Annotated in this window: 68 protein-coding genes, 1 tRNA gene and 2 riboswitches (2 of these 71 only partly in view); of the genes, 9 read left to right on the top strand and 60 right to left on the bottom strand. The window is 39.3% G+C overall.

Translation table 11 applies throughout. The annotated features are described in order from the left end of the window. The 24 genes from ABVF21_RS12460 to ABVF21_RS12345 all read right to left on the bottom strand — a co-directional run. Positions 1-533, bottom strand: partial view of a hypothetical protein gene (locus tag ABVF21_RS12460; protein ID WP_303530705.1) — the 5' portion only. The gene continues 76 nt to the left of window position 1, outside the view; only the first 533 of its 609 coding nucleotides appear in the window; it begins with the start codon at positions 531-533; its stop codon lies off the left edge, out of view. Positions 534-1,301: 768 nt separating this feature from the next. Beyond that, positions 1,302-2,159: a polyprenyl synthetase family protein gene (locus ABVF21_RS12455; RefSeq protein WP_303531127.1), complete on the bottom strand. Its 858-nt coding sequence runs from the start codon at positions 2,157-2,159 to the stop codon at positions 1,302-1,304. Between the two features lie 20 nt (positions 2,160-2,179). Continuing rightward, positions 2,180-2,416, bottom strand: coding sequence for an exodeoxyribonuclease VII small subunit (locus tag ABVF21_RS12450; RefSeq protein WP_194222105.1), 237 nt, complete (start codon positions 2,414-2,416; stop codon positions 2,180-2,182). Further along, the gene (gene xseA / locus ABVF21_RS12445; protein WP_303530704.1) at positions 2,403-3,761 is read right to left on the bottom strand and encodes an exodeoxyribonuclease VII large subunit; all 1,359 of its coding nucleotides are present in this window, start codon (positions 3,759-3,761) and stop codon (positions 2,403-2,405) included. Before xseA ends, ABVF21_RS12450 begins: the two co-directional genes overlap by 14 nt. Before the next feature lie 21 nt (positions 3,762-3,782). Continuing rightward, positions 3,783-4,169, bottom strand: a complete 387-nt coding sequence (nusB, locus tag ABVF21_RS12440; RefSeq protein WP_371018272.1) for a transcription antitermination factor NusB — start codon at positions 4,167-4,169, stop codon at positions 3,783-3,785. Positions 4,170-4,296: 127 nt separating this feature from the next. After that, positions 4,297-4,692: an Asp23/Gls24 family envelope stress response protein gene (locus ABVF21_RS12435; RefSeq protein WP_194222108.1), complete on the bottom strand. Its 396-nt coding sequence runs from the start codon at positions 4,690-4,692 to the stop codon at positions 4,297-4,299. A 10-nt stretch (positions 4,693-4,702) separates the two neighbouring features. Beyond that, positions 4,703-6,070, bottom strand: coding sequence for an acetyl-CoA carboxylase biotin carboxylase subunit (accC, locus tag ABVF21_RS12430; RefSeq protein WP_226614152.1), 1,368 nt, complete (start codon positions 6,068-6,070; stop codon positions 4,703-4,705). Between the two features lie 11 nt (positions 6,071-6,081). Then, complete coding sequence (gene accB / locus ABVF21_RS12425) at positions 6,082-6,570, bottom strand: acetyl-CoA carboxylase biotin carboxyl carrier protein (RefSeq protein ID WP_303530702.1); 489 nt, start codon at positions 6,568-6,570, stop codon at positions 6,082-6,084. A 441-nt stretch (positions 6,571-7,011) separates the two neighbouring features. Continuing rightward, positions 7,012-7,569: a SpoIIIAH-like family protein gene (locus ABVF21_RS12420; protein WP_303530701.1), complete on the bottom strand. Its 558-nt coding sequence runs from the start codon at positions 7,567-7,569 to the stop codon at positions 7,012-7,014. After that, the gene (gene spoIIIAG / locus ABVF21_RS12415; protein ID WP_194222112.1) at positions 7,570-8,208 is read right to left on the bottom strand and encodes a stage III sporulation protein AG; all 639 of its coding nucleotides are present in this window, start codon (positions 8,206-8,208) and stop codon (positions 7,570-7,572) included. Positions 8,209-8,213: 5 nt separating this feature from the next. Continuing rightward, positions 8,214-8,819, bottom strand: coding sequence for a stage III sporulation protein AF (spoIIIAF, locus tag ABVF21_RS12410; protein WP_303530700.1), 606 nt, complete (start codon positions 8,817-8,819; stop codon positions 8,214-8,216). 10 nt (positions 8,820-8,829) lie between these two features. Further along, the gene (gene spoIIIAE, locus ABVF21_RS12405; RefSeq protein WP_371018282.1) at positions 8,830-10,011 is read right to left on the bottom strand and encodes a stage III sporulation protein AE; all 1,182 of its coding nucleotides are present in this window, start codon (positions 10,009-10,011) and stop codon (positions 8,830-8,832) included. A gap of 24 nt (positions 10,012-10,035) precedes the next feature. Next, positions 10,036-10,425 (bottom strand): stage III sporulation protein AD, encoded by a 390-nt coding sequence (gene spoIIIAD / locus ABVF21_RS12400; protein WP_194222342.1) that lies wholly within the window; start codon positions 10,423-10,425, stop codon positions 10,036-10,038. 12 nt (positions 10,426-10,437) lie between these two features. Beyond that, positions 10,438-10,644, bottom strand: coding sequence for a stage III sporulation protein AC (gene spoIIIAC, locus ABVF21_RS12395; RefSeq protein WP_048308951.1), 207 nt, complete (start codon positions 10,642-10,644; stop codon positions 10,438-10,440). Between the two features lie 19 nt (positions 10,645-10,663). Next, positions 10,664-11,176 (bottom strand): stage III sporulation protein SpoIIIAB, encoded by a 513-nt coding sequence (gene spoIIIAB / locus ABVF21_RS12390; RefSeq protein ID WP_194222114.1) that lies wholly within the window; start codon positions 11,174-11,176, stop codon positions 10,664-10,666. Between the two features lies 1 nt (position 11,177). Continuing rightward, positions 11,178-12,113 carry a stage III sporulation protein AA gene (spoIIIAA, locus tag ABVF21_RS12385; protein ID WP_303530697.1) on the bottom strand — a complete coding sequence of 312 codons (936 nt, stop codon included), beginning with the start codon at positions 12,111-12,113 and terminating at the stop codon, positions 11,178-11,180. 76 nt (positions 12,114-12,189) lie between these two features. Further along, positions 12,190-12,450, bottom strand: coding sequence for a DUF2619 domain-containing protein (locus tag ABVF21_RS12380; protein WP_371018271.1), 261 nt, complete (start codon positions 12,448-12,450; stop codon positions 12,190-12,192). 206 nt (positions 12,451-12,656) lie between these two features. Next, the gene (locus tag ABVF21_RS12375) at positions 12,657-13,316 is read right to left on the bottom strand and encodes a TetR/AcrR family transcriptional regulator (protein ID WP_303530693.1); all 660 of its coding nucleotides are present in this window, start codon (positions 13,314-13,316) and stop codon (positions 12,657-12,659) included. A gap of 15 nt (positions 13,317-13,331) precedes the next feature. Further along, a complete protein-coding gene (locus ABVF21_RS12370) occupies positions 13,332-14,345 on the bottom strand; it encodes an ABC transporter permease (protein ID WP_371018270.1) in 1,014 nt (337 codons plus the stop codon). Next, a complete protein-coding gene (locus ABVF21_RS12365) occupies positions 14,342-15,064 on the bottom strand; it encodes an ABC transporter ATP-binding protein (protein WP_371018269.1) in 723 nt (240 codons plus the stop codon). Before ABVF21_RS12365 ends, ABVF21_RS12370 begins: the two co-directional genes overlap by 4 nt. A 128-nt stretch (positions 15,065-15,192) precedes the next feature. After that, positions 15,193-15,750 (bottom strand): elongation factor P, encoded by a 558-nt coding sequence (efp, locus tag ABVF21_RS12360; RefSeq protein WP_303530687.1) that lies wholly within the window; start codon positions 15,748-15,750, stop codon positions 15,193-15,195. 19 nt (positions 15,751-15,769) lie between these two features. Further along, positions 15,770-16,837, bottom strand: coding sequence for a M24 family metallopeptidase (locus tag ABVF21_RS12355; RefSeq protein WP_303530685.1), 1,068 nt, complete (start codon positions 16,835-16,837; stop codon positions 15,770-15,772). A 226-nt stretch (positions 16,838-17,063) separates the two neighbouring features. Then, entirely contained in the window at positions 17,064-17,483 is a 420-nt protein-coding gene (gene aroQ / locus ABVF21_RS12350; RefSeq protein ID WP_303530683.1) for a type II 3-dehydroquinate dehydratase, read from the bottom strand. 80 nt (positions 17,484-17,563) lie between these two features. Continuing rightward, entirely contained in the window at positions 17,564-18,094 is a 531-nt protein-coding gene (locus tag ABVF21_RS12345; RefSeq protein WP_194222123.1) for a YqhR family membrane protein, read from the bottom strand. Positions 18,095-18,317: 223 nt separating this feature from the next. On the opposite strand from ABVF21_RS12345, the gene ABVF21_RS12340 reads away from it, so the two are divergent. After that, the gene (locus tag ABVF21_RS12340) at positions 18,318-19,265 is read left to right on the top strand and encodes a DUF1385 domain-containing protein (RefSeq protein ID WP_303530681.1); all 948 of its coding nucleotides are present in this window, start codon (positions 18,318-18,320) and stop codon (positions 19,263-19,265) included. 22 nt (positions 19,266-19,287) lie between these two features. Then, a complete protein-coding gene (locus tag ABVF21_RS12335) occupies positions 19,288-19,677 on the top strand; it encodes an SA1362 family protein (RefSeq protein WP_371018268.1) in 390 nt (129 codons plus the stop codon). 137 nt (positions 19,678-19,814) lie between these two features. Here ABVF21_RS12335 and ABVF21_RS12330 read toward each other — a convergent pair whose 3' ends face one another. The 4 genes from ABVF21_RS12330 to ABVF21_RS12315 form a co-directional block, all read right to left on the bottom strand. Beyond that, positions 19,815-20,720 carry a patatin-like phospholipase family protein gene (locus ABVF21_RS12330; RefSeq protein WP_303530678.1) on the bottom strand — a complete coding sequence of 302 codons (906 nt, stop codon included), beginning with the start codon at positions 20,718-20,720 and terminating at the stop codon, positions 19,815-19,817. A gap of 78 nt (positions 20,721-20,798) precedes the next feature. Continuing rightward, a complete protein-coding gene (gene mntR / locus ABVF21_RS12325; protein ID WP_194222127.1) occupies positions 20,799-21,245 on the bottom strand; it encodes a transcriptional regulator MntR in 447 nt (148 codons plus the stop codon). 298 nt (positions 21,246-21,543) lie between these two features. Next, positions 21,544-24,108, bottom strand: a complete 2,565-nt coding sequence (locus tag ABVF21_RS12320) for a vitamin B12-dependent ribonucleotide reductase (RefSeq protein ID WP_303530675.1) — start codon at positions 24,106-24,108, stop codon at positions 21,544-21,546. A gap of 404 nt (positions 24,109-24,512) precedes the next feature. Further along, a complete protein-coding gene (locus ABVF21_RS12315) occupies positions 24,513-25,343 on the bottom strand; it encodes a lipoate--protein ligase family protein (RefSeq protein WP_303530673.1) in 831 nt (276 codons plus the stop codon). Between the two features lie 299 nt (positions 25,344-25,642). On the opposite strand from ABVF21_RS12315, the gene ABVF21_RS12310 reads away from it, so the two are divergent. After that, positions 25,643-26,014: a rhodanese-like domain-containing protein gene (locus ABVF21_RS12310; RefSeq protein ID WP_194222130.1), complete on the top strand. Its 372-nt coding sequence runs from the start codon at positions 25,643-25,645 to the stop codon at positions 26,012-26,014. A 165-nt stretch (positions 26,015-26,179) separates the two neighbouring features. On the opposite strand, the gene gcvPB is transcribed toward ABVF21_RS12310, so the two are convergent. The 3 genes from gcvPB to gcvT are packed head-to-tail and all read right to left on the bottom strand — an operon-like array spanning position 26,180 to position 30,104. Continuing rightward, positions 26,180-27,637 carry an aminomethyl-transferring glycine dehydrogenase subunit GcvPB gene (gene gcvPB / locus ABVF21_RS12305; protein WP_371018267.1) on the bottom strand — a complete coding sequence of 486 codons (1,458 nt, stop codon included), beginning with the start codon at positions 27,635-27,637 and terminating at the stop codon, positions 26,180-26,182. Continuing rightward, a complete protein-coding gene (gene gcvPA, locus ABVF21_RS12300) occupies positions 27,634-28,977 on the bottom strand; it encodes an aminomethyl-transferring glycine dehydrogenase subunit GcvPA (RefSeq protein ID WP_303530671.1) in 1,344 nt (447 codons plus the stop codon). The genes gcvPB and gcvPA overlap by 4 nt, the downstream gene beginning before the upstream one ends. Before the next feature lie 26 nt (positions 28,978-29,003). Next, positions 29,004-30,104 (bottom strand): glycine cleavage system aminomethyltransferase GcvT, encoded by a 1,101-nt coding sequence (gene gcvT, locus ABVF21_RS12295; protein WP_303530670.1) that lies wholly within the window; start codon positions 30,102-30,104, stop codon positions 29,004-29,006. A 173-nt stretch (positions 30,105-30,277) separates the two neighbouring features. Beyond that, positions 30,278-30,366, bottom strand: a riboswitch (glycine riboswitch). Between the two features lie 209 nt (positions 30,367-30,575). Between gcvT and ABVF21_RS12290 the strand changes: the two genes are divergently transcribed. Together ABVF21_RS12290 and ABVF21_RS12285 are read left to right on the top strand one after the other, a co-directional pair. After that, positions 30,576-32,246, top strand: coding sequence for a DEAD/DEAH box helicase (locus tag ABVF21_RS12290; protein WP_371018266.1), 1,671 nt, complete (start codon positions 30,576-30,578; stop codon positions 32,244-32,246). Continuing rightward, entirely contained in the window at positions 32,224-33,018 is a 795-nt protein-coding gene (locus ABVF21_RS12285; protein ID WP_303530667.1) for a YqhG family protein, read from the top strand. Before ABVF21_RS12290 ends, ABVF21_RS12285 begins: the two co-directional genes overlap by 23 nt. A gap of 48 nt (positions 33,019-33,066) precedes the next feature. Here the strand turns inward: ABVF21_RS12285 and ABVF21_RS12280 are convergent, their stop codons facing one another. From ABVF21_RS12280 to ABVF21_RS12230, 11 genes are all read right to left on the bottom strand, one after another. Next, positions 33,067-33,261, bottom strand: coding sequence for a YqzE family protein (locus ABVF21_RS12280; RefSeq protein WP_194222136.1), 195 nt, complete (start codon positions 33,259-33,261; stop codon positions 33,067-33,069). 56 nt (positions 33,262-33,317) lie between these two features. Beyond that, positions 33,318-33,815 carry a shikimate kinase gene (locus ABVF21_RS12275; RefSeq protein WP_371018265.1) on the bottom strand — a complete coding sequence of 166 codons (498 nt, stop codon included), beginning with the start codon at positions 33,813-33,815 and terminating at the stop codon, positions 33,318-33,320. Further along, on the bottom strand, positions 33,812-34,234 hold the full coding sequence (gene comGG, locus ABVF21_RS12270; protein ID WP_283153997.1) for a competence type IV pilus minor pilin ComGG: 423 nt from the start codon (positions 34,232-34,234) through the stop codon (positions 33,812-33,814). The genes ABVF21_RS12275 and comGG overlap by 4 nt, the downstream gene beginning before the upstream one ends. Beyond that, on the bottom strand, positions 34,185-34,604 hold the full coding sequence (locus ABVF21_RS12265; protein ID WP_303530663.1) for a ComGF family competence protein: 420 nt from the start codon (positions 34,602-34,604) through the stop codon (positions 34,185-34,187). The genes comGG and ABVF21_RS12265 overlap by 50 nt, the downstream gene beginning before the upstream one ends. Before the next feature lie 302 nt (positions 34,605-34,906). After that, entirely contained in the window at positions 34,907-35,347 is a 441-nt protein-coding gene (comGD, locus tag ABVF21_RS12260; protein ID WP_371018264.1) for a competence type IV pilus minor pilin ComGD, read from the bottom strand. Between the two features lie 11 nt (positions 35,348-35,358). Continuing rightward, the gene (comGC, locus tag ABVF21_RS12255; RefSeq protein WP_371018263.1) at positions 35,359-35,688 is read right to left on the bottom strand and encodes a competence type IV pilus major pilin ComGC; all 330 of its coding nucleotides are present in this window, start codon (positions 35,686-35,688) and stop codon (positions 35,359-35,361) included. 14 nt (positions 35,689-35,702) lie between these two features. Next, positions 35,703-36,731 carry a competence type IV pilus assembly protein ComGB gene (gene comGB, locus ABVF21_RS12250; RefSeq protein ID WP_303530658.1) on the bottom strand — a complete coding sequence of 343 codons (1,029 nt, stop codon included), beginning with the start codon at positions 36,729-36,731 and terminating at the stop codon, positions 35,703-35,705. Next, positions 36,706-37,788, bottom strand: coding sequence for a competence type IV pilus ATPase ComGA (comGA, locus tag ABVF21_RS12245; protein ID WP_303530656.1), 1,083 nt, complete (start codon positions 37,786-37,788; stop codon positions 36,706-36,708). The genes comGB and comGA overlap by 26 nt, the downstream gene beginning before the upstream one ends. Positions 37,789-37,948: 160 nt before the next feature. Continuing rightward, positions 37,949-38,797 (bottom strand): alpha/beta fold hydrolase, encoded by an 849-nt coding sequence (locus tag ABVF21_RS12240; RefSeq protein ID WP_303530654.1) that lies wholly within the window; start codon positions 38,795-38,797, stop codon positions 37,949-37,951. A 37-nt stretch (positions 38,798-38,834) separates the two neighbouring features. Further along, entirely contained in the window at positions 38,835-39,149 is a 315-nt protein-coding gene (locus ABVF21_RS12235) for a YbjQ family protein (RefSeq protein WP_194222145.1), read from the bottom strand. Next, positions 39,130-39,324, bottom strand: coding sequence for a hypothetical protein (locus ABVF21_RS12230; protein WP_371018262.1), 195 nt, complete (start codon positions 39,322-39,324; stop codon positions 39,130-39,132). The genes ABVF21_RS12235 and ABVF21_RS12230 overlap by 20 nt, the downstream gene beginning before the upstream one ends. Before the next feature lie 349 nt (positions 39,325-39,673). Between ABVF21_RS12230 and ABVF21_RS12225 the strand changes: the two genes are divergently transcribed. Next, positions 39,674-39,748 (top strand) — tRNA-Gln (locus ABVF21_RS12225). 5 nt (positions 39,749-39,753) lie between these two features. Here the strand turns inward: ABVF21_RS12225 and ABVF21_RS12220 are convergent. Continuing rightward, positions 39,754-40,137: a Spx/MgsR family RNA polymerase-binding regulatory protein gene (locus ABVF21_RS12220; protein ID WP_194222147.1), complete on the bottom strand. Its 384-nt coding sequence runs from the start codon at positions 40,135-40,137 to the stop codon at positions 39,754-39,756. 248 nt (positions 40,138-40,385) lie between these two features. Here ABVF21_RS12220 and ABVF21_RS12215 point away from each other — a divergent pair, with 248 nt between their 5' ends. Then, entirely contained in the window at positions 40,386-40,631 is a 246-nt protein-coding gene (locus ABVF21_RS12215) for a DUF2626 domain-containing protein (RefSeq protein WP_098444207.1), read from the top strand. A 22-nt stretch (positions 40,632-40,653) separates the two neighbouring features. Here ABVF21_RS12215 and ABVF21_RS12210 read toward each other — a convergent pair whose 3' ends face one another. Both ABVF21_RS12210 and ABVF21_RS12205 read right to left on the bottom strand, forming a co-directional pair. Next, positions 40,654-41,727 carry an SAM-dependent methyltransferase gene (locus ABVF21_RS12210; RefSeq protein WP_371018261.1) on the bottom strand — a complete coding sequence of 358 codons (1,074 nt, stop codon included), beginning with the start codon at positions 41,725-41,727 and terminating at the stop codon, positions 40,654-40,656. A gap of 24 nt (positions 41,728-41,751) precedes the next feature. Next, on the bottom strand, positions 41,752-42,393 hold the full coding sequence (locus tag ABVF21_RS12205) for an MBL fold metallo-hydrolase (protein ID WP_371018260.1): 642 nt from the start codon (positions 42,391-42,393) through the stop codon (positions 41,752-41,754). A 73-nt stretch (positions 42,394-42,466) separates the two neighbouring features. On the opposite strand from ABVF21_RS12205, the gene ABVF21_RS12200 reads away from it, so the two are divergent. After that, positions 42,467-42,946: a hypothetical protein gene (locus ABVF21_RS12200; RefSeq protein WP_303530644.1), complete on the top strand. Its 480-nt coding sequence runs from the start codon at positions 42,467-42,469 to the stop codon at positions 42,944-42,946. Between the two features lie 147 nt (positions 42,947-43,093). Further along, positions 43,094-43,279 carry a DUF2759 domain-containing protein gene (locus ABVF21_RS12195; protein ID WP_098444211.1) on the top strand — a complete coding sequence of 62 codons (186 nt, stop codon included), beginning with the start codon at positions 43,094-43,096 and terminating at the stop codon, positions 43,277-43,279. A gap of 114 nt (positions 43,280-43,393) precedes the next feature. On the opposite strand, the gene ABVF21_RS12190 is transcribed toward ABVF21_RS12195, so the two are convergent. The 15 genes from ABVF21_RS12190 to ABVF21_RS12120 all read right to left on the bottom strand — a co-directional run. Further along, complete coding sequence (locus tag ABVF21_RS12190; RefSeq protein ID WP_194222151.1) at positions 43,394-43,699, bottom strand: MTH1187 family thiamine-binding protein; 306 nt, start codon at positions 43,697-43,699, stop codon at positions 43,394-43,396. Next, the gene (locus tag ABVF21_RS12185) at positions 43,699-44,472 is read right to left on the bottom strand and encodes an ABC transporter permease (RefSeq protein ID WP_283153991.1); all 774 of its coding nucleotides are present in this window, start codon (positions 44,470-44,472) and stop codon (positions 43,699-43,701) included. Before ABVF21_RS12185 ends, ABVF21_RS12190 begins: the two co-directional genes overlap by 1 nt. A 3-nt stretch (positions 44,473-44,475) precedes the next feature. Continuing rightward, entirely contained in the window at positions 44,476-45,171 is a 696-nt protein-coding gene (locus ABVF21_RS12180; protein ID WP_194222153.1) for an ABC transporter ATP-binding protein, read from the bottom strand. 153 nt (positions 45,172-45,324) lie between these two features. Continuing rightward, positions 45,325-46,137, bottom strand: a complete 813-nt coding sequence (gene thiD, locus ABVF21_RS12175; RefSeq protein ID WP_303530639.1) for a bifunctional hydroxymethylpyrimidine kinase/phosphomethylpyrimidine kinase — start codon at positions 46,135-46,137, stop codon at positions 45,325-45,327. A gap of 16 nt (positions 46,138-46,153) precedes the next feature. Beyond that, positions 46,154-47,245, bottom strand: coding sequence for a glycine oxidase ThiO (gene thiO / locus ABVF21_RS12170; protein ID WP_371018259.1), 1,092 nt, complete (start codon positions 47,243-47,245; stop codon positions 46,154-46,156). Between the two features lie 16 nt (positions 47,246-47,261). Further along, on the bottom strand, positions 47,262-48,026 hold the full coding sequence (locus tag ABVF21_RS12165) for a thiazole synthase (RefSeq protein ID WP_194222155.1): 765 nt from the start codon (positions 48,024-48,026) through the stop codon (positions 47,262-47,264). A gap of 4 nt (positions 48,027-48,030) precedes the next feature. Then, on the bottom strand, positions 48,031-48,228 hold the full coding sequence (gene thiS / locus ABVF21_RS12160; protein ID WP_194222156.1) for a sulfur carrier protein ThiS: 198 nt from the start codon (positions 48,226-48,228) through the stop codon (positions 48,031-48,033). Then, positions 48,225-48,860: a thiamine phosphate synthase gene (gene thiE, locus ABVF21_RS12155; RefSeq protein WP_283153989.1), complete on the bottom strand. Its 636-nt coding sequence runs from the start codon at positions 48,858-48,860 to the stop codon at positions 48,225-48,227. The genes thiS and thiE overlap by 4 nt, the downstream gene beginning before the upstream one ends. 212 nt (positions 48,861-49,072) lie before the next feature. After that, a riboswitch (TPP riboswitch) is annotated at positions 49,073-49,189 on the bottom strand. A 55-nt stretch (positions 49,190-49,244) separates the two neighbouring features. Further along, positions 49,245-50,432, bottom strand: a complete 1,188-nt coding sequence (locus tag ABVF21_RS12150; protein ID WP_371018258.1) for a M14 family metallopeptidase — start codon at positions 50,430-50,432, stop codon at positions 49,245-49,247. A gap of 166 nt (positions 50,433-50,598) precedes the next feature. Beyond that, on the bottom strand, positions 50,599-52,473 hold the full coding sequence (locus ABVF21_RS12145; RefSeq protein ID WP_371018257.1) for an LTA synthase family protein: 1,875 nt from the start codon (positions 52,471-52,473) through the stop codon (positions 50,599-50,601). A 293-nt stretch (positions 52,474-52,766) separates the two neighbouring features. Further along, complete coding sequence (locus ABVF21_RS12140; protein ID WP_371018256.1) at positions 52,767-53,738, bottom strand: ROK family glucokinase; 972 nt, start codon at positions 53,736-53,738, stop codon at positions 52,767-52,769. A 27-nt stretch (positions 53,739-53,765) separates the two neighbouring features. After that, entirely contained in the window at positions 53,766-54,515 is a 750-nt protein-coding gene (gene nfsA / locus ABVF21_RS12135) for an oxygen-insensitive NADPH nitroreductase (protein ID WP_303530632.1), read from the bottom strand. Next, positions 54,512-54,712 carry a YqgQ family protein gene (locus ABVF21_RS12130; RefSeq protein ID WP_303530630.1) on the bottom strand — a complete coding sequence of 67 codons (201 nt, stop codon included), beginning with the start codon at positions 54,710-54,712 and terminating at the stop codon, positions 54,512-54,514. Before ABVF21_RS12130 ends, nfsA begins: the two co-directional genes overlap by 4 nt. A gap of 133 nt (positions 54,713-54,845) precedes the next feature. Further along, the gene (locus tag ABVF21_RS12125; protein ID WP_303530628.1) at positions 54,846-56,309 is read right to left on the bottom strand and encodes a spore germination protein; all 1,464 of its coding nucleotides are present in this window, start codon (positions 56,307-56,309) and stop codon (positions 54,846-54,848) included. A gap of 107 nt (positions 56,310-56,416) precedes the next feature. Continuing rightward, on the bottom strand, positions 56,417-56,658 hold the 3' end of the coding sequence (locus ABVF21_RS12120) for a M42 family metallopeptidase (RefSeq protein WP_303530627.1). Its footprint extends 811 nt past the window's final position; the window shows 242 of its 1,053 coding nt (coding positions 812-1,053); the start codon falls outside the window, past its right edge; its stop codon occupies positions 56,417-56,419.

Here is a 56,658-nt window from a genome sequence, read left to right as displayed (position 1 = left end):
TAATATAAGAACCGACCTACTTGGAAAATGATTCCAGTAGAAAAATGGATCGCAAACGTTTTTCCGAGCGCTTTTCCTCCGACCGTCAACGCAGCTATGACGCTGGTAAATACTACTGATACTATATATTGAAACAAAGATCCATCGCTATGTCCAAGTTGAAGTGTTAATTGTACGACAACGGTTGCGGAGGCTGTACCACTTATAATACCCGAAATATCACCAATTACATCATTACAGAAGCTTGCTACGCGATCTGCGTTACGTGTAACAAAAATTGCATGCTTCGCCCCGGTTAGGCGTTCAGCAGCCATAGCGTGGAAGGGTACCTCATTTGCTGCTGTTGAAGCAACACCAATTGTATCAAAGAAAATACCAATTAGAACGATTAATAATACTACTATCATACCAATCGCCCAAGATACACCACTTAATACAGCCGTCGATATAATTGAAAAAATAGCCGCTAACACAAGTGTGATAACGGCAATAGCTAAACTCCAGTTTATGGATTTTGATACGGAAGCTTTCATATCTACTCCTTGTCCATTATATAATCACATAAAAATAGGTATCCAGCTGGCAGGAATTCATGGGGTCAGTTCGTTTCCCCCTGTTCCCTGTCAGTTGAACACCCCATTACTCATATGTATCGAAGAGTGGTCACTTAAAGAGTAAAGACTGCGGCTTAGGTCCAGTAGGTTTTCCCAGATAGATACCTGAACGTCGCCATTCAGGCGGTTTCCCTTTACATCTATCTTAGCGTAGTCACCATGCGCTAGACTGGATTACCACTTAGTCCGCACTATAATCCCCTTTAAGTGTCACTCGGAACAGTCTAGGAGTTTTCCTCAACAGTTCCACACATTTCCTAGCCTCTTTTGCAGAGCAGATTTCATATGGGTGGTAGGAAAAAAGCGGCCGGCCGAGCTGCAAATTTCCAATAATCCATAATCCCCTCTAGCTCCACTCAAGGCAGGCTACGCTGTTCAACTGCGTTCCCATGCAGCTGCAACAGGTTCATACCCCAATTCATAGCAGGCAGCGTTAACCGCTCTACTACAAGAATGGGCCTCCGCGGAAGCAGGGTCAACGCCCACATGCCTTTGTGGATCGCCCTGCGACCTTAACTCCCAGCATCGACCCAAGTCTGGGCGACTCAAGCCAACACCAGGAACTTCATCGATGTGCCCTATGGCGGATTTTTAGGCCCGCCTTCAGAAATGGCGAACTGACTAGAATACTGCACCACTCAATCTTAACTTATTATACCACAGGTTATGATTATGCTCAATTATATGTTAATGATCACGCTCTACAATAAACTTTGCAATCGACCTTAATCTATTTTCCTTTATGTTAGCGGCAGAAAGGTGAGATAATCCCTCATCAAAATGATGCTTTAATTTTTCTTTAGCGCCCTTTAAGGACAAAAGCTTAGGATATGTGCTTTTCTCGTTATTCTCATCACTTCCTGGCTGTTTACCAATCTTGCCTTCATCTCCTTCAACATCGAGGATATCATCACTTATTTGGAAAGATAACCCGATGTGCTCACCGAATGCTTGGAGATGTTCTCGTTGAAGTGGCGAAGCATTTCCAATAATCGCCCCTGCCATAATGGAAAACATAAGAAGCTTCCCAGTCTTATGATGATGAATATACTCAAGTTGTTCTAACGTTAATGCTTGTTTTTCACCATCCAAATCTGCCATTTGCCCCCCAACCATACCCGAAGGTCCAGCAGCATGAGACAATAACTTAATAAGCTCTACTTTTTGCTCGCTCGTTAAATTGGAGTCTGCAATAAGTTCAAAACTTTGGGTTAAAAGGGCATCACCGGCAAGAATAGCCACCGCTTCGCCGTAAACGATGTGGTTTGTAGGTTTTCCTCGACGTAAATCATCATTGTCCATAGCCGGCAAATCATCATGAATTAGCGAATACGTATGAATCATTTCTACAGCACAGGCAACGGGAATTGCTTGATCAATTGATTCGCCAAATGCTTCTACAGTAGCAAGCATTAATATCGGGCGGATCCGCTTCCCTCCCGCATGAATCGAATACAACATCGCTTCTTTTAGTGATTCTGGCATTTCAAGATGATTAATATATGAAGGCAGTTCTTGATCAAGCAGTTTTTTACAATCATTCATATAAGAGCTAAGATCTTGGATCACGCTTCATCCTCCTGCACAGAAAAACGCTTGATTTCACCGTTTTCCTCAACAATTTGATCCATTTTCCCTTCAACGGATTGCAGTTTTTCATGACAGATGTTTGATAAGTTCATCCCCTCTTGAAAGAGTGAAATAGCTTTTTCAAGAGGAACGTTTCCTTCTTCTAAGGCCCCTACGATTTGTTCTAACTTTTCCATTGCTTCTTCAAATGTGACGTTCTCATTTTTCTCCATTCGAATCACTCTCCTCTAATCCCCATACATGGCAATCAATTTTTCCATCTGTCATTTCAAGTTTAAGAACATCTCCAGGTTGGACCTGACTAACAGACTTAATGAGTTCTTCTTCTTTATATGCAAGGCTATACCCCCGCTCCATTACTTTCAATGGGCTTAATGCATTCAATTTCCCAGCAGCAAGTGAGAAATCACTTTGTTTTCCAACTAAAACACGTTGCATTTCCTTATTCAAAGAATTCTTGAGCTCTACAAGTTCTTGACTCGCTTCTCTTAGAAGTTTTTGGGGGTGCTGCTTTTTTAATTGCTTATGGTTTCGATCGACTTGTTCTTTTGTATACGACAATAACCGCTTCATATTTCTCTGCAATCGCTCAACTTGTAAATCAAGCTCTTGTTCCTTTTGCTTCAATAGTTGATCTGGATAGCGAAAAGCATAAGACTTTTGGAGGTTTGACAGCCGATCTCGATCGGAGACAAGTTTTTCTTGCATTACTCTCTTGAGTCTATGTACTCTTTGATCAACTCGCTCTTTCAATTCCACTACACTAGGGACTGCTAATTCAGCAGCACCAGTTGGTGTCGGCGCTCTTAAGTCAGCAACGAAATCCGCAATCGTAAAATCCGTTTCATGGCCTACCGCAGAAATAATCGGTACGTGCGACCAAGCAATACTTCTTGCGACTTCTTCTTCATTAAATGCCCATAGTTCTTCAATAGATCCACCGCCACGCCCCACAATCAGCACATCAATCATTTTCATCGCATTCGCCATCTCTATGGCTTGAACAATCGATCCCTTAGCACGATTTCCCTGCACGAGAACGGGAAAAACCGTAATTCGCGCAGCTGGATACCGTCTTTTAATTGTTGTGAAAATATCTCGAATGGCCGCTCCAGTAGGGGAAGTAATAACGCCAATTTCTGTAGGATAGCGTGGAATTTGCTGTTTGAGGTTATCAGAAAACAATCCTTCAATTTCGAGTTTTCGTTTCAACTCTTCGTAAGCTAAATACAGATTACCAATTCCATCAGGTTGCATTTCTTTTGCATAGAGCTGATATTGGCCATACGGCTCAAACACAGATATTTCTCCACGGATCAGTACTTTCATTCCGCTTTCGGGTTTAAATTTCATATGCCGATTATTTCCTGCAAACATGACAGCCTGAACACGTGATTTATCATCTTTAACTGTAAAGTAAAGATGTCCTCGATTGTGAAGCTTCACATTGGATAATTCGCCACGCAACCAGACATCTTGCAGTGCAGGTTCATTATCAATCATTCGCTTAACATGTCTCGTAAGCGCCGTTACCGATATATAGCGATCCGCTTTCACAACTATCCCCTCCTACTTAAATTACCTTTTTTGGATGATCTTAGAGAGGACACCATTCACAAAACGCCCTGATTCTTCTCCACCGAATAACTTCGCAAGTTCAACGGCTTCATTTAAACTAACGTTAACGGGTATATCATCTCTGACTACCATTTCATAAGAAGCCATGCGTAGTACTGAACGGTCAACATTTCCGATCCGATTAAATGTCCAGTTCACAAGATTTTCTTTAATGACTTCATCAATTCTTTCGAGGTTCTCAAGCGTTCCGAAGACAAGCTCAGATAGAAACTCGTCACCTTCTTCCTCATTTAAAACGTGTTGAAGAGCCTCACGTGGATCGGTGTCTGTTACATCTATTTGAAACAATACCTGGATGGCTTTTTCTCTTGCATGTCTTCTTTTCATTGCTATACTCCCTTTACGCTAATATTGCTATACCAATAAATAATAGCATACTGTAGAGGACAAATACAGGTTTTGCAATGTCCGATTGTTTTCACAAACAAAAAAGCAGGGGGACAATCCCCGCTGCTTATTCTTCGTTCTCTGGTTCTTTTTTATCAAATGTAATGCCTACAACACTCACGTTGACGGCACTGATTTCTAGAGCAGTCATTGTAAGAAGGGCCTGACGGATATTTTCCTGAACCTTCTCACATACTTCCGGAATGGATAAACCATAGCTTACCACCACATAGGCATCTAGGATGATCCCATCTTCATCAAGTTCCACCTTGACGCCTTTTCGATGATCCTTTCGCCCAAAGCGTTCTACAACACCAGAGGCGAAATTCCCTCTCATCTCTGCTACACCATCAACTTCAGAAGCTGCAATACTTCCAATGACTTCGATAACTTCAGGTGAAATCTCTACTTTTCCAAGACCAGTATCGTGCTCTTCCATTTCAAATGATTGAAGTTCATTCATTCTGAACACCTCACTTAGAATTCATTGATTGCTCTGTTAAATCATATTTCTCAAGAAACTTTGTATTGAAATCGCCGCTTACAAATTTCTCATGATTCATAAGGCGCATATGGAACGGAATAGTCGTTTTAACTCCTTCAACGACAAATTCCCCCAGTGCTCGCTTCATTCTAGCGATAGCTTCTTCTCGAGTATCAGCATAAGTAATCAGCTTTGCAACCATTGAATCATAAAAAGGTAAAATATCATACCCTGGATAAACAGCTGAATCAACTCGAACTCCAAATCCACCCGGCGGCAGGTACATTTCAACCTTACCAGGGGATGGCATAAACTTTTTGTCAGGATCTTCTGCGTTGATACGACACTCAATCGCCCATCCTTTAAACGTCACATCTTCTTGTTTGTATCGGAGTTCTTCATCAGAAGCTGCTCGGATTTGTTCCTTAATTAAGTCAATACCCGTTACCATCTCAGTCACAGGGTGCTCAACTTGAATGCGCGTATTCATTTCCATAAAATAAAAATTCCCTGTTGGCTCAAAAATAAACTCCACAGTTCCTGCACCAGAATATTGAACGGCTTGAGCAGCTCGCACTGCCGCATCTCCCATTTTCTTTCTGATTGTTGCGTCAAGAGCTGGAGAAGGGGTTTCTTCCACTAGCTTTTGTAAACGCCTTTGGATAGAACAATCACGCTCACCTAGATGGATTGCATTCCCATGATTATCTGCAAGAACCTGGATCTCTACATGTCGGAAGTCTTCAATAAACTTTTCAATGTAAACCCCAGGATTACCAAATGCGGTAGAGGCTTCTTGTTGCGTAATATTGATTCCTTTTACTAATTCATTCTCATCCTTAGCAATGCGGATTCCTTTACCACCACCGCCAGCAGTCGCTTTAATAATGACGGGATAACCCATTTCGTTCGCAAGAGCTACTGCCTCATCAGCATCTTTAATAATCCCTTCAGAGCCAGGTACAATCGGAACTCCAGCTTCCTTCATTGTCGTTCTAGCAACGTCTTTCGTCCCCATGCGATTAATAGCTTCAGGACTAGGACCAACAAACGTCACATTGCATTCTCTACAAAGTTCAGCAAAATCGGCATTTTCAGCTAGAAAACCATATCCGGGATGAATGGCGTCAACCCCTGTCACAGTAGCAATACTCATGATGTTTGTAAAATTTAAATAGCTGTCTTTTGCTGCTGTGGGTCCGATACAATAAGCTTCATCAGCAAGTCTAACATGAAGCGCATCTTTATCTGCCTGGGAATATACGGCCACTGTTTCTATTCCGAGCTCTTCACAAGCTCGTATAATTCTAACTGCTATCTCTCCGCGGTTAGCTACAAGTACTTTCTTAATCTCCATACTATCATCACCTATGCTTTCACTAAAAACAGAGGCTGTCCGTATTCAACCAGCTGACCATCTTCAACTAGCATTTCTACGATTTCTCCATTTACCTCTGCTTCTATTTCATTAAAAAGCTTCATTGCTTCAATGATGCAGACTACGCTATCTTCCGAAACTTTTTCTCCTGTTTTCACATAAAGGTCTGACTCTGGATTTGGACGAGCATAGAACGTTCCCACCATTGGGGATTCTATCTTATGTAATGATTCATCCTGTTTCTCTTCTTTAGGTTCTTCAGTAGCTTGCTCTTTTGAAGAAGACGCCACTTGCTTCACTGGCTCAGGCACCTGTTGTGCAACGGGCTGCTGAACAGGCTGCTGTACCGGTGCTTCAGCATATTGTACGTCGTTTTTCTTTAATACAATTTTAGACCCATCATTTTCGTATTCGAATTCATCAATGCTTGATTGATCAATAAGTTTGATCAATTCGCGAATTTCTTGAACTTTTAACAAGACTTCCACTCCCTGTCATCTTTTTTCAAATTTAGTATTTAGGAGGTTATTCTGTGCAGAAGACACGCTCCAACCTATAGCAATTATAGCATAATAAAGATGTGTATTAGTATCTCCAGCATTTCATCTAACAAATCAAACCTCATAATTAAGACCATTATATAAAAGCAGGTCCTAAGCCTATTCATCATATCATATCTTCAGTTTACTTGGTAGAAGACATCTTTGCACACCGACCTATAATAAGGGTAACAAACCTAGAAAGCGTTTTCACCCATAAAATTATTGTGGAGATTATCTATATACGCTCACTTTATAAATTTGGTATTTTATCTACTATTGTTTATTTCTCAATAACCGCTCTTTCTGAATGAAACTCTTTTCACAATACTTTCAGAGCATAAATGGATCAAAACAAAAAAGATGGAGTGAACTCCATCTTTACTTTGCTGCAGCCTGAAATTCAACCGCTATTCTATGGCCTTCTCCTAGTTGTTCTTCTGCTAGTACCATAATGTTGTTGGCTTCTTCATTCGAGAGTTGATCTGCTTTAACAATAACTCTTACTTTATCATCATCTAGCGTATAAACTACCGCATCGCTATACCCTTCTGACTTTATCACATTTTCCAATACAGATTCTTTTTGAGATAATGCCATCAATTCTTGACGTTGCTCATGTGCCTCATTTCTAAGGTCAGCAGATGCTTCGCTTGCAATAACTGCCGTATAGTCTTCAATCGCTGCATCTCGTTGTTCTTGAATCTCAAGTCTTATGGATGCAAATCCTTCCTCACTTGAAACACTTGAAGAAACAGCATCTCCTTCTTCTGCGTTCGTTTCTTTTGCCTCTTCTCCTTTACTTTCCTCACCACTCTGCTCCTGATCCCCTACAAACGCTACATTATCAGTTCCAGGAGTCATAATATAATAGGCTGATAAGACAATGATTAAACTTAACATCGTTAGTAACCACACTGTTTGCTTTTTCAAAACCATTTAGGATTCCCCCTTTAATTTTTTCGGAAGCACCATGACACGGTGACTCTTGACGTCTAGCAGTCTTGTTACTGCATCCACGATCATTTTCTTTACTTCCATATTCTCTGCTCCAACTGCTACCACTACAACTCCTCGTACGACAGGCTTCTTCGTACTAACAATGATAGGCTCCTGGCCGTTGTCATTTTGAATGACGACAACTTGTTCTTCACTTGACTGTTCTTCAATCTTTCTTGAACCTCCATCATTTGGAGATTCATCCGTATATTTATCAGTAGAAGTGCTGTTCTTCTCAACGATTTTTTCTTCTGTAGAATCTAAATTCACAATAACTGTGGCATCAGAAACTCCTGCCACTTCATCTAAAGCTTCTTTCAGCTGTGTTTCGTATACATTCTCGTATTCAGCCATAGACGACGGATTGGACTTTTTTTGACTAAAGGTCGGTTCACTATCCTTGGAGCCCGCCTGCTCTGAAAACACTTCCTGGACTTGTTCAGGTGACTGGAAAAAACTCCCGGAAAACATGAAGATAACGCCAATCCCCGCAGCAATAATCAAATATAATAACGGGATTCCCTTTTTCTTTTTAGGCTTCTTCAATTGATCAAGCCAGCTAGTTGGTTTTTCATCCACGTTCCCTACTCTCCTCCTTTCACCTGAACTCCAACTTGTTTTGGATACAATTCCCACTCATCTGCAAGAAAATATGCAACCTTACGTGAGAGAGTATCCGTTTCTTCGAACTCTTCCTCTTGAATATCAATTGATACGGATACGGCATCCACTTCCTGAACAGATTTTTCTGCTCCTGCTTCATTTACTGTTACTGCAATTTGATCAATATCCTTTTCCCCATCAAGATTCTTTAACTGAAGACTAACGCTTGTGATTTCGAGGTTAAACTGGTCCCTCAACTCCTTTTCTACCTGGCTTTTCATTTGGACAGCCATTTGTTCTTCAATATATGCAGCATTGGATGCTTGTATTTCACTTTTCTTCGATTCTATCTGATTTTCCATATTTGCCTTTTGAGTTGAGTCAGTGAGCGTTACTGTTCGGAGCATGGCATCAAAGTCTTTTGTGAAAATCGTGAGTATAGGAGATAAAATAACCGCCATTAACATTAAACCTATAACCATCTTTACATAACGCTGCATATTTGAATTTGGTAGCAATAGTTCTAGCACTGTTGCTAGAAGGATTAACACAATAATATTTGTAATCCATCCTGTAATAATATCCACACGACACCTCCTAACGCACCATTAACGTAATATTGCCAGATGCTATAATAATCGTTACAGCAAGAAAGAACATCAATGAAACAATAGCAAGGGCCGCAAATATGAACAAAATGCTTTTTGATATAACATTTAGAGATTGAATAATTGGACCACCGCCCAATGGTTGAATCACCGCTGCAGCAATATTATAGATTAGTACTAGTGATAACACTTTTAGCGCCGGAAAAGCGCAAATCATTAAGAGGATGACAACTCCAGCCAAGCCCACCGTGTTTTTTAATAACACAGAGGCGCTTAACACCGTATCGGTGGCATCTGTAAACATCCGACCAACGACTGGGATAAAGTTACCCGTTACAAATTTCGCAGCACGTATCGTAACGCCATCCGCTACCGCAGTTGTCGCACCTTGTACTGAAATAACCCCTAAAAAAACCGCAAAGAAAACGCCAAGAGTTCCTATCGCTACATTTCGTAATAAATTAGAAAGCTGGGTAACCTTGTACTGCTCACTGATAGTACTTACTATAGCGAGGACCGCTGATAGAAAGAGCATCGGAAGTACAAACTTCTGAATAAGTAATCCACCAGTATTTACAAGAAACAAGACGATCGGATGAAAGAAAGCAACAGAAGCTACTCCACCCACAGATGCCATTAAAGCTAAAAGCAATGGTATTAATGCAAGTAAGAATCCCATCATGTTAGCTATAGCATCTTCTGTATACTGAATCGCAACATGAAAGCTATTTAGTGCCAAGATAATTAAAACCATATAAATAATGCCATACGCTACTGTACTAACTGCTTTATGTTCAAATGCATTTTGCATGTTCTGCAGAAGGATACTAAAGATTGTAAGAAGGATCAGACTCCCAAGAAGCTTTCCATGCACAAGCAGTTCATGGAAGAGAAACTTTAGTAGGCCAATAAAATACGCTTTTAAAGATATCTGCTTTTCTCCTTTAATGAATTCCATAAATGAGCCTTTCTGACTTTCAGGTAAAAAACCCCCGTATTCCTCAATGACTTCATCCCAATAATCTTGTATTTCTTGTAAACCAAGCGTATTTAACTGCTTGTCTACAAATTGACTTGAAAGAGGCTCTTCTTCCCCTTTTGCGACTACTGTAGATTCAAAAAACATAAGAGAAAAGCAGAGGAATAGCAGCATCAACAGCATTTTTTTCATGTGAGGCATGTCCCTCTCCCCCTCTTATGATGGTAATAATTTCAGTACTGTTTCTATGATTAACGTTAAGATTGGAATTGCCATAGCAAGAATCAACAACTTACCAGCAAGTTCAATTTTCGATGCAATTGCTCCTTGACCCGCGTCTCTTACAATTTGCGCACCGAATTCTGCTATATAAGCGATTCCGATAATTTTTAAAACCGTTTCCACATACACGATTTCAACATTCGCTTTTGCTGCAAGGCTTTCAAGCATTCGAATAATGTGTTGAATTTCTCCTATTAAGTAGAGAAAAATTAAAGCGCCTGTGAAAACCGTAATCGTGAAGGCAAACACAGGCTTTTGCTCTTTGACCACAATAACTAGGAAGGTAGCGATTAATCCTAAGCCGACTATTTGTAAAATATCAATCGCAGTCACCCCCTACCCTTGAAAAAGGAAGACTCCTCGTATTTTCTGAAAAAGATCATCTATAATTGTAATGACCATATAAAGGACAACAATAAATCCTATTAAAGTGACCCAGTGCGCGTATTCCTCTTTTCCCATTTGCTTTAAGATTGTATGAAGCATGGCAACGATAATACCAATACCAGCTATTTGAAAAATCGTATTCACATCATGATTCATCTACGCTTCCTCCCAATGACTAAATCAAAAGTATGACAAGAAGAATACCGCCAAGTACACCAAGGCTTTTAAACATTCTTTCATATTTCATCTGATTATCTCTCGCTTCACTTTCTTCTCTCTCTAAGTGAATTAATGCCAGCTTCAGTTGCTTTTGCTCATGTTCTCGATCATGCTGACCAATGGTAGCGCCTAATTGCTTCATCACTTCTTTTTCCTCATTTTTAAAGGCAGTGTATTTCCAAACTTCCTCCATACTTTCAATCCATGCTTCATACGCAGTAGCATGGCCTGCCTCAAGCTTCCTCCTAAATGAATCAAAAAACCACGATACAGGATGACCAACCTGTCTACATATATGACTACAAGCAACGCTTAAAGGTGTCATTCCGTAAACAATCTCTGCTTCTAGTGACTGTAATGCCGCCTTCAACTGACGTAATTGGCGTGACCGTTCACTAACTGTCCTAGACCATTCCACACCTGCCCATGTGCTTGCCATAATAATGAGCACTGCACCTAGTAACTTCATGCTAGATCACCTTTTTACGTCGAATTTCCTTACCGGTTTTATCTTTAATCGCACTAATTGTTCCTGGACCATCTTCTCGCGACAGTTCGACGATACGATCAAAGCACCCCGACTTTAATAACCCCTCCATACTTGGCCTACGGTTTAAATCATCCAATTTCGTCCCATGGACTGTCACTACGAGATTAATCCCAGCATTTATTGCTTCGATAATCGCTTCACTGTCTTCTTTTCGTCCAATTTCATCTACAATCAGTATTTCTGGACTCATGGAGCGAATCATCATCATCATTCCTTCCGCTTTTGGACACGCGTCGAGTACATCAACACGGTCTCCCAATCGATGTTGAGGGATCCCCTGTACACATCCAGCTATTTCTGAGCGCTCATCGACAACGCCTACCTTTGCTGATGGAATCCTTCTTAATTCATCTCCTTCAGCCATAAGTCGAGTTAAATCACGAAGCATTGTCGTTTTACCAGACTGAGGTGGCCCTAATATAATCGTATTCATCCACCTTCCAGCATATAGATATGATACTAGCGGTATAGCTATTCCAAGCTTTTGCTTCGCAATTCTCACATTAAATGAAGCAATATCTCTAATGGCTTTGACATGTCCATTTAGTGTAATAACCTTCCCTGCGAGGCCTACACGATGCCCTCCCTCAATCGTTACAAAACCTTTTTTAAGTTCTTCTTCCAGAGCATAGAGAGAGTAGTGACTTAGCTTATTTATCATTTGTAGACCATCATCTTTTGAAATAAAATAACCCTGGCCATTTAAGAGAGGAAAATCCGGCTTCCCGTTGATCATGATCTCAAGTGGACGGTTAATACGCATTCGAATTTCTTCAATCGTCGATCTTTCAACAATTGAATACTGATTCAAAATTTTTTGTACATTTTCCGGAAGCACGCGAAGAACTTCTTCCAAGAATGTCCCCCCTCTCTAAGCTTGTTTCTCCCTACACTACTATTCCTGCCTTGATTAAATTATGTCTCTACTAAATCTATGAAAGGGTTCCAATTAAAATAAAGGCAACCCCTATCATGATAAAAATAATTTTCATAATTGATAGATCACCTGCTAGACCAATCAACCCCACTGACATGGTAACTATTAAAATAATTGGCCCAACTATAGCGAGAATGGCATTAATCATCATGGCTGTTCTTAGATCCTGAATAAAAAGAATGAGAATCGCTGCTGTAAGCTCAATCACACCAGAAAGTATTCGAAGCACTCCCATGACAAGAACGGAATGAATCATCTCTAGCCTCCCACAAATTGTTTGTACAACTTATGATGAATTTATGATTTTCAGAAGAAGTTCGTAAATCATATAACTCAATTCATTATTGAGAAATCAGCTTCATCATGCACCTGAGGCAAATAGTATGTTAGCTAGATTGTTGTATTTAAAATATTGAACTTATTGGAGGAAAACAAAAAAACCACCCAGCGAAGGCTGGATGGTCATTTTACTTTTAAACCATTTAATATAAATTGTACTGTCAGTTCAATCTCCTGCTCATCATCCCACTCACTCTCCGGCACCATAATATACCGTGCAAGAAAAAACCCGAGAACGGCTGTTATCGAAAGTCTGATCGCAGAGGAAGGCGGAATTTGGATTAATTCGCCTTTCTGTTGGAAGTGAACAATCACTTTTTCAAATCGATCAAACAAATCCTTTGCTACATGCTCGATAAATTGGGTACGAAGTTCTTCATGAAAAGGAATCTCCTGCATCAGAATTTTAACAATTGGTAAGTGCTTGTGTATGAACGCCTGTCTATTTTTTACAACAGCTCTCAAAAAATCCTCATAGTGCTCATAGTCTGGTTTTAATACTTTGTCTAAATCTTTCACGATGAAAGGGGCAACAAGATGGCTCATAACAGGTGTAACAATAGCGAGCAGCAAGTCTTTCTTTGTATTATAATGGCGAAATATTGTTCCTTCCGCTACACCGGCACGTCTCGCAATTTGACTTGTTGAGGAAGCGGAAAATCCTTTTTCCTGGAACATTTCAACTGCCGCTTTAACAATGCGTTTTTGTTTCTCAGTTAAATCTCCGGACTCGCTTACCTCTTCATCAAATAGCCATTCCATGCCGTCTTCTATCTTTTTCATAAGCTCCCCCTGACTCTAAATGCGTCGGTGTTTTTTTAGTGCGTATATATTTAAAATCATAAAAGCGATTGAGAATCCAAATAAAATAAGTAAATCAATCCATATTTCTGTTATTCCCTGTCCTTTGATCATAACATCTCTAAGAGCTTCAGCTCCATAATACAAAGGAGTTAACGGACCAATCCAGCTTAAATAATTTGAAATCGTATCAAGATTAAATAATCCAGAAAAAAAGAGTTGCGGTACAACAACAAGTGGTATAAACTGAATCATTTGTAATTCATTCTTTGCAAATGATGAAAGTAAAGTTCCTAAAGTTAGGGCACTTAATGCTAGCATGAGTGTTATAAGTAGTACATAAAAGAAAGCGCCTTCCATTTTTAAATCAATCACATAAATACTATATAGGGCAATGATCGCTGATTGAAACATAGTAAATAATCCAAAGCCGATCACGTATCCAATTACAAGTTCCCACCTTTTAATAGGACTAGCTAAAACTCGTTCGAGCGTCCCCTGGGTTCTCTCTCTCAAGAAAGAAACCCCAGCAATTAAAAACACAAAAAAGAAAATAAAGAAACCAACTAGTACAGGACCAAAGTGATCAAATGAAGTCATGTCACTCGAGCCAAAAAGATAAGATACATCTAAATCCACTTCTTCGTTGTTTACCATAGAATTACTTCTAACAAGATTAATTACTGCTTGATTAATGGAGGGATCACTGCCTTCTAGATGTAGTTTCTTTTCCCCATTGCTGAAGTCAATAATTGCATCATAATCTTCTTTCAGTAGTGACTCAATGGTATCTTTTGACGTAACTTTTTTAATAATAGCATGCTCTTCTATTCTTTCGACGAGTTGCTCAGGTATGTTTAGTGTGCCCACTTTCAACTCCAGGTCTTCCCCGTTAAACACTAGCGATAACATGGTTAAAATGATAATTGGTGCCACAATCATTAGGCCAATCGTTCGCTTGTCATGAATGAACTGCCTTAATATACGTTTTACAACGGCTGTAATTCTCATTCCTTAACACCCCCATATGAGAGAAAAGCTTGCTCAATTGTCGTCGAATCCGTTTGCTTTTTCAATTCTTCTGGTGTTCCAACAGCAATCAACCGACCATCTCGAATCATCCCAAGCCTTGAACATCTATCAGCTTCATCCATTACATGAGTCGTAACGAGAATGAGCACGCCCTTTTGTCTCAGATCTTCAAACGTATCCCATATCTTTTGTCGCAAGGACGGATCTATACCAACAGTTGGTTCATCAAGCAACAGGACTTCAGGGTCGTGCAATAAAGCGATAGCAAGTGATAAGCGACGCTTCATTCCTCCTGAGAAGTCTTCCACTCTTTTCTGAAGTTCGTTTTCTAAATCTACTAGCCTCATAGCAGATAAGATACGATCTTTTCGATCACGACGACTCACACCGCTAAGCGTTGCAAAGAATTCTAAATTCTCATAAGCGGATAGTTCACCATACAAAGCATCCGCTTGTGCCATATAGCCGATACGCTTCATTATCTTTAAATCAGGCATTTGTTCATCTAATACTGTTACCTTTCCTTCTGAAGCCTCTTCAATACCACAGAGCAGTTTGACAAATGTCGTTTTTCCAGATCCTGATGGTCCTAGGAGACCGAAGATCTCACCTTGCTTAAGTGAAAGGCTAATATTATCTAAGATCGTAGTCGTGCCATATCGTTTTGTAACACTTGCTTGGATAGCATCTTTTTGCATATGACCCCTCCTTAAATGAGTGATTACTCACTTCATTATACCATTCATCCCTTTTTTGTAAAGTGAGTAATCACTCATTCATGATTTTAAAAAAACCGCTCATACAGAGCGGTTTAAAAATGTTTACTTTATCCTCTTGATACATACTCGCCTTTAGAAGTATCTATAATTAAAACATCTCCCTGGTTAACGAAGAAAGGCACTTGAACAGTTAAACCCGTTTCAACAGTTGCGGGTTTAGTTCCACCTGAAGCTGTGTCCCCTTTAATACCAGGCTCAGTTTCAGTAACAACGAGTTCCACCGTATTCGGCAATTCAACTCCGATCGTTTCTTCACCATAAGTACGAATAGAAATCTCCATGTTTTCTTTTAGAAATTTAAGTTCATAATTAATTTGCTCTGCAGGAAGTTCAACTTGCTCATAAGTAGTTGTATCCATAAACGTATGCATATCGGCACTTGCATAAAGATACTGCATTTTACGATTTTCAATATGAGCTTTTGCTACTTTTTCTCCTGCTCGAAAGGTTTTTTCTTGAATTCCACCAGTACGAAGGTTACGTAGCTTCGTTCTTACAAAAGCTGCTCCCTTACCAGGCTTCACATGCTGGAAGTCCATTACCGTCCAGATGCCATTATCCACTTCAATTGTAAGACCAGTTTTTAAATCGTTAACAGAAATCATTAATAGTCCCTCACTTTCATTATTCGCCGAGGATCAGCAATTCTTTAGTAGAATGAGATAATGTCTCATTTCCAGTTTCAGTAATTACTGTATCATCTTCAATTCTTACTCCGCCTTTACCAGATAGGTAAATACCTGGTTCAACGGTTACTACCATACCTGGCTCTAATACTGTATCAGATTTAGTTGAAAGACTAGGTCCCTCATGTACTTCAAGACCAACACCATGACCTAGTGAGTGCCCAAAGTATTCTCCAAATCCTTTAGAAGTAATTAAGTCACGTGATAGAGCATCTGCTTCTTTTCCGCTCATTCCAGGCTTAATTTGTTCCATCGCCTTTAATTGAGCTTCTAGAACAGTATGATAGACACCTTTAAGCTCTTCTCCAGGATCCCCAACAGCCACAGTACGTGTAATATCAGAACAGTATCCTTTATAATAAGCACCAAAATCAAGTGTTATCAGTTCGTTTTTTCCAATGATTTTATCACTTGCAACGCCGTGCGGAAGAGCTGAACGTATACCCGACGCAACTATAATATCAAATGAAGACGAGGTTGCGCCATTTTTTCTCATGAAAAACTCTAGTTCATTAGAAACGTCCAATTCAGTTAGACCCGTACGAATGTATGATGTAATATGTTGGAAAGCAGCGTCTGCTATTTCGGTTGCTTCTTTAAGAACCTTTAATTCACTCGAATCTTTAATCATACGATGTTTCTCAAGAATACCATTAATCGGTACAAGTGTACCGTCTACATTATTCTCATATGCTTTAAAAACTTGATATGTAACCTGCGTTTCTTCAAAGCCAAGTTTTTTAACGCCTAGTTCATTCGCAAGCTTTGCTACTTCTCCAACAATCGGGCCTTTATGCTGCACAATATCAAACCCCTGTGCTTGCTCTCTTGCCTGATCCATATAGCGGAAATCTGTTACAAACTTCGCTTCTTTCTCAGTAATGAGAACAACACCTGAGCTACCTGTAAACTGGGAAATATATCTACGATTGCTTGCTGAAGTAATTAACATCGCATCTATATCATACTCTGTAAATGACTGACGTAGTTTCTCAATACGTTCCACTGTTTCGTCCCCCTTTAAAATGATGGCTATGTTAATGAACGTTGTTTATTATTGGCTCATATACGCTCTGTGACGACCAACCGTCTGAACAAATTTATTTGCTCGAAGCGATTAATCGTCACAGAGCGACCTTTCAATAGAGGTGAAAGGCAAGTGAAATGAAGATTTCACTCGAGTGAGCCAAAAATCGAAAATCAACAGCATAAGCTAACATAGCTAACTAAAATTATAAAAACGACCGCAATGCCAGTTCGTACCCATTCAAACCAAATCCTACCACTTGCCCTTCCGTTACTGGTGAAATAACAGATGTATGGCGAAAAGGTTCTCGCTTATGTACATTCGAAATGTGTACTTCCACAACCGGTACAGGAACACTTGCGATAGCATCTCGTATGGCGTAACTATAGTGAGTAAAAGCACCAGGATTTAAAATGATACCTGAAGCACTTTCTGCTTCATGAATCCAATCAATGATATCTCCTTCATGGTTTGATTGACGAAAAACAACAGCAGCGTCATTCTCACTAGCAAATTGTATTAACCGTTGTTCAAGGGTCTCTAGCGTGTCATTACCATAGATGCCGGGTTCACGTTTGCCAAGTCGATTTAAGTTAGGTCCATTAATTACGTAGAATGTTTTCATCCCGGTCTCCTTCATCACGATCTGACTTCTATATTAAATAGAAAAAAAAGAGAATGTTCCATGAACATTCTACCATAGCTTCATTTATTTGAATAGGAAGCGCCCTTCTGCTGGTTTTCATGATATTCAAAAGAAATCGAATACCCGATAAAGACGCCGTAAAGAAGATAAAGGCATATCGTAGTAATGACTGTGTTGCGATCAAGTTTCGTAATCGTTGGCAGATCGATGAACATTGGATTGAGTAAATAAAATACAATTATCCATAATACAATCCCATAAGCAAGTCCTGCAAGCATGTTATTTATTTTCACAAGCGTTACTTTGTACAAAAAAGCCACAAGTATGGATACAAGCCCAAGGGCAAGAATTCCAATCCACTGCCCTAGCTGTTCATTTTTCCATTCGCCAAGTGCCCATGGTGACAAAATGAGAGAGGGTGGTATCTTAGTAAATTTAAATAAGTATGTAAGATAACCAATTACACCCCAAAATAGTCCTCCAGCAATCCCGATTGTAATAACTTTTGATGTAAAAGATAGAGGTTGCTCCTGCTTATTTTGTTCAAGTTGCTCATTCTCTTTACCATCTTTCTGCTTCTCTTTATCCATAACACTCACCTCCCCCTTAAGCATTCCCTGTTGATGATGGAATTATTTATTAGAAGAATTGCCTATTGAAAAGATTAAAATTGCCTGTGTTGGGGAAAATGATTATTACAATCTATTACCTAGAGGTTTTTGCCTATTTCTTGTAGAATGGTATAAAGTACAATTTGTTAGAGTTTGAACGCTTCAAAACATTCTACTTCATACAATAGGTTGGTGAGAGATATTGTCAGATACAAATAAGCCTGCTTATGGCGGGCAAGCGGTTGTTGAAGGTGTTATGTTTCAAGGGAAACATACGTCTGTAACCGCCATTCGGCGCAAGGATGATTCAATTGATTATTTAGAAGTTCCGAAGCAGCCGAAGCCTATCCGAACAAAGCTTAAGAAAATCCCATTCATACGTGGTGTTGTTGCGATTATCGACGCCAGTGGCAATGGAACTAAACATTTGAATTTTTCAAGTGAACGCTATGATGTGGACCCTTCGGAAGATCAGGAAGTATTAGGTAAGGAAGAGCCTTCCAAAATAACGCTTTTATTAGGTGCAGCAGCCATAGGCGTTATCTCGTTTGCATTCGTAAAAACGATTTTCACTATATTACCCGCCTTAGCGGCAGCCTCACTTGAGTTTATATTTCCAGGGCACGTTGTACAGAACTTGATTGAGGGTTTCATTAAGCTCATTCTATTGCTTGGGTATATTTATTTTATTTCGTTAACCCCAATTGTAAAAAGAGTCTTTCAATATCATGGTGCAGAACATAAAGTCATCAACGCTTATGAAGCAGGACTTCCTATTACAATAGAGAATGTTCAAAAGCAATCGCGTCTTCATTATCGATGCGGAAGTAGCTTCATCCTTTTCACAGTAGTCATTGGGGTATTTATTTACCTTCTTGTTCCTACTGATCCATTATGGGTAAGGTTACTCTATCGTGTTGCATTAATTCCGGTAGTTCTTGGAGTTTCATTCGAAGTTCTCCAATTAACGAATAAAGTTAGAGAAGTTCCTGTATTAAAAGTGCTTGGCTATCCTGGGTTATGGGTTCAGCTACTAACAACGAAAAACCCAGATGATAAACAAGTTGATGTTGCAATCCACTCATTTAATGAACTACTTTCTCGAGATAAACAACGAGAGGAAGACGATTCAAGCACAAAAGTTGTGTAAAGATGAACAGGAGGTGAATCATTTGTCGCGCCGTGTTGTTCAACCTCTAATTTATTTATTAATTGGCCTAGCAGCTATTGGTTTTGTTTGGAAAATGGTCACAGACCCTCAAGGACTTTTCATGCAGCTTCTTATCACTGCTGTGATTGCTGCGATCATGATCTTCGTTGTCAGAAAGTTAATGGCTAGAAGAATGGGTCAACAATCAACTTCCTATCAAAAGGCCGCTAAACAATCAACCAAAATGAAAAAGAAAAAAGCTACACCAAGAAAAAATGCACCTCACCTTCGTGTCATTCCATCTAAACGTCTTTCTCCTAGAAAGCGCTCTTTACAGGAGGATCGAAAACAAAATCCTTTTACCGTAATCGAAGGACGTAAAGGAAAAAAGAAAAACAGAGCTCTCTTTTAACATGGTTCACTTGTTTTACCGATAAGATTGGGCGACTTAATAAAAAGTCATTGTCTTGAATGGAAAGCTCTTTCTATTTGGAAGTAACTAAACTAACATAAATATAGAAAAGGTGGCTGATTTCATTAGCCACCTTTTCATGTAATAATGTCAGGCAATTTTCTCCACGTATTGAGAAATTGAGAAGTTCGCTCTTCTCCTAACAAAATTAGTTTCTTTTGACTTTGTCTCTCTAGTTTAAAAGCTGTCGTCAGATCATGATCCACAGGTATAAACACAATGTTCTTCGCTTTTTGTTCTTCAATATATCGCGCATCATGAGCCTGCTTCATTGTTTCAAATAATGCCTGATACATATCAACAGCATTTGTAATTTTATTTTCCGGAACGTGGTTAAAGTTTGCACTCAATTGAAAGCCTAATACAGGTCTTTGTGGCTTTTTATTTTCAGGAGGTTGGAATATCCATAGAGGGAAGTTACTTAAAATCCCGCCATCTACCATATAGTGCTTTTTACCATCAATGGAGTAGAGCGGTTGAGGTTTAAAGAAAAATGGTAAACTCGCACTCATCCTAACAGCTTTCGCGACAGAAAATCGCTCAGGTACGAAGCCGTACTGTGCTAAGTCATCAGGTATAACGACAAGCCTCCCTTTCGATATATCGGATACAATAATCTTGAGTGATCCCTCGGGTAAATCACCGAATGTTTCAATGCCTTTGTTTTTTAATAACTCCCCTACCCATAATTCTAGGTCCTTCCCAGAATAGAGCCCAAGATTCCAGTACAACATCAACCACCGTATCAACGGGAATGTATAACCTGAGTTTTTTTCGAGTAGTGTCGTTAGATCCGTATCGAGCAAGATCTTTTCTAATTCATTTCCTTTATAACCTGATATAATCAAAGATGCAATTATAGCCCCAGCACTCGTGCCCGCTGTACGTTTAAATTCGAGGCCTTTTTTCTCAACGGCTTGAAGTGCTCCCACTAGCGCTATCCCTTTAACTCCGCCACCTGAAAAGACGCCATCAATGTACACACTCAAACCTCCTTCCCACCTTATTAAAGCCTAAGCTTTAACGGGGGAATTTAGTACAAAAAAAAAGAAACAACCCGATTAAACTTCGGATTGTTCCTCGTGTGCTTCTTCATTTTTACGTTGCACTTCTCTAAGTTCATCCACTCGTACATTTGTCTCTTCAAAGTACTGGACAAGATCACCAATGCGATCGATAGCGTCCCAGCTTAGATGATGTTCAATACCCTCAACATCTTCGTATATATTCTCTTCGTTAACCCCGATAACACCTAGAAATTGTTCAAGCAAAGCATGGCGATCAACGAGTCGCTTTCCTAGCTTTTTCCCTTTTGGAGTAAGCATAAAGCCGCGATATTTTTCGTATACGACATATTTACCTTTATCTAATTTTTGAATCATTTTGGTTACCGAGGAGGGATGTACCTCTAATGCTTCCGCGATGTCTGATACGCGAGCATACCCTTTTCCGTCTATAAGTGCATAAATACGTTCAATATAATCTTCCATACTGGGAGTAGTGGCCATTGGATTCCCTCCATCTTTTATTCCATTTAAGCCAGTTAATAAAAGCATACACCATAGTATGGGCGGATACAAGGAAAGGTTCCATAAGCTTCTATTAACTGCATTAACTCAGTTCTAACACTCTTATGTAGAGCAGATATTATATCATATTTCATTTAATCGGTTTTGTAAATTAGTGGATAAAATACAAAGTCACTTGAACACCCCAACAGCACTTGCGAAAAAACGCCCCTAATCTACGCACAAAAAGATGAAGGATAAACGTTTCCGTCTATCCTTCTCTTACATCAGTTAGCTATTAAAGTCCGCACTTCAGCTGTGCACCACAATTATCACAAGTATTGCATCCACCGATTTCCTTTACCTGACCCTTTCGACAAACAGGGCACGTATTACCTACTTCAGACCCGATAGTAACGTCTGTAGAGCGTAGATCTGTAATCGTGTCAACTAGTACTACTTGCTTCTTTTCTTGCATGCCACCTTCAAACTCAAGCTGTTCAAATGAATTTTCTTCTGCTTTAAGAGTTAGAACCTGAGAATCACGGCTACCATCTACATAAACGGTACCGCCCTTGGCTCCTCCATTATATAGACGCTCATAAACTGCTTCCACTTGTTTCACTGAATACCCTTTTGGAGCATTAACAGTTTTTGAAATCGAGCTATCAACCCAGCGTTGAATAACGCACTGAGTGTCAGCATGATCTTCTGGTGCGAGCTCCATTGCTGAAACGAACCATTCCGGAAGGTTTTCTGTATCAGCTTCTGGGTTTCTTTCAAAGTACTCTGCAAGAATATCTGCTTTTACTTCGATAAATTTACCAAGTCGTCCACTACGGTAATAAGAGAAAGAGAAGTAAGGCTCAAGACCGGTGGACACCCCTACCATCGTGCCAGTGCTCCCAGTAGGCGCAACTGTTAGAAGATGTGAATTACGTATACCATAGTCCATAATGCTGTCGCGTAGGTCATTTGGCATTTGTTGCATATAACCTGTGTTAACAAATGCTTCACGTAATCTATTTGTCTCCGCAACTGTTTCACCCTCAAGGAAAGGGAAGCTTCCCTTTTCTTTAGCAAGGTCCACAGAAGCACGATAAGCTGTTGTAGCAATTGTTTCAAAAATCTGATCTGTTAAATTATTCCCTTCTTCTGATCCATATATTGTTTCACAGTATATAAGAAGGTCGTGTAGCCCCATTACTCCTAGTCCTACTCGACGTTCGCCAAGAGCTTGCTTCTCATTCTCCTCTAAGAAGTAAGGTGTCGCATCAATAACGTTATCTTGCATGCGTACGCCAACTTCAACCGTTTCTCTCAGCTTATCGAAATCAACAGTCTTTGTCTCTTTATTAGCCATCTCAGCAAGGTTCACTGCTGCTAGGTTACATACAGAGTAAGGTGCTAATGGTTGCTCACCACATGGGTTAGTAGCGACAACTTTTTGACCGTAAGAAGTTGCGTTTGTTTTTTCATTTGCATTATCAATAAAGAAGATACCTGGCTCTGCAGAGTAAGTAGCACAAATATTAATTAAATCCCACAGCTCTTTTGCCTGAACCTTACGATAAGTTCTTACTGGAAAGCCTTGCTTCTCCCAGTCACGTACATCCCCTGATTCATGCCAGTTCTCATTATAAAGTGCCATTTGTTCTTTCGTATAGTTCTCTACATCCGGGAATCGAAGTTCATATTCAGAATCATTTTCAACCGCGTCCATAAAGTCTTTCGTTAAACAAATCGAGATGTTTGCACCAGTCAAGAAGTCAGGATTGTGGACAGAATACGTTCCACCCGTTGCAAGCTTATCCTGCGCATCCTGCATCACTTTTTCTTCAAAGCCACCTGTTCCGGGAATACTACGGTAGTTTAAGATACTTTGGTACATAGATCTTTCCGACTCTGAGAGCGGTGTGAATTTCAACTTATCTTCTGCAAGTTTCTTAATTTGTTCATCCTTTGTATTCTCCATAAGGAAACGAAGAATGCGTGGATTCTGCATTTTTGAAATGATAAATTCAATAATATCAGGATGCCAGTCAGCGAGCATAATCATTTGGGCCCCACGTCTTGAGCCACCTTGCTCCACTAGATGCGTCAGCTTCGCAATATCATCCAGCCATGAAACCGAACCTGATGATTTACCATTCACACCCCTAGCAAGCGTGTTTCTAGGACGAAGTGTAGATCCGTTCGTTCCTACTCCACCACCTCGACTCATAATCTCCATTACTTGTTTACGGTGTTCAGAAATACCTTCTCTTGAATCCTGTGGAAACGGCATAACGTAACAGTTAAAGTACGTCACTTCCGTATCAGCTCCAGCTCCGTAAAGCACACGCCCTGCAGGAACAAAGTTCATAGATGAAAGTTCTTTATAGAAACGATCTTCCCAATATGTCTTTTCCCCATCTGTTTTCTCTACATCAGCAAGGCCACGTGCATTACGACGAGCAATTTGCTCATAATATACTTCCAAGGGCTTTTCTATGACATCCAACGAACGGACAATAATACCTGATTCTCTTTCTTCTTCTGTGTCTAAGACGCCAACGTAATCCTCATGAACAGCTACAGTTGCTTTCTTAGATTGAAGGTCGAATTCTTCAATATACCCAAGACCTCTTGCTGGAAATTTTGGATCTTCTTTAATCGTTAAGACAACAAAATCACCTTTTTGTAATGTCTTTTTCTCTGTATCTTTAAATGCATAGCGGTCAAGCATCACAAGACGACTAACACCTTTGTGAGTTAGATGCATATCCTCTGTAATCGGATGAACCTGCGCAAACATTTCAATATCCTTATTCAACTGCTCAATGTTAATAGATCTTCTTTTTTCATTGGTTTGTATTGTCATATAAACCCCTCCGTTTCGACATTTATACACTTAAGAGCATCTCTAGATGTATGTAGCTATGATAAATCGTCTTGATTAATAGTAGCACATGTACACGAACCAGACAATCATTTTTAACCATATATAGTGTTCAGAATTCTTCAATCAATACTACATATAGTAAAAGAGCGAATACTTTAGCGATTTGTCAACTTTCAAATCCAGTGAAAATGAAAGGTTTTCCTCGATAAATAAAGATTAGATTAGAAGAATAGAGAAAAAAGAGGAATTTTGTCTATTGCACATTTTTCCACACTCTGCCTTTTTAACACTGGAGACAAAAGTTAATCAGTTAACAGACCCTGATTAAGATTAGAACATTTGTTCTTGTTAAGTCAATAGGAAAAAGCACCCAACGAAGGTGCTTATTTGCTAAAGTTCCATTCCTTGCTAGCGTATTTCTCCTCTGCTAGTTGAACAACAAAGGACTCTTGTTCATTCGTTAGTTGATATGGAACCAATTCAATATCAAGTCCCTGTTGAAAACCATCATAAAAAGCTTTAACCGCTTCAGATATCGATACAGGAGTTTCACGGAGTGAATTAATAGCTACAGCCTTTTTTCTAAAACCTCGCTGCATCCGCTCACGTATCCGTTCATTTTTAAATTTGAAACAATCAAACAATTGGTCCTCATCAATGTCAAGCAGAATCGATCCATGCTGGAGAATGACACCTTTTTGACGAGTTTGAGCGCTCCCAGCGACTTTTCGCCCTTCTACAACAAGTTCATAATAGGATGGAGAGTCAAAACACACACCCGATCTTGGTGCACGTAGCTCTTCTTTCTCTGCATCCGTTTCAGGAACAGCGAAATAAGCATTCAATCCAAGTTTTCTGAAACCAATCAATAACCCTTCTGAAATAACCCGGTACGCTTCTGTTACGGTTGAGGGCATGTCTGGATAATCTTCAGAGACAATAACGCTATAAGTCACTTCCTGATCATGAAGGACAGCTCTTCCACCAGTAGGGCGTCTCACAAACCCTAGACCATTTTTTTCTACAGCATCCATATTAATATCACGTTCGATACGCTGGAAATAACCAATTGAAAGTGTTGGGGGATTCCACCCGTAAAATCGAATAACAGGGGGGATAGTCCCATCACTATGCCATTTCAATAATGCTTCATCAAGTGCCATGTTATAAGCTGGAGAACGTTCTCCCGAATCAATAAATGCCCATTGCTTCATTTTCGGAACTCCTTTATCACTGTCAGTTTTCTAACACCTTCCCTATTCTAGCAGAGGAGAAAATGGATGACCAATGAACACTCTCAATTATTTTAGCTATGTCTTGAACATTATTTGTTTTTCGATCTTTCGAGTATAGGCGAATCTCCTCTATCCCAACTAATTTAGAACAAATTTGATTTAATTACTGAACACTACCTATTCTTTTTATAGTTATTCCTTTTTTTCTTTTGCGGAAAGCCGAAAAGACGTGTAAACTTAAAGTTGTCGATTTTACTTGAAAGGGTGTAACAAAGTTTATGGAATGGATTATCGCAATACTCGTCGCGATCATTGTGTATGTTGTCATAACTCGATACATGCAAAAGAGGAATTTGAAAACGTTAACGGAGGAAGAATTCCGTGCCGGCTATCGTAAAGCCCAACTGATTGATGTTCGTGAACCAAACGAATTTGATAATGGCCATATTCTAGGGGCAAGGAACATCCCTGTTAGTCAGCTAAAAATGCGAATTAAAGAAATCCGCAAAGATCAGCCAGTTTATATGTACGACTACAACGGAATTATTGTAGCTCGTGCTGCAAGCATTCTTAGAAAACATGGCATTAAAGATCTTTATCAATTAAAAGGCGGCTTCAAAAAATGGGGCGGCAAAGTAAAGAAAAAATAAAAAGCAGCTGCCTTTGCAGCTGCTTTTTTTGATTGCTATTCAGCAACTCAAAATGGCTTTGTTGATTTTGCATCATTGATTTATCCATGTTAAACGTATCTCTCATTTGAATGAGCCATAATCGAGTAGTGAACAATATAAGTTAACAGGGCCTATCAATAAGCATTAGGCTTTTTGATAACGTAAAACAGGCTTTCTGGCAGCCGTGGTTTCATCAAGGCGACCAATAACTGTTGTATGTGGGGCTTCCTGAACAATTTCCGGATTTTCCTCTGCTTCTTTTGCAATTTGAAGCAGTACATCACAGAACTCATCAAGTGTTTCTTTTGATTCTGTCTCCGTAGGTTCAATCATCATACATTCCTCAACGTTAATTGGGAAATAGATCGTTGGCGGGTGGTAACCAAAGTCTAGCAGTCGCTTTGCCATATCAAGCGTTCTGACACCAAGTTTCTTTTGTTTTTTTCCTGAAATCACGAATTCATGCTTGCAGTGCTGTTCATAAGGTAACACAAAGGCATCTTGTAAGCGTCTCATCATATAGTTAGCATTTAATACCGCATTTTCCGATACTTGCTTTAAGCCTTCTGGCCCCATAGTACGAATATACGTATATGCTCGAACATTGATACCGAAATTACCATAGTAAGGCTTTACACGACCAATGGACTGAGGACGGTCATACTCGAAACGATAGGCATTATTCTCCTTTACGAGTACAGGCTTAGGAAGGTAAGGAATTAAATCAGATTTAACACCAACCGGTCCAGATCCAGGTCCACCACCGCCATGAGGTCCAGTGAAAGTTTTGTGTAGATTTAAGTGCACAACATCAAAGCCCATATCTCCAGGACGAGCAGCCCCCATAATAGCATTCATATTTGCACCATCGTAATATAGCTTTCCACCTGCGTTATGAATAATTGACGCCATCTCTGTAATCTGTTCTTCAAATAGTCCAAGTGTATTTGGATTTGTAAGCATCAGCGCAGCCGTATCTTCATCTACTACACGTTTTAAATCTTCAAGATCAACTAGGCCTTTTCCATTTGATTTCACTGTCACTGCCTCAAAACCAGCAACTGTTGCAGAAGCAGGGTTTGTACCGTGAGCTGAATCTGGAACAATGACCTTTGTGCGATTGAAATCACCGTTCGCTTCATGATAAGCACGGATCATCATTAATCCTGTCCATTCTCCGTGAGCACCTGCTGCAGGTTGAAGCGTTACTTCATCCATACCTGTTACAGCCACGAGGTTTTCCTGAAGATTGTACATCATTTCTAGCGCACCTTGAACGCCCTCCTCTTCTTGAAGCGGATGTATGAAGGCAAAGCCAGGATACCTTGCTACATCTTCGTTAATTTTTGGATTGTACTTCATCGTACAAGACCCAAGTGGATAAAATCCAGAATCCACTCCATGGTTACGCTTAGACAAGGCTGTATAATGACGCATCAATTGTAATTCTGACACTTCTGGTAACTCTGGTTCTGTTTTACGATTAAACTCTTCTGGCAACCACTGATCTAGATCCATATCAGGAACATCAAGTTCAGGTAGACTATAAGAAATACGCCCCGGTTCACTTAGTTCAAATATTAATGCCTGATCTTTACTCATTGTGCTCCCCCCACTTCTTTTATGAATGCATCAATTTCTTCTTTCGTCCGATTCTCTGTAACGGCTATAAGCATATGATCCTTCAATTCTGGATAATCTCTCCCAAGATCATATCCACCAATAATCCCTTTTTCTAATAACTTTCGATTAAGATCTTTAACCGAACCGTTTAATTTAATCACGAATTCATTGAAGTACACTCCATCAAAAACGGTTTCAACTCCCGCCTGTTTCAGCTGACTGTTCGCATAATAAGCTTTCTTCATATTTTGCTCCGCCATATGTCGAACGCCTTCTTTACCAAGAGCACTCATAGCAACTGAAGAGGCAAGAGCATTCAACGCCTGATTGGAACAAATATTCGAAGTCGCTTTATCCCTTCGAATATGTTGCTCGCGTGCTTGTAAGGTTAGAACGAAACCGCGCTGTCCATTATCATCAGTTGTTTGCCCAATCAAACGACCTGGTACTTTTCGCATCAGTTTTTTTGTCACTGCGAAATAACCACAATGCGGTCCACCAAACTGTGCCGGAATTCCAAACGGTTGACAATCTCCAACAACGATATCTGCCCCCATCTCTCCTGGAGGAGTTAAACGACCAAGGGCAAGCGGATTACTTGAAACAACAAACATCGCTTTTTGCTCATGAACAAGCTTTTCAATTTCGGGTAAGGGCTCTAACTGACCAAAAAAGTTCGGGTACTGAACCATAACACATGCAGTATCTTCGTCGATTTCATTTTTCAATTTATTAAGATCTGTACACCCATTCATCGTATCTACTTCAACCACTGAAAGACGCTGTCCACGCGCATATGTATCAATAACAGCACGGGCTTCAGGATGTACGCTCTTTGAAACAATGATCTTTTTCTTTTTAGTTTGCCCAGCACTGAGCAGACCAGCTTCGGCAAGAGCAGTTGGACCATCATACATCGAGGAATTCGCAACATCCATTCCAGTAAGTTCGCTTATCATTGTCTGAAATTCAAAAATGGCCTGCAATTCCCCTTGTGAAATTTCAGGTTGATATGGAGTATAAGCTGTATAAAACTCTGAGCGACGAATCACATGATCTACAACAGAAGGAATGGCGTGATCATAAACACCAGCACCAAGAAAAGATACATTCTCCTGTATATTCGCATTTTTAGAAGCCAGTTTTGACATATATCGAATCAGTTCAGGTTCAAATAACTGTTTCTCTACTTTAAGATCTCCCTTAAAACGAATAGCCTCCGGAATATCTTCAAAAAGAGCTTGGACAGAGTCCACTCCAATTGTTTCAAGCATTTCCTTTCGATCTTGATCAGTTGTCGGCAAGTAGCGATGTTTCATATGTTTTTCTCCTCCTCTATTTCCCTTTATTTCTGTCTTTTATAAAATGGTGATGGAACAACTTTAGCTCCCACACGTTTGTTACGAATTTCAACATCTAGCTCAGTACCCATTTCTGTAAACTCTTTCTTTATTAATACAAGACCAACATTTTTTTTCAAAGTTGGAGATTGTGTCCCAGTAGTAACTTCGCCAATCAATTGTTCCCCTTTGTAAACAGGATAGTGGGTCCGCGGAATCCCGCGCCCAGTCATTTCAATCCCAACTAACTTTCGCTCAAGACCATTTTCACGCTGACTTAGTAAAACAGATTTTCCGATGAAATCAGCTTCTTTACTAGTTTTAACAGCAAAACCTATTCCCGCTTCTAGCGGAGAAATATCTTTCGTTAACTCCTGCCCATAAAGAGCTAGCTTTGCCTCAAAGCGAAGCGTATCGCGAGCCCCAAGGCCACAAGGTAGAATGTTTTCTGGCTCCCCCGCAGCAAGAATCGCCTTCCACAGTGAAGGGGCATCCTCCCAAGAAGTATACAGTTCAAAACCATCTTCACCCGTATAGCCGGTTCTAGACACTAACGTATTAATGCCCTCAATCACGACTTCATTCTGAAATTTAAAGAAACCGATAGTTGAAAGATTCACCTCCGTTAGACGTTGGAGAATCACCTCTGCTTGCGGACCCTGAATAGCAAGTTGGGCCATCTGACTTGATATGTTCTGAATAGAAACTCCTTCGATAAGGTGTTTTTCAAGCCAGTCAAAATCTTTCTCAGTGTTAGCGGCATTAACTACCAATAAATAATGGTGTTCTGAGTGCTTATACACCAGAAGGTCATCCACAGTTCCGCCATCTTCATAGCACATTGCTGTATATTGAGCACCGTTGACCTTTAGTTTGCTTATATCATTTGTCATCATCTTTTGAAGGTAATGAAGCGACTGTTCACCACTAACATCAATTTCTCCCATATGAGAAACATCGAATAAACCTGCTCTCGTTCTAACGGCCTCATGCTCTTCTTTAATACTTGAAAACTGAACCGGAAGAGCCCATCCTCCAAAATCAATTGTTTTAGCGCCCATAGCTTTATAGGTTTCAAATAATGGTGTCTTTAATAGTTCACTCATCTTATTCCCTCCTAAAATCATTCATCTTAAAAAGCGTTTTAACGAAGCATAAAAAAGGACAGAGAAAACCGCTTTAAGTAGCGCGGTTTCTCTGTCCCGTTGACCTGAAAGTTTCTCCTCACATTACGCGAGAATTACATCTTTGGCGGCTATAAAAGCTCTCTCCAGAGGTGCGTCTAGCAAGAGTCTTTTTGCCTGAGAGATTCACAAATTTGTTTGCTCCTTCGGCGCTGCATATAGCAGTCTCTCCTCTTGCTTTCATTCGCCTATTTTCAGTTTTAAGGTATTGGATTCTACTGATTGATTCATACTAATAGTGCTTTCGATTTCAATCCTACCACTACCATAGTGGCATTGGCAACAATCTTTTTAATAATGAAAGTATTTTAACTAATATATTAAACACGAACATTATTATACATTAATCACGTATCATTCGTAAATAATCTTTATCGAGAAAGGGTTTTCATTTTGAGAACAGAATTGAAATTTGATCAAGAGTGGACAAACAACTTTCTGAAACAAATTGATGAAGACGGCCCCTGGGCTAACTGGGACCTTTTTAAACTGGCTATTGAGGCTGAGCATCATACAACCATCCCCACTTTCGCAGGCTTACAGGCGCCATCACATCTCCCTCATTTAACACCACATCCTTACCAGCTTGAAGCAGCTCGGCGAGTTGTAGAGGAAATGAACGGAAAAGCGATTCTAGCAGATGAAGTTGGACTTGGAAAAACCATTGAAGCTGGTTTGATTATTAAAGAATATATGATTCGGGGTCTTGTCAAAAAAGTTCTGATCCTTGTTCCGGCATCATTAGTATCACAATGGGCTATTGAATTAAATCAAAAATTCTACATTCCAGCTGTAGTCCAAAGGAAAAGCTATGTATGGGATCAATGTGATGTTGTGGTTTCATCGATAGATACAGCTAAACGAGAGCCTCATCGCTCAATAGTTTATGAGCAGAACTACGACATGGTTATTATCGATGAAGCACATCGTCTAAAGAATAGTCGTACAAAAAATTATGAATTTGTACAGCACTTACCTAAAAAGTTCTGTCTGCTATTAACGGCTACCCCTGTTCAAAATCGTCTTGATGAAGTCTTTAACCTTGTATCGTTATTAAAACCAGGACATCTAGGAAGCTTGGAAAATTTCGAAAAAGACTACAATGGTAAAGTAAAAAAGCTCGAAGACGAAGAAAGGCTTCGCGCTCTCATTCAAAAAGTGATGGTCAGAAACCGGCGTGAAGATACTGGAATGGACTGGCCAGAACGTATTGTTCAAACAGTACCTATTACTTTCTCACCTGAAGAAGATGAGCTTTATCGTTCAGTCGAAGCGCTAAAGAAACAGCCAGTGGCTACGAGAAGTCAATTCTCGATCATCACTTTACTAAGAGAAATCTGTTCAAGCCGCGAAGCAGCATATATGACATTAAAAAAAATGCTTGATAAAGAACACCTTGACGACTCTTCTAAAACTCTCATTCAAATGTTAATTAAAAAAATTGAAGGAGTGCCAACAAATTCAAAAGCAGAAAAGGCCCTTGAATTGGTGCAATCAATCGAAGGTAAGGTCATTATTTTCACAGAATATCGAGCGACTCAATTATATTTACAGTGGTTTTTAAAAGAACATGGAATTACGTCCGTCCCATTTAGGGGTGGATTTAAACGGGGAAAAAAAGACTGGATGAGAGAACTCTTCAAAAATCACGCAAAAGTTCTCATTGCAACAGAAGCAGGGGGAGAAGGAATCAATCTTCAATTCTGTCAGCACGTTATCAACTACGATCTACCTTGGAACCCAATGAGAATTGAGCAGCGCATCGGTAGAATACATCGACTTGGGCAAGAAAGCGATGTGCACATTTATAATTTTGCTACGAAGCACACAGTTGAAGAGCATATCCTTACCCTCTTATATGAAAAAATTCAACTATTTGAAAGTGTTATTGGACAATTAGATGAGATTTTGACACGACTTGGTATGCGCGATATTGAAAAGCATATTTCTGATATACTTCTACACTCTGAAAGCGAAGGTGAAATCCGAATTAAGATGGAGAATATTAAAGAGCTTATCAATTATCAGAAGGAGGAGACAGATGCAACAAGAAAATATTCATAATTATCTGCGCTCGTATTTCCTTGCCAATGACTGCCAGATTCGAGAAGAAAAATCCGGCTATCTTGACGTCCAATTAACGATTGATCTTGATAAAGAACTAATGAACCGCCCTTTTTATTGGCACTATCTTGAGAAGACTGGTGGTACTCCTCGACCAATGACACTCACACTAATTACAAACCAATCAAGCGATGAAAAAGGGGAGTTCGTTCACTTTGGTGCGCCAAGACTACATCAAATTTTCTCTTCTACTAAAAAGCTTGCGTCCTCTATCCGACTTTTTGAGGATGTGCAAACAAATTATCAACAACAATATTCTCTTCATCCATGGCTCTGCCTTAATATTAAAATATCTTATCAGTGTGATCGAAAGAAACACCGTCTCCTCTCCCTCGGTCTACACCTTGTAAGCGGAGCGGTTGTTGATGACTTTCACCAGTTATTACTAACAAAGAAACTCACTCCTAAAATTCCAGATTATGCTTTTACAATAACGCCTATTATTAAACCCTCAAGCGGCTTGAAGAGACTTGAAGATGTGGTAGAAATGCTTATTTCACAGGAGGATTCAGAATGGGCAGAAGAAGCAAAAATGAGATGGGCTACTGATTTAAACCTTCTTGATCAATTTTATAACGGAAAAACCAATGATCAGAGCTATCAAGTTGAAAGAGATGCTCTTCGAAAACAATATGAGCCAACAATTACGGCAGAAATAATTAACGGGGGCATCTTTCATTTAGCACCAGGTATTGAGTCACATCCTTCCTAAACGAAGAATGTTAAAATTAGCGAATCCATACAAAAAAGCTCAGACGAGTCAGTCCGAGCTTTCATGTTTCTTTTTTTTAACAAACATTGAAATCGACATAGGGATAATGCCAAACCATCGAAACAAAAATGGTTGCTTTTTGGCTTTTTTGACAGCACGCTGTTGCTGCCTTTCCTCTTTTGGTTGATCAATATAAGACACAACTTGCTGAGTCATATATTTCACAAGATCATTTGATGACATCTTGATCACCCTTTAATAGTTGTCTTCTATTTTAAGGATGCCCATTTATTCTTTGTTTAACCAAGCAGGTTACATATTTCCTTTACAATTCCCCCTACTGAACGTTTCGTTGTGTCAATTTCATATTCAGCTTCACGATAGAGTGATAATCGCTCTTTGAATATCGTATGAACCTTATGTTTTAGATCGGCTCCAGCAAGTAAAGGCCTTGATGTATCACCTTCAAGTCGCTTTATGATTTCTTCTGGTTCACAATGTAAGTAAATCACCGTTCCATTTTGCTTCATAAATGTTCGATTTTCTTCTTTTAAAACAATCCCACCGCCTGTACTAATAATCACGTTTTCAGTTGGTAGATCTTTTAGAGAGGCTGATTCATACTTTCTAAATGCAGATTCTCCTTCCTCATCAAAAATGGCAGGAATGGTCTTGCCTTGCATTTTCGTAAGATGCTCATCTGTATCAACCGATTTCAGCGATAACGCTTGAGATAATTCCTCACCTATAGTTGTTTTGCCAGAGCCCATAAATCCTGTTAAATAGACCGCTCTCATGTTGAACCTTCACTCCATTCTACGACTTGCTTCATCATTTGATTGTATTGAAAAGACGCAGCTACGCGTATTCCATTATCCGTCGTTCCACTCAACGTAATTTGCAATACATCAGAAGAAGAATTAATCACAGCGCGAACTGTACCTTCATTGTACGTAAACGTTCTTTCCGCACTAGATCCCCCTGTTTTCTGTATATATGAAATTGTATCTTTCATACTAAGGACTAGCAAGGTCTGCTTCTTAATTTCTTCCTCTTCACGATCAAGAAAAACTCGCTCATTTTGTGTCACATTCCATAAATGAAAAACAAACCCAAGAAGCAGCGTACTAATCATCATCATCATAGCCGTCATATAACCTTTTTCATTAAGGTTTATAAGACATTTGAAATATAGCGCGCTTTTCTTTCTGTCCATCAGCAAGTTCCACCTCAACAATCACTCTTCCATCAGTTACTTCAAGAAATAACTCGCGAATGTTCTGTAATACAATTTCATGCCCAGCATTGTTTACTCTACGCCGAATGGACGATCCGTAGCGTTCGTATCGTATAGTTGTTCCGTTCTTCGACAACATCTCAATTCCACCATTATGGATCTGAATTCGAGAAGATTCTCGAACTTCTTTAGAAAACAAATGAAAGAATAATTGTGCTTCCTCATGCTGAAAATCTGCATTCACTTCTTGTAAAGAAGCGTTCATTATCAAAGGAAGCACACATACAATCGCAATGAGAATGGTCACAGTTAACATTAATTCTAGTAATGTAATCCCTTTTTCATTCATTATCTTGCGGTAAGCTTTTACATATCATTGATTCAGTTTTTACTCCGCTATCAAAAGAAACACACACTTTATCAGCCATTACTAAAAAGGAAAATTTGGAGCCTTTAACGGTTTCGCTTGCAGGTAGAATTCTCCCCTCCAAGACCATTCCCCTCCAGTATTGATCAAGCAATATCACTGCAGTTTTTCGCACATGTATCACCTCTCGCTCTTCATAAAGATGGGAATAAATCGGTAATATACTTGAAGATAAGATCGTTAAGATAGAGAGACCCGTTAATGCATCAAGCAAAGAATAGCCTTTACAACTTTTTAATATAGAAACGACCAGCTCCCACCTGCACCACAAGTTTATACTCCTCCTTGCCAGCCTTTATATAAAGTGTTCCTGCTTTTTGAACGTTTCCATTCCCCCCAAACACAATTTGATACCCCATTGTTCCTTCATCAATCGTAATATGTTCTGGAATTTCATTCGACTTCACTACCGTAGATGCGGTGCCCTGTATACTATACGACCCTTTACTAGGTGAAATGGAAAATCGATACGAGGATTTATTTACATATGCAAGCTCCTGGGTATACCTTAGATCTGATTGGATGTCGCCAAGAAAATGTCGTGTGGAAGAAGCATTTTGCGTAGGGGATATGTGTAGAAAGATCAGACATAGAAGAATTGATAAAACGGAGAGAACAATCATCATTTCTAGCATGGTGTAGCCAAAAGAATTTCTGAATTGCACACGAAAAAACATTAGTTAGATAGCTTTACCTTCCCATCGGCGACGGTTAACTCTTCACCTCCAGGACAAGTTACTTCATCCATGTCTAGGTATTCTTCTGAAACAAGATCATTGATTGAAGTTGGATAGGATCCAAAATTCGCTTTATACGCCGCTACCTGTGTTTGGGCAACTTTTATCGTGGCCTCGCAGCTTTTCGCCTCAACAACCTCATTGTTTTTAGTTAATCCTGGTACCGCAATTAAAAGCAATATTGAAATGATCATAATAACAATCATCATTTCAATTAGCGTAAACCCTTTCTCATCTTTAATAAGACCTAACCATTTCCTTATTTTCATTTACAATCTCCCCTTTAAATATTTTGCAAATAATAAAACATCGGTAAAAGAATAGACATAAACATCAACATAACGACAAGACCAACACCGACAAAACTAACTGGTTGCAAAATCATGAATCCTTTTTTTACCAACTCCTCAAACCGTTCACCGATCACCTCCCCATATAAGATTAGCTCTCTTCCTAAATTCCCACTTGCCTGGCCATGCATTAAAATTTCTTTGAATTCAGGAACATACAAACGTGTCTGATCAAATAAATCCTCTAATTTTTCACCCCTCATTAATGATCGTGAAACACGTTCGGCTTCTTCTTGAAAAAACACAAAGTGAGATTGTTTAGTTAATAACGAGAAAGCTTCTGCAATTGAAAGACCGCTTTGAAGTAGGAGCCCCAGGTGAAGAGAGGTATGATGTGTCAGATAAAGAGGAATAAAAAAATGCACGAACGGAATTTTACTGTAGAGAAGCATTCTGTGTACAGCTGAACTTTTCTTGTTTTTTATCAAATTGGATAGGTAAAGAACAATAGAAAGTAAAATTAAACCGACAAAAATAGCCGGAGTAAATCTCACGAGCGTCATAAAAAATCTTGAAATAAAAGGGAGTGGAACATCAAGGGAGTGATAGAGCGTATTAAATTGAGGAAGTAAATACTTTCCTACGACAAACAGCATGATCGCTGTCATCCAAAATAAGAAGATGGGGTAAGCAAGCGTACTTCTAAGTCGTTTTTGCCATTCACTTCGCGTTTTCATCAACTGACCGGATGCCGAAATACCGGTTGCAAAATCTCGCTGCTCAGACATATATAAATAGGATAAGATATCTGCTGGAAACTGAAAATCTGCTAAAACATCGTGAAAGGAATCACCACCCTTAAGTCTGATAATAATCATTTCAATATTTGATCGAATATGATCGTTTTGATATAAGGCGTATACCTCCAAACATTTGGCAAGTGAGTATCCTTCCTCAAGCATTTTCCCTATACGACAAAGAAAATCTGCTTTACGGTCAAGCTTCCATTTGAATCGTTTCACGATTAAATAATCCCAACTCCTTCTCGACAGTCTCTTTTTGAATATAACCTAGGGCATAGGCTCGAAGAATGTAATCTTTAATGGTGGATTGACCAGGAATCGATAAAAGTTCTGGATGATCGAGGGCTTTTTGAAGGTGAATACCCGCGAGGATTTCAACGACAGCAAGTTTTCTTCGTGTTCTTCGCTTTAGACACTCCAGAGAGCATACTTGACAATAGGGACACTTTAGGGGAACAAGTCGTTGAGTGGCGACTCCTCTTAACGTTTGAGTAATATTATGAAGAGGAATACCAAACTCAAGTAATCTCGGAATGCACTCTAGCGTACTTCCGGTGTGTAGCGTTGAAACCACAAGATGCCCCGTCATGCTAGCTCGAATAGCGAGTTGGGCAGTTTGTTCATCTCTTATTTCCCCAACGACAAGAATATCCGGATCATGCCTGAGCCCAGCTTTGAACCCTTCATAATAAGATAGTCCAGCTTTCTCATTGACTTCCATTTGAATAAAATCAGGATTGCGCTTTTCGATGGGATCTTCAATTGTAAGAACTCGCCTATGCCGCTTAACGCTGAGAGTTTGAAGGAGGGAATACATCGTTGTAGTTTTTCCAGAACCTGTTGGTCCTGTAATCATAAATAAGCCACTGTTACAACTTACGATTTGGAGAAGTCTAGTTGCAGTTGAGGGGAAAAGAAAGAGTTCTTTAAAGGAGTGGGTTTCATCTTGCGGAAGGATACGAACGACAAGACTTTCGTGATAAGGGGTGGGAATCGTTGAGAGTCTTAAGTGGAGTTTTCTTGGATATAGAACCATATCCATGGCCCCATTTTGTGGGCGACGCTTCTCTCCAATATCCATACCACTGAGGAATTTAAAATGAGACAATAGCTTTTCTGCTACCATCATAGGAAGCCAAAGCGCATCATAAAGTCTATTATCAACACGAAACTGAATCAACGCTCCTTTTTCCTTCGGATGAAAGTGTACATCTGAGGCCCCTACTTCCACCGCTTGCTTAATAATATCCTTTCCTTTTTCTTCAATGTTCAGCAAAAACACACCTTCCTTTCATATAAATTGACAGCAAAACCAGTCACGATTTTTAAATCGTAAAGAGAAGGATTCGCCAGGCAAATGGCAATTCCTTCTTAAATAAAGAAATTTCTTTTTGACTGGCGCTCAATAATGATTTGGGATTTATACTCAATATACATTATCTAAATGACGCATCATTGAGAAAATCATGAACCCTTATTTCAAATAATGCTTTTTCTTCAAGAAAAGGATAATGATTGCTTTGATCAAAAATAGCCAGTTGGGAATTTGGAATTTCATACGCTATTTCTTCCGAAAATGATAAGGGACACTGGACGTCATGCTTCCCACACGCTATTAAAGTTGGGGCAGATATTATATTAAGTTGTTTCGTTACATCAAATTGGATGATTTCGCGGGCAAAAAAGTTCATCCGATTTGTTGCCATCTTTTTATTTATTCGTTTTGAAAAATAGTCTTGATATTTTTCTGGCAAATAAAGAGACAGCTTGGTTCTGTCTCTGGTGATCCTTTCCCGCTCATCATCACCAAGTCTCGAGTCTTTTAGTTTTTCTATGTAATGCTGCATGATGTGATAATTCTCATGCGCAGAGTTATATATACATGCTGACGACGAAGAACCATATTCTCTAGCTGCAGCTCCTACTATTATTATGGCTATAAGCGAACGGGATGCATGAATTCCATATACACAACCAAGCATCCCTCCCGTAGAATGACCAGCGAATGTCCACTGTTTAACTCCAAGAGCTGATCTCACACTTTCAAGATCAAATACAGTCTCCAACATAAAATACTCATAAGGTGCGTTTACAGAATCTGAATGACCCGCATCCTTTAAATTAACTAAGTAGACTTTATGACTATTCGTAAACGTATCTGCAAAATAGTCTCCGCTTTCATTAAATTGAGAGTACAGGTGCGTCACACATAATGGAGGACCGTTCCCTTTGATAAAAACTTCAAAAGTCCCTCGCTTTGTATTAATAAGCGTTTGTTTCCACATATAGACCACTCCCTTTACTTAGGTTGCGTGTATCCCGTCATCCTATAATAACCGCTGTTCCATAAGCTATAATTTCTGATGCGCTTGACATTACAGCTGAAGACTGAAGGCGAAAACCGACAATTGCATTTGCTCCCTTTCCTTCAGCGTCTTTGACCATTCTTGCGATAGCTCTTTGCCGTGCTTCCGTCATCATTTCTGTATATTCTGTTATTTCTCCACCTACTATTGTTCGAAGACTTGCTAGTATGTCTTTCCCTACGTGTTTGGATTGAACTGTGCTCCCACGAACATACCCAATAACTTCCTTGATCTCTTTCGTTGCTATCTCATCAGTAGTTACGATCATCATCACTTTTTTCTCCTCTCTCCATCGATCTTCGTTCTTTTATTAGTACAAGAATTAATAATAAAAGGGAAAGAACATATGCCAACGCAACGAACGGCACCCAAACTTTCTGGGTAAAGAACATTACTACAATAAGGAACTGAAATACAGAGGAGCTAGTTATGAGGAATATCTTCATTATGCTCTCCCCTCCATTCTTCAATTACTCCTTAAAGAATACCTTATTAGGAACTACTTTACTTCATTTTCTATGAAAATTTCGCTTTTATTAGTGAACATATGTTCACTAATTATATATACAATCTTTAACAAACTACAAAAAAAGCGATACGCAGAAGTTTTCCGCATATCGCTGTGACATGGATTATGATGCTATCTTATTCAAATAAGCAGTAGGACATTCCTAAAACATACATTACTTATTATTTAACGTGCTAACTCAGAAAAAAGAGACCATTACAATTCGCACCTTCAATGTGAGTATAAGTTACTGATTCTCTGATCATACTATCAGAGAAATACATGATTGGGCTATAGCCAAGCGGTAAGGCAACGGATTTTGATTCCGTCATGCGCTGGTTCGAATCCAGCTAGCCCAGCCAATTTCTTATGAAACCACCGCGAGTTTTTTCTTTCGCTGTTTTAAGTTCTGAAGTCCTGATTTGTTATAGCCCACAATCAGTTTTTTTCCATTTGTTACGATAGGTCTTCTAAGAAGTTTAGGTTCGTTATGCATGAGCTCTAACATCTCTGTTATGGTTAAATCGTCAATTTCAACATTTAACTTTTTAAAAGAGCTACTCCTTCTAGCTAGAATTTCTTCGATTCCGTCAGTAGAAAGAGTGATAATTTCTTTTAGCTCTTCAATGGAAGGTGTGTCTTTAAATAAATGACGCTCCTCAAAATTAACGCCATTTTCTTTTAACCAGGCTTTCGTTTTTCTGCATGAGGTACAACTTGGATAAGTGTAAAACAACAATTTATCTTCCAATTTAAATCCTCCCCGTTTCGTTTTCCGTTAATAACTAACAATACCCACATTATACAACACTTAAACAAATATTGTACAAGAAAAAGATTTGTATTTTTGTGAACGATTTGGGATAATAAATTGGAACCCTTTTCAAGGTTAAATAAGGAAAGTCATTATTTTGCCATGAGACTAGCATTTACTTTTCTACAGAACCTCATATATAATACGATATGTATGAGTAATGAACGAGCAAGGGAGGAACTATTATGCCTAGAATGTACCGAGTTTTAGCTTTCTGGACCGGCATTTTCTCACTAATGGGCTTTGTTGGTGAGATGCCAGTATTGGGATTGCTGTTCCTTGGCCAGGCCGGCATGTTTTTAGCGTTAAGTTATTTAAACTTAACAGAACGTACTTATCTGTATATTTTTGGTGTATACTTAACTTTATTTATGGTCGGTTTTTCATACTGGTCAGTGTTCATGATGACGCCTGGATCAGGCGGACATTAATTCGAACGAAAAAAGACGATGCTTATGCATCGTCTTTTTTTCTTTGGCGCTTTTGTTGAATCATGACAAGAAACTGATTTGATTCCGCTAACCATCTAATTGCTCGATTTTGTTTTTGTTCATTAGAAAACGGTTTATCTGGATTGACTTGCTTAATAAAGCTTAATAGATCATGCTTCAAAAGAAACTGTCCCTGCGGCAAGCACTCAAGCCATTCTAGGCCATTTTCTATTCCAATCTTTTCAATTGCATCAATAGAAACATGGGTGGTTAAATCCATTTCCCCTGGATACTGAAGAACGTCTTCCATTAATTGGTGTTTCCTGTATCCGCGCAGACTCCCTCTTTTCCTTGCAGGATGTTGCCATTCCTCGTTCGTATAGCCGTAGTCAATTGTATAAACTTTCCCCTCGGAAATCCATTCACCAGTCTCATAAAGCCAATCGCTCATGATCAACGGTACTTCAAAGCGTTGATCTTCCGCAAGAACAACGTCATGATGATTTAACCATTTGATTAGCTTTGCATCTGTACAAGGTTTGTAGATCTCCCTAAAGGAACCACGATGATCGATTCCCACACATACTTCGTACAATTGATTTTGAAATTTCTCTACAACCCTAACAGGAAAAGCATCTAACAGTTCATTGGATAAAAGAATACCGTTTAATATAGGTACGTCATTCTTTATTTCCGAAAGTGAAGAATATATTCTCACGTTAAGCTCGTGCACCTTTTCTTCAATTAGACGACGATGGTATTGACTTGCTTCTATCACACAATAAGTTAGTTGATGAAAAAGTTTCTGGTCTTTTTGTTTCACTTCATCAAGAAAGGAGGCAATGAAGTTCCCATCACCAGACCCTGCATCAACAATGAAAGGTTCAAGATTATGCTTGTGAATATCGGCGATCAGAACCCGAGCCATAACTCTAGGAAAAATATCATGAACACTTGTAGATGTATAGAAATCACCGTTTCGACCTGTTTTAGGTTGATTTACCTGGTAATAGCCATACCGCTCATGATAAAGAGACAGCGTCATAAATTTCTCGAACGATATAGCGCCTCCAGGACTACGCTCGATCTCCTTCATGATTTCATCCCTTAAAGACGTCATTTATAAAGAAAATCCATTTAGAAACGGATTCTCTACCATCTCCACTTCTATTGTCGTAGACGGTCCATGACCAGAGGCTACAATCGTTTCTTCTGGTAATACTAGAAGGCGGTTATGTATACTGTTCAGCAGCTGCTTTTGATTTCCACCAGGAAGATCAGTTCTTCCTACGCTACCTGCAAAAAGGGCATCACCTGAAAAGACTAGATTAACGTCTTTAAAATAAAATGAGACGCTACCAGGTGAATGTCCTGGCGTTTCAAATACCTCAAATTGAAACGGTCCAATTGTCATTTCCCCTTCACTTTCAATTAAATGATCAGCCGGCTTACCTTCAATATTATCAACTACCGGAAACAGCTTAGAGCCATTTAAAGAAGCATCTGAAAGCCATTTTTCCTCATAAATATGTAAGTAAACTGGGATTTGATACGTTTCTCTTATCAGATCCACCGCTCCAATATGATCGAAATGAGCATGAGTTAAAAGAATAGCGATTGGTTTTAGTTCTAGCTTTTCCACTTTCCTTTTGATTCGACCACCTTCAGCTCCCGGATCAATGATAAGAGCCTCATTTTGCTCATTCCATAAGAATCCTGCGTTTGCTTGCACCGGCCCAACAGCCATTTGTTTCCATTCCATTGTCATCGCCTCCATTGAAAGATTATGTTTCTTATTCTACACTATACAAAAGGTTGTACCAAAGGAGATGTTTATGTTGAAAAACATGTATGGCGTAGAAATGAATCCCCCAAATAATAAACTACCTGGCTTCATGGCCCAGATAGTGAAAAAGACAGCCGAACTTGCAAAAGTGTTTGATCGAGATAAACAGCTCGTTATTCTAAATGATCGTGAAGAAGCTGTTGCTCTTCAGAAATACTACATTTCAAAAAATATATTTCAAGAGTTCTACTCACTTCTATACCTTTCTCCAAACACAGAAATAACTCCCTCTTTTTCAGATTATGGCTTTGTTTCTCAAAACAATGAGTATTTTCTTTATAAAAAGATGATCTCCTGCTTCACTATAAGGAACGGAGAGCAGTCGCAAATCGAAATGGCGATTCTTCAAATGGAAGAGCATTTAATATGCAAAGAGGGTGAACTCTTTTTTGTTGATCATATGTCCATTGAACTAATGGAGGGTATTGCTCGAGCTTATAACATTGAACTTACATTTTTGGTTGAATAACACCTCGACAAACGAAAAGAAAACGGTTAAAATAAGAAAGGACTTATCGTACATACCACGCAAGTTAGAAAAATTTATGATTTAACCATGCAACAGCTATTTTACGGGTATACTGATAAAGAGTGCATGGATAGGGAGGTATTCCAAATGGGGTTAGCAATTATTTTTGCAATCGTTACGTTATTTTGCGTATGGGGCGTATTCCGTTCTCTTCGTGAAAAGAACTTTATGGGCCTTGCCTTTGCAGGATTAACAGTGCTTGTATTCGGCGCCTTTACTGTTGCCACAATGATCGATATACTTTTCGGATCTGGGGGCGGCGGAGGACACTAAAAAAACAGCCTAAATGGCTGTTTTTTTATTTTGAAGAAAAATGAAAAGAATAAGCTTATGAACCTGTCACAGCATAGCAAAACAACCAGTAATCAACTAAATGATGACAGGCACTTATTCTAAGTGCCTGTTTACCGAATCAAGTTTATCATCCATCTTAACCTTTTTATCACGACGATCATCTATACGAAGGTTAGTAGCGACACGCTCTATCCCCGCTTGAAAAGGTGCTTCATGTATGGCATGGACCACCTCGAGAAGATCTGCTATTTCCCCTTCAATTAGAGTGCTCATTGGTGTTAACCTATAAGTAACTCGATCTGAATAAGATTCAAGAATTTTCTGTACCTCAGCTACATATTTGCTGACACTAGGAGTTTCTGTACCAATCGGAATAACCGTCACGTCTACAATTGCCATTATTTATTTCCTCCTTTGACTTCTAATAACTGCATCTTTCGATTATAGAAAAAGCGGTATGTAACTAACGATATAATCATCGCACATATGGAAACGGATGAGAAGATGCTTATCGATATTACAATTTGATATCGTATAGCTTCAATGGGCGAAGCGCCACCTAGAATAAGTCCTGTCATCATACCGGGCAATTGTACAAGACCAATCGTTTTTAATCCATCTACGTTAGGGATCATAGCCGCACGAATTGTTTTCCTTATGATCATTTGAGAAGCTTGTGACGAATTTGCCCCAAGTGACAACGCTGCAAGAATTTTCCCTTTGCTATCATGAAACTCATTTTTCATTCTCTCAAATGCTAGACCTGTTGCAACCATACTATTACCAATAATCATTCCACTCATTGGAATGACTTGTTCTGATTTAAATGGAATGATATCAAAAATAATCCATAGTGAGAGAACAAACACTTCAATCAATATGAGAGAACAAAGAGATAGCAGAAAGGCATAGGGTATACCCTTTCCTCTTTTGGCAGCTTGTAGAGAAGCAATGACCAGCATAACCGCTACCCAAAGTCCTATTCCCTGCCAATCAGGCATTGAAAACAAAAAAGTAAGAATGTAGCCTATAAAAAATAATTGAACTACCCCACGTAAGGAGGACCAAATCGCGGATTTGCCAATTCCTAGTGAAAATAAATAAGAAAGAGACACGGGGATCATGACAAAGAGAATCATCGTTAATAAAGATAGATTTGATATTTCAGTCATTGGTTATCCTTCCAAAAAGTGCTTTAAAGCATCTGATTTAGGCGATTGAAACAATATTTTCGTTTCTCCTTGTTCTTCAATCTTTCCTTCATTCATAAAGAGAGTATATGAACCAAGCCTCTTCGCCTGCTTTAGATCATGTGTAATCATTAGAATCGTTTTCCCTTCTTCATTTACAAGTGTATGTAACAATTCTTCCATCCAATCAACTGTACGCATATCAAGCGCACTAGTCACCTCGTCTAATAACAACACCTCAGGATTATTAGCAAGCGTTCTCGCAAATGCCACTCTTTGCTCTTCACCACCAGATAAATTTTCCACATCTTTTGTTAAAAAATCGCGAGGTAATTGAACTTTCTCTAATAGTTGAATGCCCATTTTTTCATTCCATTTCTTTTCTAGAAGCGGTCCAAACTTTAAATTATCTTCAATTGTTCCATTAAATAGGTGAGCCTGTTGAAAGACCATCCCAATATTTCGACGTAGCTTATTGATTGGAAATTCATCTAGCTTCTTTCCTTTAAAGAGAATTTCACCTCTATCAGGATCCTCTAATCGGTTCAGCAACATCAATAAGCTACTTTTTCCAGCGCCTGAAGGGCCGATGATCGTTGTTAATGATCCTTCTAGCATATCAAAATGAATATCTGACACACGTTCATTATTCACATTTTTCACTTCAATTATTTTATTCATGAGACGACCTTTCCTTACTGTAAATTAACACCATTATTCTATCATGCATTGATGACCTATGATAAGAAAGTGCATTTCGTGTATAGCTTATGTATTTTCGACCTTCTCATCCTAAAAGACACCCCCAAATAAAAAACTCTGCGCAGTGCAGAGCTATTGTTTCATTCCACTTATTAGCTTTTGCCTATGAGCAGAGTGGTTCGTAGGTCCAATTCCATTACCTATAGAAAGAGAATTCGCAATGGCTGCTGTAATAAATTCTTTTGCAGTTGAGACCGCCTCTTGTATTGTTCGTCCTTTCGCAAGCTCTGCAGTTATGCAAGCAGAGAAGGTACATCCCGTTCCATGAGTATGTTTTGTATCAATACGTTTAGACTCATAGTGATAAAAACGTTGGTTCGCATACAAAACATCTATCGAAGTTTCTCCATCCATATGTCCGCCTTTAACAAGGACAGCCTTTGCACCAAAGTGTTGTAATGCCGCTGCAGCTTCTTCCATTTCTCGAACTGAAGTAATTGAGTCGCCACCTAATAACTCCGAAGCTTCAGGAATATTTGGTGTAATAATAGTACCAAGAGGAATGAGTTCTTCCTTCATGGCACGAATCGCCTCTTTTTGAAGGAGTGATGCTCCTCCCTTCGCAATCATAACAGGATCAATCACAAGGTTTGGCACCTGGTATTCTCTTATCTTCTCAGCAACGCCCAAAATAATATCACTAGAGAAAAGCATACCAGTTTTCACAGCATCTGTTCCAATATCCGATAGCACAGCATCTAACTGAGATTGAACCGCTTCTATAGATTGGGGATAAACATTGTGAACCCCTAGAGTATTTTGAGCTGTAAGTGCCGTTATGGCACTCATCCCAAACACTTCCCGCTCTTGAAATGTTTTTAAATCGGCCTGAATACCAGCTCCTCCCCCACTATCAGATCCAGCTATCGTAAGTGCTTTACGCATAAAACTCACTCCTTCATTATATAACCTGGAAACGATCAGGTCGAAATTGACCGAGCCCTAATTCACTAACACTTCCATCGATTTCATCAGCTACAATCTTTGCTGTAACAGGACTAAGTAAGATTCCGTTCCGATAATGACCAGTGGCTAAAATAACCTTAGGTTTATGATCTAGCTTTCCGATAATAGGAAAGCCATCTTGAGTAGCAGGTCTTAACCCCGCCCACTTATGAAATGGATTTTTCTGCTGTAAGGCAGGCATCACTTGCTTACTCCATTTCTCAAGTCTTCCTACACCATGTTCCGTAACAGCTGTATCAAAACCAGCGATGTCCTCCGAAGCACCAGCAACAACTGATCCATTTGCTTTCGCTACAAGATAGCCTTGACTCGTAAAAATAATGTGATTGAGAGATGGGGCTTCATATGCGCAAATTTGTCCACGTATTGGATAAATTGGCAACGTCAAACCAAGTGCTTCCTCCCAGTACATAGACCATGCTCCTGCAGCAAGAACAACTCGATCGCTTTCGATTTGTTGACCTTTTACCACAACGCTATTCTCTTCAAACGTCGCCTCTCCCGCATTCTCTATCACCCGAACACCTAACTTGCGACAAGCATCTAAAAGTGCTGAGACGTAGCCAGGAGCATAAATATGTGACTCTTCTGGACACCATAATGCTGCAACAACATCTTGAGAAAGGCCTGGCTCTTTCACTCTTACTTCGTCAGCATTTAATATTGTAGATTCAACGTTAAACTTACGTTGCCAGGCCTGCTTTGTCTCAAGAGACAGCCGATCAGCCTCATGATAGATACAATAAAGACTGCCGCTCTCGCAATATTCAAAATCAACTTCTGAATTCTGTTTGATTTCTTCCTGCCATTTCGGGAAAAGCTTTAAACTATGTTGGCAAAGTCTGAAAAAATCATCTGGATCTTCTTCAATTTCCGAATAAGGCGCAAGCATGCCTGCAGCTGCACCTGAAGCTTGCCCCCCACACTTATGAGCTTCTACTACAGTCGTTTCATGTCCCCTCGTACGGCATTCATATGCTATGGAGAGACCAATCACACCGCCTCCTACAACCGTAATGTTAGCCATGATCGCCCTCCTTCTATTAATTTCGTACCGGACTACTTGCAGTGGCGTACTTCTTTTTAGGAATTCTTCCTGCAACGTAAGACAATCTTCCTGCTCTAATAGCCAACTTAACTGACTCAGCCATCATGACAGGGTTTCTCGCTTTCGCTATGGCTGTATTAAGGAGGACTCCATCTGCCCCAAGCTCCATCGCTTGTGTTACATCAGATGCATGTCCAAGACCCGCATCGACTATGACTGGTACCTTCAGTTGTTCTGTAATTAGTTCAATATTGTATGGATTTAAGATGCCGAGACCAGTTCCAATAGGAGATCCCCCTGGCATGACAGCCGCTGCACCTGCTTCTTGTAGTCGATAGCAAAGTGCTGGATCATCAGAAGTATACGGTAAAACAACAAAACCTTCTTTAGCAAGAACCTCTGTAGCTTTCAAGGTTTCCACCGGATCAGGGATTAGCATTTTTTCATCTCGACTAACTTCGATTTTTATCCAATCACTTAAGCCAGATGCTTTTGCTAAACGAGCGATGCGAATGGCTTCTTCAGCAGTCGTAGCTCCGGAAGTATTGGGCAAATAGTGAAATGATTGATTCTCGATGTGCTGTAAGATCGCATCTTCATTTGGTGCAGTAAGATTCACTCTTCGAATAGCAAATGTGAGAACTTCTGCTTCAGAAGCTTCAATTGCTTTATTTTGAACATATGGATTTGGATATCTTCCCGTGCCAAGAAACAAGCGGGAAGAAAGTTCTTTACCAGCTATTGTTAATTTATCATTCATTCGGTCAACCCCCTCCTACAAAGTGGACAAGTTCAATTTTCATTCCTTCTTTTACTTCTGTATCGATCCATTCCGAGCGATCAATAATTGTTCCATTAACTTCAGTGACAACCAACCCTTCTTGCAAGCCAAAATGAGTAACAACTTCTTTCAATGTTGCCACTTCTAAATCATGCTGCTCTCCATTAACTAGTAATGTCACTTGGGAATCACCTCTTTTTGAATGGATTGAATAAATGCTTCGCACGTGCCTTTAATATCGGCACTACCAACTACTTCACTAATGACACATACTCTAGAAGCACCTGAATGGAGGACGTCCGAAACATTATGCAATTTGATGCCGCCGATGGCTACAAACGGAATAGATATTTCTGCTGCAACTTCTTTGAGATAGTCAGTTGTTACTGGATCAACAACATCGCTTTTGCTATTTGTGGGAAAGACTGGCCCAGCCCCAATGTAATCAGCACCACGCTGCTCTGCTTCACGCGCTTCTTCTATTCGATGTGTGGAGATACCTATGATCTTATTAGGTCCAACAATCTTCCTTGCTACCTCTAAAGGTAAATCATCCTGACCGAGATGAATGCCATCAGCATCAACGGCTAGCGCAATATCAATGTGATCATTCACAATAAAAGGAACTTCATATTTTTGTGTTAGCTCCTTTAATCTCAAAGCTTTTTCTAGTACAACCTTTTTAGAATTCGTCTTATCACGCAATTGAATAATATCAGTACCACCTTGTATCGCTTGCTCCATTACCTCAACTAGGTCTCGATCAGGGTGGAATTCTTCCCCTGTAATGACGTATAATTTAAAATCCTTCATTATTTACCTCCTCTAATACTTTTAACCTTAAGCCTATGTTAACGAGCTTTGTTGATTTTCGGCTCAATTACGCTCTGTGATAACCAATCGCTTCGAGCTAAAAATCGAGAATCAAGAGTATAAGCTACCACCGTAAACGCTTAAAAACGATTAACATAAAACACACTAAAAAACCCCATTCCGCGTAAGGAATGGGGGTAGTAATACGTAATCAATACTGCTACCGACTTCCCTACGCTGGTATCAACCAGATCAGGTTCAAGGGTAAAAGAAATGACGGTTTCTTTTTCTCAGCCTTCCCTTACATGAAGGCACCCCTAGTCTTTGGAATTATGAAATTAAGTTTATTATGACAAAGAAGTGATTAAAAAACAAGCCACTAACCTACATATACAGAGAAGAAAGGAAAATCCCTAATGTATCTTGGTAAATAGTGTTGAAATCAGAAGTAGGCAAAGGACTTTCCCCTTTTCCAATTTCTACGGTAAAACCCGGTCTTCTAAAGTCTTGAATAAACCAATCCTTGTATCCAGCGAAACTATCAACATAGCGAACTGCTCGATAACCGCTCAGTCGCGAAAATTCTCTCACCAAGATTTCTGACTCAGGAGGTTCAAGTCCTTCGAAACCCCAAAAGATCACTTCACCTTGAGAATGAAATGCTAGCGCACGATCAAATTTCTTTCTTCTCGTCAGGTCTGCGATCGCTATTGCTTCTGGCTCTGTAAGCGGTGCTTTTCCCGGGTAATTTCTTGGAGAAGGTTTTGTTGGTTTTCGTTCAGCTTCTATTTCCCATTTAGCAGGATACTGATTGTTTAAATCAACTCCCCTAATGTTCGCCTTCCATCTGTTAAATTGTTCACTTCCATTATTAATTTGATCCGCCAATGAGCGGTAAGGTTCTTCTTCAGGTAATCCATTAATGACAAGATCCACTCCATCTGGGTTTACCATGGGTACAAGAGAGAGAGAAGTCGTTTCATATAGAGATGGGAGGTAAACACCGCTCAATCTCTGACTATTCGTCAATTCACGAGAATAATCATCTACAAATTTCATAATGAGAGTTGAGGTTAACCATTCATTAGCATGAAATGCTCCATTCATATGAACTTTTTTCTTTCCTGTTCCCACTACTAGTTCTGGGATTGGCTTTTCCATGACAGATTCGCCAATGATGGATCGTTTAATAAATGGATAAACAGCAAGTATTTTTCGAATATCATTAACAAGGGTTTGATAATCGTAATTTTGATTTGGGTTAATGAGTGACCACGTTACACGAATCGGTATATTCACTTTTTCTCCTGGTTGTAACGAAAAAGGATTCGAATCGTTTAGCAAAAGAACACCATCTAGGGGTGTTCCGTACCATCCTGCTATTTTCCATAATGTATCTCCTGGCTTAATGGTATAACTTTTCGTGACAAACCCAGGGATCTGAATTTGTTCTCCGACTATAAGTTGATCAGGATTCTCAAGATTATTACTATCTAATATTAATTGAAGTGGAATTTGAAACACTCGGCTATATTTCCAAAGGCTATCCCCACTCTTCACCCTAATTTTCATGTCATACCCTCCCACATTTCATATCCTTCTTACAATGATATGAAATAATGAGTGATGCATATGCTACATAATTAGGACATATTAGCCTTATTGCTCGCCTCAGAAAAAGTTCACTACAATACAAAAACCCCACCTAATATCCAAGGTGGGGTTTGCATCTTTCATGCTATTTTTCTATTTCTGTATCCTCTTGTTGCTCATCATGCTTGCCTAAGAAACGTAGAAGGTCTCCATAAACGATTTTATCTGAGTAGGCAAGATCAGTTTTTGCCTTCTCCATGTATGGTTCACAGGCTGATTTATCCGTTTCTTCTCCTGTTTCTTTGTCATAACAGACACTTTTAGTGTATAGATTATTTTCAGTAATGAAGCTTCCATCGCGAAGGATAGTGAAATTATCCTGTTCTTTTGCAAAAAGATCGTTACCAAATTTAATCATATCCTTCGTATCAATACCAAGCAGGTGCATAATTGTCGGCTTCAAATCAATTTGACCACCGACCTGTTCCATCACTTCCCCTTCTTGGCCAGGAATATGAACAACGAGCGGAACTTTTTGAAGCTCCGTGGATTCAAATGGTGTGATTTCTTTGCCTAAGAATTCTCCCATAGCTTTGTTATGGTTCTCAGAAATTCCATAGTGATCACCGTACATGACGAAGATCGAATCTTCATAAAGTCCTTCTTCTTTCATTCGCTCAAAGAATTTCTTTAGAGCTTCATCTTGATATCGAACCGTAGTGAAATATCTGTTAACAGTTCCATCATCTGAAGTCCACTCTGGAATATATTCATCCTCTGATTCAAGTGTAAAAGGAAAGTGGTTTGTTAATGTAATGTATTTAGCATAGTAAGGTTCCGGTAGCGTTTCTAAATATTTAATGGATTGATCAAAGAAATATTCATCTTTCAATCCCCATCCGATTGAATTATCAGGCGTTACTGTAAAATCATTAATGTCATAGAACTTATCGTATTTAAGGGAGTCATACATAACGTCACGGTTCCAGAAGCTTTTGTTATTCGCATGGAAGACAGCGTTATAGTATCCATTCTCACTTAATATTTCTGGTGATGCATTGTATTCGTTCCCTGAATGGGTAAAGAATACAGCTCCACTTGGAAGTCCATATAATGAATTCTCAAGAATAAATTCGGAGTCAGAAGTTTTACCCTGAGCTGTTTGATGATAGAAATTCGGGAAATAATAACTTTCATCTATAAGATCATTTAAGAAAGGCGTAATTTCTTCTCCATCCACTTCTTCATTCACTACAAAACTCTGTGTGGATTCTAACGATACAAGGATGATGTTTTTCCCTTCAGCTTCACCAAACATTTCAGGATCTGGCTCAACGTGGTTAGCTTTTACATAGTTTTCAATATCTACGATCTCACTGCCATCCGCAAATGCTCGCTGTGCTTTTGCTTTGGACTGAAGAACAGCGTCATAAACGTGGTAGTTATAAGTACCAATATATTTTATGAGCATTTCACGATCAAACGTACGAGTTAAAAGCTGCGGGCGTTCTGTTTCTGCAAGCCCAACATTAACAGCAAAAAGAGCTATAGCGCTAGCAAATACAATAGCAATTTCTTTCTTCTTAACCGTGTACGCCTTCGTTTTTCTTACGAAAAGGAAAACTGCCAGAATAATGATATCTACAAAGAGCAAGAAATCAAAACCGCTTACAAGTTCAGCAATACTATTACCAAGCTCCCCCATATTATTCGTTTGAAACAACAATGGTATTGTTATAAAATCAGTAAATTCACGGTAGTATACGACGTTTGCAAATAGGATAAATGAGCCAATAAAATTAATGACCAGTAGTACTCTGTTGCGATACTTTGGTGAGGCAAATAGGGCAAAACCGAGGAATAGCAATACAGAACTAATTGGGTTTAGCAGTAATATAAACCCTTCCATTTTATTTTCAGGTTCAATGTTGAAAGCAAATTCGTACACCAAATACGTTTTTAACCACAGCATAAAGGCTACGATTAGGAAAAAAGAATACTTATTTTGTAGCTTTTTCATGTTTTCTTAGTACCTCCTTAGTTGAATATAAGGAAAAGCTACCATTACTTTCTACGACCATACATAATCGCTATGATAGTATGTTTTCGAAATTTAATCAACTAACTTTTGTCCTTATTTTAGTATTTCTTTCACAATTATTTTGATTCTGAGCTTCCTGTCTGTTAGTAATAACGAATGAAATGGACAAAAAGTTTCATTTGGGCAATTTTTTTACAAAAAAAAAGAAAAGATCGAACTTAACTGATCTTTTCTTCCCTTGTTATAGCAGGCTGAAACATGAAAAACCAGGACTATTTCATCAATTTCGTTTTTACGAGCCACGCTCCTCCTATTACGCCAGCATCATTGCCGAGTGTGGCAATTGCAAAATCCGCACCTTTTCTAACTCTTGGCAATGCATATTTTTCAAATTGTTTTTTTAAGGGGGTAAGAAGCGCTTCGCCTGCTTTTGATACGCCCCCACCTATTACAATTTTAGAAGGATTCAAAGAATTAGCCAGGTTGGCAATCGCAAGTCCTAGATGGAAAGTTACATTATTCACTACTTCAACAGCATATGGATCCTGGGCCTCAGCGCCTTCAAAAATATCACGAGAAGTAATTTCACTCTTTTCTTGATAAATATGATATAGGACACTGTCCTGATGTGACATAAGTTTTTCCATCGCAATACGAACAACACCAGTCGCTGAGGCTACTGTTTCAAGGCAGCCTGTTTTGCCACAATTGCATTGCGCTCCACCATCAGGGATGGATGTAATATGACCTATTTCCCCCGCCATGCCATTCGTTCCATGAATGATTGTTCCATTCGTAATAATGCCTCCGCCTACTCCAGTCCCTAGCGTGACGCATAGTAAATCACGTGCTCCATCCCCTGCGCCACGCCACATTTCACCAAGAGCAGCAATGTTCGCATCGTTATCAATAATAACTGGTAACCCTGTTTCAACTTCAAGCTTGTCTTTTAAAGGAAAGTCTCGCCATCCAATGTTTACTGCGTGGTAAATAAATCCTGAATCCATTTCAATGAAACCTGGAGCTCCCATACCGATACCAGAAAACTTCTTTCTGCTAACATTCATTTCTTCCATCTTATCATCAATAGCACGAGCTATGTGAGTTGTGATATGACGACCAGCTTCCGATTTATCAGTAGGAATTTCCCATTTACTAATAATTTCACCATAAAAATCAAGGAATGAAAGCTTGATAGTTGTTCCACCTAAATCAACACCAATGAGCCATTTTTCTTCTTTCATCTTAATCCACCTTTCGCAAGTAACACTCTATTTCAGAGGAAAACCTTTCTTTTCAAGAAATTTCTTCATATACGTTCGAACAGGGGTCGCTAATTTATGTGCCATCATAGAAGTCCATCCTGCTGATCGTTGACCTCCCGTTCGATTCGTGTAGTAACCTGAAATAACTTCATCATATTCGTTTAATCCTTCTTTAAATGCATTTGCATCATGCTCATATTCATCAATATGATAGATGTTATTTAGAGGTAATCGTGGTTTTACATCTGGATCCTGATCGGGATATCCAACACAAAGTCCAAATAAAGGAATAACAAATTGAGGAAGATTCAATACTTCACTCACTTTTTCAAGGTCGTTCCGAATGCCACCAATATAGCAAATACCTAGTCCCATTGACTCTGCTGCTATGCTGGCGTTTTGTGCAGCAAGCGCTGCATCTATTAATCCTACCATGAACTTTTCAGTTGTTTGCGTCGTTTCCGTTACATCTGTCCCATGCATTTCAGCTGTTGCATGGTGGCGATTGAAATCTGCACAAAAAACAAAGAAGTGACCATTCTTTTCAACATAACTTTGCCCACCAGCTAATTCAGCAAGCTGCTTTTTCTTTTCTTTATCTTCCACACCAATGATCGAATAAGCTTGTATGTAGCTTGAAGTTGAAGCGGATTGCGCTGCTTTTACTAACGTATGAATTTGCTCTTCCGTTAATGGATTATCTTTAAATGCTCTAATTGAGCGGTGAGCAAGCATCGTTTCAATTGTCTGATTCATGTTTTGTCCCTCTCCTTGCTAATTTCATTTCTTATGATCATTCTGGCGACGAGGTAATCCTCATTCTCGAGAATTTTCATATCGTATAACTCTTGGATCTCGCCTTCCATTAGTTCCAGGTCTCCAAGTCGAGTTCCAGTATAAACAATCATGCCATATTGCTTTAAAAGCTGCTGTATATCATAAAATGTTTTCATTATCTTCACCATTGTTCATTATAGCAATCCCTAGCGCCAAAAAAAATAATTACGCACAAAAAGACCACATCCCATTTAAGAAATGTAGTCTCTTCTTTACATTTTGTAAATAAGCCATTGATATTGGTCGATATTAACGATCTGGATCTTTAGGATGTAATACCGTCGGCCTGCGATTTTTAAGTGGCATAGGTGATCTGAAAATAACATCTCGAAATGCTCGATAAGAAAACGGAATAAACGGCCATAGATAAGGAATATGAAACGATTTTGTACGAATTAAAAGCATTATCCATAGTGTAAATCCTCCAACAAATCCAATTACGCCAAAAGCTGCGGTCAAAACGAGCAGTAAGAGACGAAAAAGTCGATTGGCAAGACTTAATTCATAGGATGGTGTTGCGAATGTCCCCATTGCTGCAAGGGCCAAATATAAAATGACCTCATTAATAAACAGTCCTACCTCTACTGCTACTTGTCCAATCAAGATGGCCGATACAAGACCAAGCGCAGTCGCAAGGGAGGTTGGAGTATGAATGGTTGCCATCCTGAGTATATCAATCCCTATTTCTATAAGTAAAAATTGAACGAACAGAGGCAATGTCCCGTTTTGATCTACCCCAATAAACTGCATATTTGAACCTAGTAACCGTGGGTTTGTAGCAAATAAATACCATAGCGGCAAAATGAAAATTCCGATCCAAACGGCTATAAAACGAACAAGTCTCAAATATCCGCCAACAAGCGGCTTTTGCCTGTACTCTTCAGCATGTTGCAGATGATGCCAGAAAGTAGTAGGTGTAATAAGCACACTGGGCGATCCATCTACAAAAATCAATACGTGACCTTCATAAAGGTGAATAGCTGCTGTATCGGGACGCTCTGTGTACCTCACAAGAGGATAAGGATTTAAATGTCTTCCACAAATAAACTCTTCAATCGTCTTTTCGCCCATCGGTAAGCCATCTGTATCAATGTTACTAACAGAATCCTTAATTCTATTTACGATTTCAGGATCAGCAATATCTTCAATATAACTAATACAAATGTCTGTTTTGGACCTTCTACCTACTTGCATATATTCCATTCTTAACGTTTTATCTCTCACTCTTCTTCTCGTTAGTGATGTATTGAATACGATTGTTTCTACAAAGCCATCTCTCGCGCCCCTTGTTACACGCTCCAAATCTGGTTCCTGTGGTCCTCTGACCGGGTACGTTCTTGCATCGATCATAATAACTTCGCTCATACCTTCTACAATAAGGGCAGTTGGACCAGCAAGCACTAAATCCATTACAACATCAAGATCCTTTTGTCGATCAATTTCAACGTATGGGATATGTACTTTCATGAGCTTCTCAAGTGGATCAGGATCAAGTTGGGAAGGTTCAAGTCTTGATAGTAACTTCATAAGATAGTGAAGAATATCATCTTTGACAAAGCCATCGATTAAAAACATCGCCATTTTTCTACCTGCGTAATCAAGATCTAACTGAATAACATCAAAACTTTTCCCAACACCTAATTCCTTATGAAGGAAATCGATATTTTCCTCAAATGAACGACTAACGGGATGAATGATCTTTTTTTGAGACATAGTTCCCCCTCCTCCTTTCCATCATTCACCATTCTTACATTATGCATACCTCATTGGAAAATTGGGCATAGAAAAACCAGCCTTTTAAGAAAGGCTGGTTTTCTCATTCAATCGATCATTTCCGATAAGAGGTACTGATAAATTAAATGTGCTGTATGAAGCATTGAATCCTGATGTGTTCGCTCATATGCGTGGGAAGCATCAATACCAGGACCAATAAGCGCATGACGAACATCCACTCCTGCCCGAATGGCAGCTGATGCATCTGACCCATAATAAGGATAAATGTCGAGTTTATACTCAATCTTATTTTCCTCTGCAAGCTTCACAAGATGTTTACGTAAGCGAT

It is taken from the genome of Pseudalkalibacillus sp. JSM 102089 (genome assembly GCF_041366475.1).
GTDB lineage: Bacteria > Bacillota > Bacilli > Bacillales > Guptibacillaceae > Guptibacillus > Guptibacillus hwajinpoensis_B.
Note: the sequence above shows the minus strand (reverse complement) of the source record. Positions and strands in the feature narration are given on the sequence as shown.

Excerpts from the sequence above, each read along its gene's own strand:
- mntR (WP_194222127.1), bottom strand. The coding sequence starts at position 21,245 with ATGGCCACTACTCCCAGTATGGAAGATTATATTGAACGTATTTATGCA.
- ABVF21_RS12275 (WP_371018265.1), bottom strand. The coding sequence starts at position 33,815 with ATGAGAGCGGTCTATTTAACAGGATTTATGGGCTCTGGCAAAACAACT.
- ABVF21_RS12150 (WP_371018258.1), bottom strand. The coding sequence starts at position 50,432 with ATGAAAATTAGGGTGAAGAGTGGGGATAGCCTTTGGAAATATAGCCGA.
- ABVF21_RS12420 (WP_303530701.1), bottom strand. The coding sequence starts at position 7,569 with ATGGTTTTGAAAAAGCAAACAGTGTGGTTACTAACGATGTTAAGTTTA.
- ABVF21_RS12230 (WP_371018262.1), bottom strand. The coding sequence starts at position 39,324 with ATGAAGATATTCCTCATAACTAGCTCCTCTGTATTTCAGTTCCTTATT.
- thiD (WP_303530639.1), bottom strand. The coding sequence starts at position 46,137 with ATGCGTAAAGCACTTACGATAGCTGGATCTGATAGTGGGGGAGGAGCT.
- ABVF21_RS12455 (WP_303531127.1), bottom strand. The coding sequence starts at position 2,159 with ATGAATGATTGTAAAAAACTGCTTGATCAAGAACTGCCTTCATATATT.
- ABVF21_RS12345 (WP_194222123.1), bottom strand. The coding sequence starts at position 18,094 with ATGGATAAAGAGAAGCAGAAAGATGGTAAAGAGAATGAGCAACTTGAA.
- ABVF21_RS12285 (WP_303530667.1), top strand. The coding sequence starts at position 32,224 with ATGCAACAAGAAAATATTCATAATTATCTGCGCTCGTATTTCCTTGCC.
- ABVF21_RS12370 (WP_371018270.1), bottom strand. The coding sequence starts at position 14,345 with ATGAGAATTACAGCCGTTGTAAAACGTATATTAAGGCAGTTCATTCAT.
- ABVF21_RS12310 (WP_194222130.1), top strand. The coding sequence starts at position 25,643 with ATGGAATGGATTATCGCAATACTCGTCGCGATCATTGTGTATGTTGTC.
- ABVF21_RS12185 (WP_283153991.1), bottom strand. The coding sequence starts at position 44,472 with ATGACTGAAATATCAAATCTATCTTTATTAACGATGATTCTCTTTGTC.
- nusB (WP_371018272.1), bottom strand. The coding sequence starts at position 4,169 with ATGAAAAGAAGACATGCAAGAGAAAAAGCCATCCAGGTATTGTTTCAA.
- aroQ (WP_303530683.1), bottom strand. The coding sequence starts at position 17,483 with ATGAAAACATTCTACGTAATTAATGGACCTAACTTAAATCGACTTGGC.
- ABVF21_RS12435 (WP_194222108.1), bottom strand. The coding sequence starts at position 4,692 with ATGAATGAACTTCAATCATTTGAAATGGAAGAGCACGATACTGGTCTT.
- ABVF21_RS12165 (WP_194222155.1), bottom strand. The coding sequence starts at position 48,026 with ATGAATGATAAATTAACAATAGCTGGTAAAGAACTTTCTTCCCGCTTG.
- gcvPB (WP_371018267.1), bottom strand. The coding sequence starts at position 27,637 with ATGAGTAAAGATCAGGCATTAATATTTGAACTAAGTGAACCGGGGCGT.
- ABVF21_RS12375 (WP_303530693.1), bottom strand. The coding sequence starts at position 13,316 with ATGAAAAAGATAGAAGACGGCATGGAATGGCTATTTGATGAAGAGGTA.
- ABVF21_RS12130 (WP_303530630.1), bottom strand. The coding sequence starts at position 54,712 with ATGAAAACATTTTATGATATACAGCAGCTTTTAAAGCAATATGGCATG.
- spoIIIAC (WP_048308951.1), bottom strand. The coding sequence starts at position 10,644 with ATGAATCATGATGTGAATACGATTTTTCAAATAGCTGGTATTGGTATT.
- ABVF21_RS12365 (WP_371018269.1), bottom strand. The coding sequence starts at position 15,064 with ATGCAAAAAGATGCTATCCAAGCAAGTGTTACAAAACGATATGGCACG.
- ABVF21_RS12125 (WP_303530628.1), bottom strand. The coding sequence starts at position 56,309 with ATGTCTCAAAAAAAGATCATTCATCCCGTTAGTCGTTCATTTGAGGAA.
- thiO (WP_371018259.1), bottom strand. The coding sequence starts at position 47,245 with ATGGCTAACATTACGGTTGTAGGAGGCGGTGTGATTGGTCTCTCCATA.
- ABVF21_RS12210 (WP_371018261.1), bottom strand. The coding sequence starts at position 41,727 with ATGAAGGAGATCGAGCGTAGTCCTGGAGGCGCTATATCGTTCGAGAAA.
- ABVF21_RS12195 (WP_098444211.1), top strand. The coding sequence starts at position 43,094 with ATGGGGTTAGCAATTATTTTTGCAATCGTTACGTTATTTTGCGTATGG.
- ABVF21_RS12450 (WP_194222105.1), bottom strand. The coding sequence starts at position 2,416 with ATGGAGAAAAATGAGAACGTCACATTTGAAGAAGCAATGGAAAAGTTA.
- ABVF21_RS12265 (WP_303530663.1), bottom strand. The coding sequence starts at position 34,604 with ATGAATGAAAAAGGGATTACATTACTAGAATTAATGTTAACTGTGACC.
- ABVF21_RS12145 (WP_371018257.1), bottom strand. The coding sequence starts at position 52,473 with ATGAAAAAGCTACAAAATAAGTATTCTTTTTTCCTAATCGTAGCCTTT.
- comGG (WP_283153997.1), bottom strand. The coding sequence starts at position 34,234 with ATGGACAGAAAGAAAAGCGCGCTATATTTCAAATGTCTTATAAACCTT.
- ABVF21_RS12205 (WP_371018260.1), bottom strand. The coding sequence starts at position 42,393 with ATGGAATGGAAACAAATGGCTGTTGGGCCGGTGCAAGCAAACGCAGGA.
- ABVF21_RS12200 (WP_303530644.1), top strand. The coding sequence starts at position 42,467 with ATGTTGAAAAACATGTATGGCGTAGAAATGAATCCCCCAAATAATAAA.
- gcvPA (WP_303530671.1), bottom strand. The coding sequence starts at position 28,977 with ATGAAACATCGCTACTTGCCGACAACTGATCAAGATCGAAAGGAAATG.
- spoIIIAE (WP_371018282.1), bottom strand. The coding sequence starts at position 10,011 with ATGAAAAAAATGCTGTTGATGCTGCTATTCCTCTGCTTTTCTCTTATG.
- ABVF21_RS12190 (WP_194222151.1), bottom strand. The coding sequence starts at position 43,699 with ATGGCAATTGTAGACGTGACGGTTATTCCGATTGGTACAGAAACTCCT.
- comGC (WP_371018263.1), bottom strand. The coding sequence starts at position 35,688 with ATGAAAATAAGGAAATGGTTAGGTCTTATTAAAGATGAGAAAGGGTTT.
- ABVF21_RS12380 (WP_371018271.1), bottom strand. The coding sequence starts at position 12,450 with ATGATTCATTCCGTTCTTGTCATGGGAGTGCTTCGAATACTTTCTGGT.
- ABVF21_RS12235 (WP_194222145.1), bottom strand. The coding sequence starts at position 39,149 with ATGATGATCGTAACTACTGATGAGATAGCAACGAAAGAGATCAAGGAA.
- ABVF21_RS12280 (WP_194222136.1), bottom strand. The coding sequence starts at position 33,261 with ATGTCATCAAATGATCTTGTGAAATATATGACTCAGCAAGTTGTGTCT.
- ABVF21_RS12315 (WP_303530673.1), bottom strand. The coding sequence starts at position 25,343 with ATGAAGCAATGGGCATTTATTGATTCGGGAGAACGTTCTCCAGCTTAT.
- ABVF21_RS12140 (WP_371018256.1), bottom strand. The coding sequence starts at position 53,738 with ATGAAAGAAGAAAAATGGCTCATTGGTGTTGATTTAGGTGGAACAACT.
- ABVF21_RS12180 (WP_194222153.1), bottom strand. The coding sequence starts at position 45,171 with ATGAATAAAATAATTGAAGTGAAAAATGTGAATAATGAACGTGTGTCA.
- ABVF21_RS12240 (WP_303530654.1), bottom strand. The coding sequence starts at position 38,797 with ATGTGGAAACAAACGCTTATTAATACAAAGCGAGGGACTTTTGAAGTT.
- gcvT (WP_303530670.1), bottom strand. The coding sequence starts at position 30,104 with ATGAGTGAACTATTAAAGACACCATTATTTGAAACCTATAAAGCTATG.
- accC (WP_226614152.1), bottom strand. The coding sequence starts at position 6,070 with ATGGAGATTAAGAAAGTACTTGTAGCTAACCGCGGAGAGATAGCAGTT.
- ABVF21_RS12215 (WP_098444207.1), top strand. The coding sequence starts at position 40,386 with ATGCCTAGAATGTACCGAGTTTTAGCTTTCTGGACCGGCATTTTCTCA.
- efp (WP_303530687.1), bottom strand. The coding sequence starts at position 15,750 with ATGATTTCTGTTAACGATTTAAAAACTGGTCTTACAATTGAAGTGGAT.
- thiE (WP_283153989.1), bottom strand. The coding sequence starts at position 48,860 with ATGAAGGATTTTAAATTATACGTCATTACAGGGGAAGAATTCCACCCT.
- spoIIIAB (WP_194222114.1), bottom strand. The coding sequence starts at position 11,176 with ATGAAGTTACTAGGTGCAGTGCTCATTATTATGGCAAGCACATGGGCA.
- ABVF21_RS12320 (WP_303530675.1), bottom strand. The coding sequence starts at position 24,108 with ATGACAATACAAACCAATGAAAAAAGAAGATCTATTAACATTGAGCAG.
- nfsA (WP_303530632.1), bottom strand. The coding sequence starts at position 54,515 with ATGAATCAGACAATTGAAACGATGCTTGCTCACCGCTCAATTAGAGCA.